This window comes from Actinoplanes hulinensis (assembly GCF_019429605.1).
In the GTDB taxonomy this organism is placed as follows: domain Bacteria; phylum Actinomycetota; class Actinomycetes; order Mycobacteriales; family Micromonosporaceae; genus Actinoplanes; species Actinoplanes campanulatus.
On the sequence record NZ_JAHXZI010000026.1, the window covers coordinates 1 to 57,671 of the forward strand.

A 57,671-nucleotide genomic window follows, 5' to 3' on the forward strand; every position below is an offset into this window, starting at 1 on the left:
GATCGAGGGCGCCAACACCAAGGTCAAGTTCCTGAAACGGCAGATGTACGGCCGTGCCGGTTTCGACCTGCTACGGCACCGAATCCTGCTCGCATAGGCCGACCACCGTTTCTGCGCCAGAGCCGTTCTTTTTACAGTCCCGGAGGCCGAATTGGTTTCCCTTTTGTTGCAGATATATCGACGGTGGCCTCCCCCTTTGGGCCTTTGACTGTCCACTCGATCACTGGTTTCCCGGCAGGGGTGGCGGTAGCCGGTGCGACCAGTGAGGTCAGGACTACGAGGTTGGTTGGATCAAGGTTCTCCGCAACCGCGGCTTCTGGTGGCTCGGCGGTGACGTAAACCAGCAGCGCGCCGCGGTGGCCACGAGGATGACGCAGTTGGTCGGCAACGGGATCATCGACTTTGGTCGTCATGCCGGAGATTCGTTCCAATGCGGCACGGTGTTTCGGGTCGCTGCCGGAAAAGTCGGAGCGGTCGCGGCGGCGCATGCGGGTGATGATCTGACGCTCACCAAGGCCCGGGAGCGTGCGATCGGCGCCCTTGGTCAGAGTCGGCCAGACCACCAGCATGTCCTCGATCTGCCCGCGCCTGACCCTGTCCCGGTAGAAGTTGATGACCGGGTCGACGACCTTGAGTGCGTTCGGATGCCAGCGCAAAGCCGTCAGCGCCTCGATGAACGCTTCGCCATCAACGGTCCCGACTCGCGCCTTGAAGTATGACCGAAGCTCAGGTTCGTGTCGGCTTCGCGCTGACACGAACGTTCTCTCCGCTGTCGCTGCGGCGAGAAGAGGCAGTAGTGCTTCGTAGTTGGCGCGGCGGCCGCGATCGTCGTCGGCCGGGCCGTAGTAGTCCTTGAGCCGGCCCGAATCGCCCATCGTATGGACTATCGCGTTGAACATCTTGTTCGGTGCAGCTGGCCGTAGGTACGGCAGGTGCTGGCTGACGATCGGCGGCACCTGCCACGGTTCCAGAATGTCCTCGTACTCCCGCAGTCTTTCGCGGAAGGCCATCTCGTCCCGCATGAGTCCTTCGAATGCCTCATAGAGGTCGACACGTTTGTCAGCGTCGTGTGGGTCACGCCGGATGAACAACCGGACCAGGTCCCGATAGCCCGGCCGGAAGCCGAACCACCGGCCGGCCTGCATCATGGTGTCGCCCTGAAGCGCCTTTCGCGTGTAGAAGGAGACGGTCAGTCCTTCGACGGTGAAGCCGCGACTGAGTTTCGCGCCGCCGATGAGGATGCGCCATACGCTGTCGCGGTCGAAATCAAGGGCGTATTTCTCGGCCTCGATCTCGCTGTTCACGACCATCACCGCGTCACCTACCGCGGTGATCCTGCTGAGGGCCATTCCGAGTGGCTCGATCAGTTCGTCGAAGGAGCCCGGGACCGGGAACTCACCGGCTCGGGCCCGGCAGACCGGTTCGAAGTCCTGTTCCCAGAGCTGCTGCAACCGGTCCAGTGCCTCCGGCGAGCTGAACGACGCCTCCTTCCACACCTCGCGAACCAACCCGGCCATCTTGCTGTGCTCGGCGGTCTTGGTCGCTTCGTGAATCATCATGGTGTGGTGGCGGTAGCGCACCGAGTGATGCTGCTCGCGGTACAACTTGATGGCGCCGGCCAGCAGGAATGCGTCTATTGCGGCACGGATTTCCTGGCGGCGTTCGTCGTCGGAGTTCGTCGAGTCGTCGTCCGGCGGGGGTCCTACCCGCCGGATGTAGGCGACCTCGTTGGATGTGGCCGGATCGTTCTTATCGTCCTCGCTGTTCCAATCGACGTCGTGGAAGTCGGCGACACCCATGTACTGCGCGGGCCGATCCAGCGCGATGACGAAGTTCTTCGGGAAGATGTCGCTGGCGTCCTCGGGGTCGACGAAGAAGTTGGCGAAAGGCGTGGCGGTGTACATCACGAGCTGGGCCCGGGGTAGGCGTTCGAGTAGGCCCGTAATGGCCTTGTTGATCGCGGTACGTTCCGGGCTCTTCCTCGGATTCCTGGTATTGATGGAGGCCAGATCCGACTCGTCGTCGATGATCAGTGCGGGCAGTTCGTTGAGGGCCTGCTTGAGCGGCGCGAGATCGTCAGCCAGCTTCTGCAGCACTTTGTCGTTCTTCTTCACCACGACGAGCCGTACGTCAGCGGTTTTGAGATTGGCCGGATCATAGAACGGCTTACCGGGATCGCTGCGATGCAGTTCCATGCTGGTCAGGCCGTGCTTGAGCCGCATGTAGTCGTCATTGAGCAGGGTCAGCCGCTTGATGACGGGATAGCCCTTGGCCTCGAAGTCTTCGCCGTGCTCCACGAAGTTCTTGTTGAGCCAGTCGTCGTCCCCGGCATAGTCGAAGTCGGTCGACGCCTCGCTCTTGATGCCGCGGACCAGGTTCTCCCGGCCGACCAGTTCCCGGTCCAATCGTCGCTGAGTCTGCGACCGTAGGAGTTCGATTGTTCCGGTCATCACGATGATGAGCCGGTATCCGGCATCGATCGCTTTGGCGATGACGCCCGTGAAGTTGGCGGTCTTGCCGCTCTGCACATAGCCGACGACCAGGCCCTTGCTCTGGTACTGGTGCTCGGATGCCGGGTCCGAGATACGGCCGACGATATCGGTAGTCGCCTGATCGAGTGCAGCCACCGAGTCGGCCGGCCAGCCTCGTTTGTGTAGCAGGTAGTCACGGTAGTGGGGCCAGTAAAACGACCACCTGCTCTGTCGATCGCTGTCGTACCATGGGTTCCACTTCTCGCTGATCACGGTAGGGCGCATGGCCGAGACCGGCGCGATGTGATCGAGCCGGTCGACCACAGGTTGGGGAAGGTCGAGTAGGTCGTAGATCCGGCGGCGGCGTTGCACCGTGCGGGGATCGGTCATAATGGGCTGGTCCCAGGGCGGGTTTTTGGCGAAGTCCCATTCGGCCAGCGTGATCGCGAGTTCGCGTACGGCCTTGTTGTCCTGCTGGTTGTGGGCCTCGAGAAAGGCGAACAGTTCGTTGGTGGTCAGCGGAGTGTCCGGCCACCGGAAGCCGTTCAAGGGCCCCATCAGGGGCATCGGCCCGGAATTCCGGAGACCGCTGACCGCGGACAGGAGAGCGGAGTTCAGGTCAGCCATGGTGGTCTCCCGTGATGAAAGAGTGTGCCGGCGCCGGTGGCGTCCCTGGAGTCAGGTTCGTCAGATCGACCGTGTAGGTCGCGCCGACGATCAGCTCGGGTCGTGGACAGGCGCTCTTGATCATTTGGCGGTTGAGCGACGGGAAGTCGTTGTTCACCGGGAAAGCGGCCGGTAAAGCGCGCAGTCGCCAGGGTTCCCGGTAGAGCGAGCGATCCCGCTCGCGCCAGCCCGCCAGGCCGAGAGCCTGGCCGAGGGTGGGAGCCGCCGGCCCCGTCGCAGCCCTCACATCGTCGACCAGTTGCGCCAGACTGCGGCCGCTCACGCTGGTGGCTGTGGTGATTTGCACCGAGATCAGCCACAGAGGCGCGCCGGGAACGGGATCGAGTTGGTCCAGGCCGCTGATGGTGTGCCTGCGGCGTTCGGTGCGGGTGGTCTTGATTTCGCAGGTGAAGGTCTGGAAGACGAAGTCGTGTTCGTTAGCGGCGTGGCCTTTCCATGATTCGACGGCTGTGGCCGGGCCGAGCTGCCGGATGCATGATTCCAGGAAGATCATTTCGCCGTAGAGACCGATCTGTCTCTCGGCGGACAGGGCCCCGGCCCGTGTCAGCAACGCGCCAAAAGTGGACAGCGCCGTGTCGACGGCGGCCGGGAACGGCAGGCCGTCCTGCTGGATCAGGTCGGCGATGTCGCTGATCAGCAGATATGCCTCGTACTCGTTGTCGTCGTACCGGACGACGATTTCAGCCCAGAGGCTTCCGGCATCGTCAACGACGGACGTGCGGACGTTCTCGTAGCGCGCGACGTCGGGAGCGTCCGTGCCCTGGTAAGGCGTGCGCAACGACAGTTCGTGCCGCTGCGGCTCGAAGTCGATCCGGCAGGACGGTTCACCCGGCACCGCGATGGCCGCGGGTACACGAGCCACGTAGTCGGCGAGCCCGTCGCGGGACAGATGCCGGTCCCGGGCTGGAGTGATCATCGCGACCCGTTATCGCGATAGCGGGACTCGGCACGGATGGCGGCGGCCAGAATCGCCGACCACACCTCCAGCAGGTCTTTGTCGCGCGGCCCCCATACGCTGCCCTTGAAAAGATCCTCGGTCAGCAGGAACATCAGCGTCTTCACCAGCGGTGCGTCGCTCAAACCGGTGTTCCCGCCGGTCAGTGCTGTCCGGTATTGCTTGTTCAGGTTGATCACCCGTGCTGCGCGGTCGAGTTCGAAGAACTTCTCCGGGGCCATCGAGTTCCAGCGGATCTCTACCGGGCCTTCCTCGACGCGTAGCGGTACCTCGGCGCGGATGACACGCCGGACCTCCTCGTGCAAGCCCTTGGAGGGCTCAGCCATTGGCCGGCGGCGGTGCTGCCGGCGCCGGGATTCGGTCAGGACCGATTCGGCATGGGTCAGATAGTCGGTGAATGTGCTTTGCACGCCGCGGTGGTCGTGTACGGCGTGTGCGATGGCTGTTTGGAACTCGTGCGTGAACAGGACTCCGCTCTTCTCCGGGTTCAACCGGATCAGGTCGGCCACCGCACCGAAGTCGTCGATGACGACACGGGCGAGGGCACGATCCTTGTGGCTGGCGGTCACGTGGTTCCAGCCACCCGCCTGCAACAGGCGATCACTGCGGTAGAGGTAGAAGCCCTGGAACTCGGCACCGTCCCGGCCATAGAGGCGGAATTCGGGACCGCTCAGCTTCGTCGGGAGAATGTGGCAGGTCAGATCGACGGAACGGCGGCCGATGGTGGCGGTCAGTGTTCTCGGATAGCTGTCGATCGCTGTGGCGCGATGCCCGAACGGGTCGATAGGCGTGATCGGTTCCGGGATACCTGCGCGCCCTTGCGCGATGTCGAATACATCCAGGTCGATCCGCAGGCGGCGGGAGTCGAGTAGACGGTGGTAGATCAGACCTAGGTGCAGGCGAAGCCGTGTCTTGGTTTCTTCCAACCAATGGGTGAGCCCGGCGTGTGAAGTCTGCGGGAACCGGGTGTCAGCCCAGTGCACCACGGTTCCGGTGGTGCCGCCGATCCGTTCCAGCATGGCTTGCAGACCGTCCCGAACCGTAGCGGGATCGATCACGTCACAGCCGTAGTCGCGTTGCACGTCGTTGCGCCGAAGCCGGCGGCAATGCGTCTTGCCGGATGCCGGTCGAGTGGCCAGAGTCAGCGTGTCGGCGTGACTGAACGACGCCGCCTTCAATCCGATGCCGAAGTGGCCCTGATCTTGGTTGCTGTACTCGCGTTGCCGCCCGAGACGCATCGCTTCGTCCGCCTGTGGGCCGTCCATACCCCGGCCGTCGTCCACGATGCGTAAGCCGATGGGTTGCCCGTGATCGGTGTCGAAACGAACGAGAACCCGGGTGGCGCTCGCGTCGATGCTGTTGTCGATGAGGTCCGCGATGGCCGATTCGATGGTGTGATGAGTGCCCAGGCTCTTCACCAGACCGGGGTCGGGTTCGAGGATCTTTCGTTCCAGGACGTCGTCCTCGACGCGAATCGAGCTCACAAAATGACTGTAGGTGCAGGTCCAGCGTGCTGGCCCGGGTTGGCCAAATCAGCGGTCGGGCCTGATACATCGAGTTGCCGGAGCCGTGCCGGGCAACACCGATATCGCTTCGGGGGCGTTCCTGGTGGGTCACGCTGTGTGAGTCCCGCCATGTCGGAGAAAGGAACCGGCGTGAATAGTGGCGTTTTCGAGCCGGTGAGGCTGGAAGCTCGCGGGCTTGCCGTACATCTGTTCGTGCAACCAGCCATCAACCTGGCATTGGTACACAACCGGGTTCCGGTTGTTCGTCAGTTGGTGATCGAGAACCTGGGGTCGGAGGCTGCTGAGCAGCTCGAGGTGCGGCTCGACATCGAAGGTCCGGCTGGACCACTCAGCCAGCCGTGGCAGGTTGTTGTTCCCAGGGTTCTCCCAGGTATCCCGGTGGGCTGGGACGACTTCGCCTCGCTCAATCCGGACATCGGCGTCCTCCGTAGTGCGAATGAGGCTTTTCCGGTTGATTACCGGCTCAATGTTGCTCGTCACGGACATCCGGATCTTGTAGCGAGGATTCCCTCGCTCGCTCTCGCCCATGACGAGTGGTTCAACAATCCGCTGCTGTTCGACTCGCTGGCCGCCTTCGTACAGCCCAACATGGCGGCGGTCGACGCCATTCTGCGCTCGGCCGCGCAGATCCTGGTCGCGACCACCGGATCGGGTTCGATAGACGGGTACCAGAGCGGAATGGGCCGGGCCGCCTACATCGCGGGCGCGGTCTACGAGGCGCTTCGACAGGCAGGAATCCACTGTCGAGATCTGCCGGCATCGTTCGAGAACAGCGGCCAAAAGATCCGGACTACGGCAGTGGTACTGGATGGCCGCCTCGGTAACTGCATCGACCTGTCCGTCACGTATGCCGCCTGCCTTGAACAGGCCGGGCTGAGGCCGTTGATATGGCTGTTCAAAGGGCATGCGATCGCCGGCTTCCTCGCCTCAGAACACCACCTTCCGACGACTGTGATGGCGGAGGAAAATTTCCTTATCTCGATGGTTGAATCCGGCCGGGCTGTTCCGGTCGAGCTGACCGCAGTGGGACCCGGAGCGACGTCGCTGGACTTTCCGGCGGCGGTGCAGGCGGGTGTCGGCCACTTCCGCGACGGCCGCTCCCGGGTACTCGGTGCCGTCGACATCCATCAGGCCCATCGCAATGGTGTACGCCCCCTGCCCGCTCAGGACCCGATGCCGCCACCACATGTGCCGCATGCGGATTCGGCCTCACGCACCCGGCCCTCGATCGACCTTCCGCCCGGCGCGGCGAGGGCATGGGCCGAGGAACATACGGCCGATGAGGCGGTGCCGGAGGAACGGGACTACTCTCCGCTCCGAATCCAGCAATGGAAGCGTTCGCTGCTCGACCTCAGCCTTCGCAACCCGCTGCTGAGCCTTCCGGCGCGAGGTAAGGGACTCGACCTGCACGTGCCCGCGGGAGCGCTGGCACTGCTCGACGACATCATTCACGCCGGCAAGCGTCTGGAGATCGTGCCTCAGGACCAGATCAGCCACCTTGAGGAGCTGGCCCGTGCACGACGTGCTGCGCATCTCGATCCGGAGGTGATCACCCGGCAGCTCCGGGACGATCGCCGGATCTTCGGCGCGGTGGACGAGAAGCGCTACCGCACCGTCATGCGTGGTCTCCAGCGTGACGCCCGCACGATGGAGCAGGAGACCGGTGGCAATTACCTCTACCTGACCATCGGCACCATGGTCCATCCCAAGGCGAGGGGAGGCGAAGCGCACGCACCGTTGTTCCTGCTGCCGGTACGGATCGAAGGCGGTACCGGCCGTCTCGCGTACAACTTGGTCATCGACGGTTCGCAGATCGCGTCGGCCAATCAGTGCTTGGTCGAGTGGCTGCGTGTCCGGCACGGTGTGCAGATCGCCGAACTGGAGCGCCCGATCCGTGACGAGTTCGGGCTGGACATCCCCAGGACTCTGACAGCGATCCGGGAGCATCTGGTCCGGAACCGGTTGAACTACCGCGTGGACGAGATCGCGAGTCTGCGTCTGCTGCAGTTCTCCACCGTCCAGCTCTGGCGTGACATGCGGGATCATTGGCCGGTCTTCATGGCGAGCCCGGTCGTCCGTCATCTGGTGGAATCGACCGGGGCCACCTTCGACGACCCTCTCGGCGACCCGGCCGAGGTCATCGTCGACGAGAGCCGGCTGCATCTTCCGATCCCGGCGGACGGATCACAGATGCGGGCCATCGTCACGGCCGAGCGCGGCTACTCGTTCGTGCTCGAAGGTCCACCCGGTACGGGCAAATCCCAAACGATCACCAACCTCATCGCGACCGCCATTACCAGTGGCCGGTCGGTGTTGTTCGTGGCGGAGAAGCAGGCCGCCCTGGAAGTGGTCAAGAGCCGGCTTACCTCGATCGGGCTGGCACCGTTCACGCTCGACCTGCATGGCCGAACACAGTCGATGAATGCCATTCGGGAGCAGCTGCACCAATCGCTGGAGCAGACGGATCGAGGCGACAACACCGCTTGGACCGCGGTAGAGGGCGGCTACCGCGCTAAGCTCGCGGCGCTCGCTCGCTATCCGGAACGAATCCACACACGTAACGGCGCGGGGCTGACGGCATGGTCCGCCTTCGAGTCCGTCCTGGTCTACGGCGACGGCGCTACAGCGATGGTGCCCCCCGGATTCCTGGAGGTGCCCGTCGCGGATCGTGAGAAGGTCGAGCGCGACCTGCAGGATTTCGCGGCCGTGGCACAGTCGGCCCAACTGCGACGCCACCATCCCTGGGCTCTGAGCGGTTCGCGTACCGTCGATTCCCTCGACCGCGCCACGCTCCATGCCATAGCGAATGAACTGGAGAAGGTACGCGCTGAGGTGGCGAGCCGCCCAGAACTTACTGCCTGCCTCAGGCGTCTCAGCGAGCCCGGCTCGCTGACAGCGTTTCAGCCAGCTGCGCGACTGGCGGCGGTAGGTCAGTTGCCGAGCTACGCGGCCACCCGGCGAGCGTGCGAACCCGGCTGGGACGATCAGGTCGCCGCGCTCCGCACGGCCCTTGCGCAGTTCCGTCGGGATCATGATGACGAGTTGCGGGAGTTTCAGCTCGGCCGTTTCTCTGTACCGGAACTCACGGAGTGGCTGGCGGAGGCACACAGCGCGGCCAAGCGGTTCCTCGGCAAACGCAAAGCGTTGCAGCGCGTCGCGGATCGTCTGGCACCGTTCACCCACCCGGGTGTGGCGGTGGATGCCGATCAGATCGCACAGGTCATCACGCGACTGTTGTTGATGCTAGATCGGCTCGATTTTCTGCGAACCCATGCGGAAGGACTCGGCGGGCTTCGGCTGCCGCCCGGCTGGCCGGCCGAGGTGTATCAGGCGGAAGCGCAACTGTCGGTCGCCCATCAGGCAGTGGTGACAGGCCGTGCGCTGCTTCTTGAGCACCCGGACGTATGGAACGTTCTCGCCGCAGGCTCCGGCCCGGACGCTGCGCACCTGTTCCACCATGTGCTCACCAACTGGACGGCGTGGCAGACGGCGCTCCACAGCGGCCATGCGGACTTCGCCCTCTGGGCCGGCGAGCTGGGCTGGTTCGAGTCGTGGCAGCGGGACGGGGCGACGTGGCAGTCAGATCTGGGTCGTGATGGTCTTCTGGCCCCGCACCGCTGGGCGGCCGTGCTGGTCAATACGGATTCGTTGACTCACACGGGTCTCGGTGTGTTCCGCGAGCAGTTGTTGCGGGCCGAGATCCCGGCGGATGCGGCCGAACACGCGTACCGGCGTGGTGTAGCTGTGACCGCCCTGGCGGAACGACTACGGGCGGGAGACCTCGAGTACTTCGATCCGGATGTGCACGACAACGAGATTACGCAGTTCCAGAAGGCCGCCGCGAAGTTGCGCGCTGTGCTGCCGGAGCACCTGCCGTCGATGCTGGTGGAACGCCGGCCGTTTCAGCCGGGCGAACGCCGTGGCCGGGTCGCGGAGCTGGCCACCGAGCTGCGCCGCAAGCGTGGTGGAAGGTCGTTCCGGGAACTCTTCACCGAATACTCCGATGTGGTCCTGTCCTTGACGCCGTGTGTTCTGGTCAGCCCGGCATCGGCGGCTACCTTCTTGGCGCCGGCCGCAGCCCGGTTCGACATCGTGATCTTTGACGAGGCGTCACAGATCACGGTGCCGGAGGCGATCGGGGCCATGGGGCGAGGGCGGTCGGTCGTCATCGTGGGAGACTCACGGCAGATGCCACCGACGTCCATCACGCAGGCCTCGGGTGCTGATGACGATCACACGGCCGAGGAGGATCTGGTTCCCGAGGATCTCGACAGCATCCTCAGCGAGGCCGTGGAGTCGGGCCTGCCGCAGCGCTGGCTTTCCTGGCATTACCGTAGCCATGACGAGTCACTGATCGCATTCTCGAATCGTTACTACTACGGCAGCAAACTTTCCAGCATGCCGTCACCCGGTGCGGCCAAGACCGCGGGTGTCCACTGGCGGAGAGTCCACGGCCGATACGAGCGTGGTGGCAGGCGGACCAATGAGGTCGAGGCGCGCGAGATTGTCGCGGAGATCTCCCGGCGGCTGCGTGCCCCGACGACCCAGGCTTCCTCGATCGGCGTCGTCACCTTCAACCTCCCGCAACGGGACCTGATCCTGAACATGCTCGAGGAGAGCACTGACCCGTTGATCCGCGACATGATGTCCGACAGCCGACGTGAGCCGATCTTCGTCAAGAACCTCGAGAACGTTCAGGGTGACGAACGCGATGTCATCCTGTTTTCGCTAGCCTTCTCCACCGATCCGGAAACCGGTCGACTGCCGCTGAATCTCGGCCCGCTGAGCCGAGCCGGCGGCGAGCGGCGATTCAACGTCGCGATCACCCGGGCACGTAGGCAGGTCGTCCTCTTCGCCTCGTTCGACCCGGCCGACATTGACCTGGCCCGGACCTCGTCGGTGGGCACTCAGCATCTACGGGCGTACTGCGAGATGGCCGCCGCCGGGGTGGAGAGCCTCGGAGATCTGTCCACCACCCGGCGACACAATCGCGATCGGATCCGGGAAGAGGTGGCCGCCGCTCTCGAGGAGCGGGGGTTCGAGGTCACCACCTGTCACGGGCTGTCGGATTTCACCGTCGACATCGCCGTTCGTGCTGCCGGGGCCGCGCGTTGGCAGGTCGCGGTGATGCTGGACAGCCCGCAGTGGGGCCGGCGTCCCACGGTGGCCGATAGGGACGACGCACCGGGTCTCCTGAGTGCCATCATGGGATGGCCGGAGGTGGTGCGGTTCTGGTTGCCGGCATGGATCCGTGACCGTTCACAGGTTCTCGACGCCATCGGAGGCGCGGTCGATCGTGCCGCTGCCGAGAGCCTTCCTCGCATGGAGGAAGCACCCTCTGCCATTGAGTCGCAGGATTCGCCGCCCATCGACGTCGAAGCTTTTCCGCCTACGACAGGCGAGCATTTCGCCGTGGAAGCCCCTCTGCCGGACGAGGTCGGATCACAATCCGATCCGCTACTGCAGTCCTGGGGCGAGGAACCTTCGGTAATGCCGGTCATCTCGGGCTCCGGGTGGTCGGACTTCGTGCCGTACTCGCCGACACCGTTGGGTCAGCGCGGCGACGTCGATCTCATCGACAGCAGCCCGGCCATCCGGGCCGCTGTTCGTGCCGCGATCGACCAAGTGATCGCGGCTGAGGGCCCGGTGGAACAGCAGCGGCTGGCGCGGCTGGTGCTGGCCCGGTTCGGGTTTACCAAGGCGCACGCCGACCGACGCGCGGCCATTCTTGCCCTGGCCGATCCGGAACTGTTTCGAAGCAGCAAGGCCGGCGTCTTCGCCTGGCCGCCTGAACTTGACGCCCAATCCTGGCGCGGATACCGCCGTACCGTCCAGAGTACGGACCGTGCAATTGAGGACATCGCACCGGAGGAGATCGCGAACGCTGCCTACAGCGCGTTGGCGGCGCGGGCGGGGATGGGGGAGTCGGACCTGCTGCGTTCAACTCTGGAACTGCTTGGGTATCGCCGCATGACGGAGAAGATAGATCGGCTGCTCCGGTACGGGTTGGAAGTCGGCCAGGTTACCGGAGCCCTGATCAGAGAGGACGACGGCTCATATCATGTTGAGGCCTGACACTTGTCCTAGTTCGGCAGGGTACGCGCAGGCTTGGGTGCGTTGGTGTTCTTGCTGGAGGTGGAACTTCCAGTAGGCGTCGAAGTCGCCGTTGGTGATCACGGCTCGGAGTAGGAGGACGGCTTCGGCGCCGGGCAGGCTCCAGCGGGCGCCGGTGATGGCGAGGCGGTCTTTGGCCAGGTACTGAGGTTGAAAGGTCAGGGTGAGCCTGTCCCGTTCGGGTGTGGATCTGTTTCGAGGACGAGGCCGGGCAGCCGCTGCGGCCGCCGAAGGCGCGGACGTGGTCGCGGCGGGGGCGAACCCCGGTCGTGTCGGTGACCGGCAAGGGTTCCGGGCGGGTGTCGATGGCCGCGGTCCTGGTGATCCGGCCAGGTTTGCGAACCCGGTTGTTTTACCGGATCCACGTCTACCACGGCCGCAGGAACGAGGCGAAAGGGTTCGGCGAGGCCGACTACATGCGGCTGCTGTGCGCGGTACACGCCCAGCTCCGTGCTCCGATCATCTTGATCTGGGACAACCTCAACCACCACGTCAGCGCGGTGATGCGAGCGTTCGTCATTGCTCGCGACTGGTTGACCGTCGTGCAACTGCCCGGCTATGCCCCGGAGCTGAACCCGGCCGAGGGCGTCTGGTCACACATCAAACGCGGGATCGGCAACCTCGTCGCGTGCACGATCACCCAACTCGCTGCGATCGTGCGCAGCCGGCTCAAGAGCCTGCAGTACCGGCCCGCCCTGCTGGACGCGTTCCTCGCCGAGACCGGCCTGGCAGTCCTACCTCAGCCACCTTGATCAACTCACCCTGACCATTCAACCTCGCGTACTACGACAACCACATCCGGGCTACGAAGGCACCCAAGGATGCACAGAACGTCGCGATGTATGATGAAAGCGATATTGCTGGCCTGATGGAGGCTGCGCGGAACATCAAAGAGGGCAAGGCCTCGGCGAGCGCCTACACGAAGCCCACGAAGTTTGCCGGGTCCAGCCTGGAAGACATGGGATTCTGACCGCCATGTCCCTTTGCTGCCGATGCGTGCTCAGCCGAAGGCTTCTACGACGCTTCTGAGTTCGCTGTTGACCAGGTAGCCGTGGTCGGCCAGCAGGGTGCGCATCTCGCCGAGCGCGGTCGCCCCGCTGCGCCCGGCGCGCAGCATGGCGTACCGGGCACCGACTGCCGGCGTGCGACTCTGCCCGGCGGCACAGTGCAGCAGCACCTTGTGCCCCTCGTCGCGCATCTGTACGACCATGCGCGCGGCCTGGTCCAGCGCGAACGCGGTGTTCGCGTTCGCGCCTGGCTGGTCGACGAGCCAGACCTGGACCTGATTCTCGGCCGGCACGTTCGCGAACTGCCGCCGCCCGACGCGACACAATGACACGACCGCGTCGACGCCGCTTTCGACGGCGTCGGTCAGTAGGTTGCCGAGGACCACGCCGTCGTCATCCGGGTGCACGGTCATCAGGGGCTGGTCGATCGGCGGCATCATCTGGTCACAGCCGGGCCAGCCCACCCGGTCGGCCCGTCCACCGCCTGTGGTGAGCAGCGCCATCCGGATCAGGTCGGCGGACCGGTGCCCGCCCCAGCCGTGCACCAGGCGCTGCCACTGCAGGGGTATGCCGGAGGTGCCCCATCGCGCGCCGAGCAGGGCACCGGCGATGGCCGCCACGGTGTCGGTGTCGTTTCCGGCGCGGACCGCGGCGTACAGCCCGTTGCGGAAGTGGTCGCAGCGGAAGATCTTGCGTGCCGGATCGTCCTGCTCCGGCATCGGGGTGCGGTTGATCGCGGACCAGGCGGCTTGCAGAGCGGCGACGACGAAGCCGTTGTTGCGGAAGTGGTTCGGCGGGTGCTGCCGCGCCTCCTCCAGCCAGGACGCCCACTGATCACGGCGCTCTTCCGGAATCAGCTCCAGGCCGGTATCCATCCCGGCGAAGGTGCCTTCGAGCACCGCATGCCTGATGGCCTCGCACCAGATCACGCAGGCGTCGCCCGCAAGCGGATCGAAGTGGGTGAGGTCGCTGATCGCCCGTGCGGCCTCGGCCAGATCGCGCGGGTCGTTGAGGTGGGCGAGCGCGACCGGCGCGGTCCTCATGAGCGACCCATTACCCGCGGTGTGCCCGGTTCGCCGGTGCAGCGCGGCGGCCGCCTCGGTCATCGCGGAACCCAGCCCGGCATCGGGAAGGCCCTGCACGCGGCCGAGGACGGTGGCCGTCTGGTTGCCGATGTCGGTCGCGCCGTCGGTCCGCCAGGTGACGAAGTTCCGGGCGATCTGGTCCAGGGCCTCTGGCGTCCGAAGATCGGCGCCGGTCGCCGCGACCTCCGCGATACAGACCGCCATCTGGGTGTCGTCGCTGTATTCGCCGGGTGCGTAGTTGCCGAGGCCGCCGCCGAGCATGCGTGGATCGCCGTCGAGCGTGCGGGTCTCGAACTCGTAGGGAACACCGAGCGCGTCGCCGCAGGCGGCACCGAGCAGAACCCCCGCAGCGCGATCCCCTTGAACCGCATTCAGACCCAGCCGCATCTTGAAACTCCTCGCCGGCGGACACCAACACCCGAGATCGTGCCCTACCCATGGCTGGGCGTTTACTGATTCAGGAGAACGGCGCCCGTGCTCTTCCTACACTCATGATGATGTCGGAAGATCCGATCCACCTGAGCTTCGGGTACAGGCATGCCCTGTCGTGGTGGCTGGCGGCGGAGATGGTTCGGCGTCATTCTTCGCTCAGCGTCCGTCAGTACGATGATGTTTCCGGCTTCATGTTCGTTGACGTCCTGAATCTGGAACGGCCCGACGGCTCGTGCTGTGTCTACATCAGCCGCCACAAGAAGCCGAAGATCTTTGTCGAGCGCGCGGGTGGGGGGACCAGAGTTTGGCCGCTGCATCAGCTGCTCCTGCAGAGCGGTTATCTTCTCATCCAGAAGATCGAGTCGGAGGCCGGCCTGCCGAGTCGGCCCTTGGCCAAGGCGATGAACACGCAAGCGCTGGTGTATCGCGTTGCCGCCGAAGTGGCGCTGGCGACAGCCCACCGGGATGATCCCATCTGGGCCGGCGACGCCCGCTTCGATCTCACGAAGCTCAGCGGGTTTCCATTGATACCTAGCGATCCGCCATGGGGTCAGTGCTGGTTGCTGGGGGAGAACGCGGCGGTCGACATGGATGGGTTCGCCTATGTGGGGCGATCCCGGTACGACCTGCCGACCGTGTACGCGCGCGCGAACGAAAACCTGCAGCGCACCATGGCCACGGTGTTCCATCCGATCCTGTGACGGCGGGGACTGCTGATGAATGTCGGGGACGACCGGTTCGAGATGACCGAAGCGCATCGGTACGCCCTCGCGTGGCGACTGTTGTCCGCGGTTGCCCGGCGACACCCGGACCGCCTGGTCGTCCGTGAGGGCGAGGGCAGTGCGTCGCCGCCCCAGGCGATCGGAATCGCTGACGCCGATGCCCCGTCCCGGGTGTACGTCAACGTCGACGTCGGTGCGTCGCAGATCATGATTGCCGAAGTGACGTGGCCGTTGCATCAGATGCTCGCCGGGCCGCTTGCGAAGTTCAGTCGGGATGTGGAAACAGAGGCCGGGCTCGCCGGCCCGGATCGGACACCTGCGGCCACCCCTCGTACCCTCACCTATCGGGCAGCCGCCGTGGTCGCCGCGATGACGGTCCACAACCGTAAGACGATCAGCCCGCGGGACGTCCGGCACCACCTCGGGCTGCTTGCTCATTTTCCGCAGGTCTGGGAGCGCGATCGCACGGTGGACCCGCAGCGGCCGGAGCCGGGCCGGTTCTGGTTGCTACGGACCTATGACGACAGAGAGCTGGCCGTTCTTGACACCGAGGGGTACGCCTACGTCGGAGAGTCGATATTTCACCTACCGACCGTCTACGCGCAGCACGGCAGGAACCTGCGTCGTACCGTGGCCGCAATCTTTGCTCGCCTGCTGTGATCAGTTACGGCAGCAGGGGACCGAGTGTGGCCGCCATTAGCGGCGTCAGGCGCCGGGACGAGGCTGAGTAGATTTCCGGTAGGTACAACACCTGCTGCGCTACGTACGCGAAGCCGTCGGTGTCCAGCACAGCGACCGGCTTGCCGTCTCGCAGCACACCCCAGTACCTGTACAGCGGGTCGCCGAGCAGATCATCCGGCCGTTTCTCGCGAGCACGTGCGGCCGCCACCGGGTAATCGGCGAGGTAACCTCGTGCAGCGCCCCCACCCATGCCGCTCGAGTCGAGCCTCTCGTTGCGTACATCCCAGCGGTGCTTCTCGTTGAGAGTGATCGCCATCAACTGTGCAAGAACCCGGTAGGTGAGGACGGCCGGTGTCGACGGCGGTGCGGAACTCGGTGAGCTCATCCCGGCCGCGCGTTCGATCGCTGTGACGACCTCCCCGGAGTCGTCGTGGACGAACAGGTCCTCGAAGGTCACCGGTTTGGAGTCTGAGCTGTTCTTGACGTGGATGCTGCCCGCACGGTTGATGTCGATCACCGACTGGCCGTTGTGAATGAGCGTCAAGCAGTCGTACTGGCCGCCACCCGGGTGCGTCTCCACGATCAGTATCTTCGGGTGTCGGCGGATCAACTGGCAGGCGAGCCACCAGGATTGCGTCAGTATGAATCGCATGGCGAGCACGATCATGATTCTAGGTCGCTGGCGCCTTCGTTTGGCGCGCTCTCGCCCGCCCAAGCCGCTGTCGGGTAATCGGTCGAAGACCCTAGCGGGCCTGATGGCAAGGCCTACCGTCGACGTGTGGCTGTCGAGGTTCAGGGCCGGATGGTGTACGTCAGCACCGGCTCCAAGACCCAAACTGTCAACATCTGCACTGAAGTGAATCGCAGGACGATTTACGAGAGCGTTTACGAGCTCGACATTCGGCAGAAGGTGACCGAAGAGCAGGTCGCCCAGCGGAACGATCTCGCTGAGCTGAGGGCCTGGCTGGAGAGTCTGGGTGGTTTCGACCGCGGGCCACGGGGCGACGAGGCGCCCGCCGGTCAACCGAAACGCGAGCCCAGGCTGATCGGCGTCGACGTCGACGATGAATGGTTCGACAGCGCGCGCCGGGTGGTCGAGGTCGCCATCGACTCGCTCGTGCTGGAGTTCATCGACTTCCCGTACCTGCACAGGGTTGAACATTCGTTACATGCACGCCTGTACGGGATCCTCGCGGCACACCCGATCTTCGCCCATCTACTGCCTATTGGGGACACCGGGTACTCGACACAGCCCGTACACAAGGAATGGCCGGAAACCACGGCCCGGGAGGCGAAAGCCGGCCGCCGCGGGAACTTTGACCTGGCGATCCTGAGCCGCCGACAGCTGGAATCCGCCACCCTGGACGACTTCCGCGAGGGCCGGATCGCCGCCGCGATCGTCATCGAGATGGGCCTGGACTACGGGTTCGACCACCTCAACCAGGACCACGACAAGCTGATCAACAGCAACGTGTCCGCGGGATACCTGGTCGACCTGGTACGCAAGCGTCCCGCCGACGACCGCACCGAACATCTGGTGCTGAACCCGAACGCGAACGTGAAGACCGCCTACGCCCGCCACGCTCCGACCGGAGAATGCGTCTACAAGACCGTCGGCGAATCAGAGCTTCGGCGTCGAGGCTGACCTGTCGCAGTCGCTCTCGTAGTAGGCGGCCTCGTTCAGCGCTCGGCCTCGGCCCGGGCGGCTGCCGCATCCGCGTGGCGGTCTGCGGTGTCGAGCAGGTCGGCGTAGTCGCGGAGTGTGTCCGCGAACTCGGCCCGACGCTGCGGCTCACGGCTGGTCAGGTCACGCATCAACGTGACCGCCTCCGCCTGTGCCGTCAACGCCGCCGCGGCGTGTGCCTGTCGATCGCCGATCTGGCCGGCGTCGTCGGCGAGACTCTCGTGCATGCAGGACAGCTGGCGCAACGCCCGGGCCAGGTCGATCTGGTACCGGTCGGGGTCGTCGGCGACGAGCTGGCGCCGCCACCGCACCACCCGGTCGAAGGCGTCGCGGGCGGGTTGAGGCCGCTCCGCCTCGGCCAGCCGCAAGCCGAGCGCGTAGCCGGTCTGGGCGGCCATCCAGCGGTATCCCGGCTCGGATTCGGCCGCGGCGGCCAGCAGGGACTCCGCCTCGCTCAGCAGTGTGACGGCCTCGTCGACCGCCCCGTCGTCGCCGCGGTCGACGCCGAGGTTGTGCAGCAGTTGGGCATATTGCACCAGGGAGGCGGGGCCGCTGTGCTCGCGGGCCACCTGTAGCGCCTCGGTCAGCTTCTCGTTCGCCTCGTCGCCCCGGTCGGCGGCGCGCAGCGCATTGGACCAGTTGGTGAGCGCGGCACCCAGGTGGCCGAGGGTGGTGTCGTCGCCTTCGCCGGTCTGCAGCAGGCCGCGCAGGAGGGCGACCGCCTCCCAGGCGGGGGCGATCGCGTCCTCCCAGGAGCGCTGCTCGGTGTGGTTGTGAGCGAGGTTGGTGAGCGCGATCGCCAGATGTTGACGGCCGGGCCCGTCGTCGGCCGACGTGCGGTGGATGGCGACCGCCTCGGTCAGTGCGGCGTGCGCCTCGTCGTGGCGTTCGAGCCGGCCCAGCGCCAGCGCCCAGTTGGACAGCGCCTGGGCGAGGTGCCGGCTGTGGTCGGGGTCCTCGGCTGACTGGGCGACGAGGTGCCGGTAGTGCATCACCGCCTCACCGGCGAAGGTCAGCGCCTCGTCGGCGCGGTCCTGCTCGCCGAGGGTCAGCGAGCGGTTGGACAGTTCCCGGGCCAGGTCGGCTCGGGCTTCCGGGTCGTGGCCGGCCTCGGCGCGCAGCTCGTCCAGCGGGTCCACGGAGGTGGGTTCCTCCAGGATGTCGTCGTACTCGAGGTGGTCCGCGGCCAGCTGTGAAACGGCAGATGTACGGCCGTGCCGGTTTCGACCTGCTACGGCACCGAATCCTGCTCGCATAGGCCGACCACCGTTTCTGCGCCAGAGCCGTTCTTTTTACAGTCCCGGAGGCCGAATTGGTTTCCCTTTTGTTGCAGATATATCGACGGTGGCCTCCCCCTTTGGGCCTTTGACTGTCCACTCGATCACTGGTTTCCCGGCAGGGGTGGCGGTAGCCGGTGCGACCAGTGAGGTCAGGACTACGAGGTTGGTTGGATCAAGGTTCTCCGCAACCGCGGCTTCTGGTGGCTCGGCGGTGACGTAAACCAGCAGCGCGCCGCGGTGGCCACGAGGATGACGCAGTTGGTCGGCAACGGGATCATCGACTTTGGTCGTCATGCCGGAGATTCGTTCCAATGCGGCACGGTGTTTCGGGTCGCTGCCGGAAAAGTCGGAGCGGTCGCGGCGGCGCATGCGGGTGATGATCTGACGCTCACCAAGGCCCGGGAGCGTGCGATCGGCGCCCTTGGTCAGAGTCGGCCAGACCACCAGCATGTCCTCGATCTGCCCGCGCCTGACCCTGTCCCGGTAGAAGTTGATGACCGGGTCGACGACCTTGAGTGCGTTCGGATGCCAGCGCAAAGCCGTCAGCGCCTCGATGAACGCTTCGCCATCAACGGTCCCGACTCGCGCCTTGAAGTATGACCGAAGCTCAGGTTCGTGTCGGCTTCGCGCTGACACGAACGTTCTCTCCGCTGTCGCTGCGGCGAGAAGAGGCAGTAGTGCTTCGTAGTTGGCGCGGCGGCCGCGATCGTCGTCGGCCGGGCCGTAGTAGTCCTTGAGCCGGCCCGAATCGCCCATCGTATGGACTATCGCGTTGAACATCTTGTTCGGTGCAGCTGGCCGTAGGTACGGCAGGTGCTGGCTGACGATCGGCGGCACCTGCCACGGTTCCAGAATGTCCTCGTACTCCCGCAGTCTTTCGCGGAAGGCCATCTCGTCCCGCATGAGTCCTTCGAATGCCTCATAGAGGTCGACACGTTTGTCAGCGTCGTGTGGGTCACGCCGGATGAACAACCGGACCAGGTCCCGATAGCCCGGCCGGAAGCCGAACCACCGGCCGGCCTGCATCATGGTGTCGCCCTGAAGCGCCTTTCGCGTGTAGAAGGAGACGGTCAGTCCTTCGACGGTGAAGCCGCGACTGAGTTTCGCGCCGCCGATGAGGATGCGCCATACGCTGTCGCGGTCGAAATCAAGGGCGTATTTCTCGGCCTCGATCTCGCTGTTCACGACCATCACCGCGTCACCTACCGCGGTGATCCTGCTGAGGGCCATTCCGAGTGGCTCGATCAGTTCGTCGAAGGAGCCCGGGACCGGGAACTCACCGGCTCGGGCCCGGCAGACCGGTTCGAAGTCCTGTTCCCAGAGCTGCTGCAACCGGTCCAGTGCCTCCGGCGAGCTGAACGACGCCTCCTTCCACACCTCGCGAACCAACCCGGCCATCTTGCTGTGCTCGGCGGTCTTGGTCGCTTCGTGAATCATCATGGTGTGGTGGCGGTAGCGCACCGAGTGATGCTGCTCGCGGTACAACTTGATGGCGCCGGCCAGCAGGAATGCGTCTATTGCGGCACGGATTTCCTGGCGGCGTTCGTCGTCGGAGTTCGTCGAGTCGTCGTCCGGCGGGGGTCCTACCCGCCGGATGTAGGCGACCTCGTTGGATGTGGCCGGATCGTTCTTATCGTCCTCGCTGTTCCAATCGACGTCGTGGAAGTCGGCGACACCCATGTACTGCGCGGGCCGATCCAGCGCGATGACGAAGTTCTTCGGGAAGATGTCGCTGGCGTCCTCGGGGTCGACGAAGAAGTTGGCGAAAGGCGTGGCGGTGTACATCACGAGCTGGGCCCGGGGTAGGCGTTCGAGTAGGCCCGTAATGGCCTTGTTGATCGCGGTACGTTCCGGGCTCTTCCTCGGATTCCTGGTATTGATGGAGGCCAGATCCGACTCGTCGTCGATGATCAGTGCGGGCAGTTCGTTGAGGGCCTGCTTGAGCGGCGCGAGATCGTCAGCCAGCTTCTGCAGCACTTTGTCGTTCTTCTTCACCACGACGAGCCGTACGTCAGCGGTTTTGAGATTGGCCGGATCATAGAACGGCTTACCGGGATCGCTGCGATGCAGTTCCATGCTGGTCAGGCCGTGCTTGAGCCGCATGTAGTCGTCATTGAGCAGGGTCAGCCGCTTGATGACGGGATAGCCCTTGGCCTCGAAGTCTTCGCCGTGCTCCACGAAGTTCTTGTTGAGCCAGTCGTCGTCCCCGGCATAGTCGAAGTCGGTCGACGCCTCGCTCTTGATGCCGCGGACCAGGTTCTCCCGGCCGACCAGTTCCCGGTCCAATCGTCGCTGAGTCTGCGACCGTAGGAGTTCGATTGTTCCGGTCATCACGATGATGAGCCGGTATCCGGCATCGATCGCTTTGGCGATGACGCCCGTGAAGTTGGCGGTCTTGCCGCTCTGCACATAGCCGACGACCAGGCCCTTGCTCTGGTACTGGTGCTCGGATGCCGGGTCCGAGATACGGCCGACGATATCGGTAGTCGCCTGATCGAGTGCAGCCACCGAGTCGGCCGGCCAGCCTCGTTTGTGTAGCAGGTAGTCACGGTAGTGGGGCCAGTAAAACGACCACCTGCTCTGTCGATCGCTGTCGTACCATGGGTTCCACTTCTCGCTGATCACGGTAGGGCGCATGGCCGAGACCGGCGCGATGTGATCGAGCCGGTCGACCACAGGTTGGGGAAGGTCGAGTAGGTCGTAGATCCGGCGGCGGCGTTGCACCGTGCGGGGATCGGTCATAATGGGCTGGTCCCAGGGCGGGTTTTTGGCGAAGTCCCATTCGGCCAGCGTGATCGCGAGTTCGCGTACGGCCTTGTTGTCCTGCTGGTTGTGGGCCTCGAGAAAGGCGAACAGTTCGTTGGTGGTCAGCGGAGTGTCCGGCCACCGGAAGCCGTTCAAGGGCCCCATCAGGGGCATCGGCCCGGAATTCCGGAGACCGCTGACCGCGGACAGGAGAGCGGAGTTCAGGTCAGCCATGGTGGTCTCCCGTGATGAAAGAGTGTGCCGGCGCCGGTGGCGTCCCTGGAGTCAGGTTCGTCAGATCGACCGTGTAGGTCGCGCCGACGATCAGCTCGGGTCGTGGACAGGCGCTCTTGATCATTTGGCGGTTGAGCGACGGGAAGTCGTTGTTCACCGGGAAAGCGGCCGGTAAAGCGCGCAGTCGCCAGGGTTCCCGGTAGAGCGAGCGATCCCGCTCGCGCCAGCCCGCCAGGCCGAGAGCCTGGCCGAGGGTGGGAGCCGCCGGCCCCGTCGCAGCCCTCACATCGTCGACCAGTTGCGCCAGACTGCGGCCGCTCACGCTGGTGGCTGTGGTGATTTGCACCGAGATCAGCCACAGAGGCGCGCCGGGAACGGGATCGAGTTGGTCCAGGCCGCTGATGGTGTGCCTGCGGCGTTCGGTGCGGGTGGTCTTGATTTCGCAGGTGAAGGTCTGGAAGACGAAGTCGTGTTCGTTAGCGGCGTGGCCTTTCCATGATTCGACGGCTGTGGCCGGGCCGAGCTGCCGGATGCATGATTCCAGGAAGATCATTTCGCCGTAGAGACCGATCTGTCTCTCGGCGGACAGGGCCCCGGCCCGTGTCAGCAACGCGCCAAAAGTGGACAGCGCCGTGTCGACGGCGGCCGGGAACGGCAGGCCGTCCTGCTGGATCAGGTCGGCGATGTCGCTGATCAGCAGATATGCCTCGTACTCGTTGTCGTCGTACCGGACGACGATTTCAGCCCAGAGGCTTCCGGCATCGTCAACGACGGACGTGCGGACGTTCTCGTAGCGCGCGACGTCGGGAGCGTCCGTGCCCTGGTAAGGCGTGCGCAACGACAGTTCGTGCCGCTGCGGCTCGAAGTCGATCCGGCAGGACGGTTCACCCGGCACCGCGATGGCCGCGGGTACACGAGCCACGTAGTCGGCGAGCCCGTCGCGGGACAGATGCCGGTCCCGGGCTGGAGTGATCATCGCGACCCGTTATCGCGATAGCGGGACTCGGCACGGATGGCGGCGGCCAGAATCGCCGACCACACCTCCAGCAGGTCTTTGTCGCGCGGCCCCCATACGCTGCCCTTGAAAAGATCCTCGGTCAGCAGGAACATCAGCGTCTTCACCAGCGGTGCGTCGCTCAAACCGGTGTTCCCGCCGGTCAGTGCTGTCCGGTATTGCTTGTTCAGGTTGATCACCCGTGCTGCGCGGTCGAGTTCGAAGAACTTCTCCGGGGCCATCGAGTTCCAGCGGATCTCTACCGGGCCTTCCTCGACGCGTAGCGGTACCTCGGCGCGGATGACACGCCGGACCTCCTCGTGCAAGCCCTTGGAGGGCTCAGCCATTGGCCGGCGGCGGTGCTGCCGGCGCCGGGATTCGGTCAGGACCGATTCGGCATGGGTCAGATAGTCGGTGAATGTGCTTTGCACGCCGCGGTGGTCGTGTACGGCGTGTGCGATGGCTGTTTGGAACTCGTGCGTGAACAGGACTCCGCTCTTCTCCGGGTTCAACCGGATCAGGTCGGCCACCGCACCGAAGTCGTCGATGACGACACGGGCGAGGGCACGATCCTTGTGGCTGGCGGTCACGTGGTTCCAGCCACCCGCCTGCAACAGGCGATCACTGCGGTAGAGGTAGAAGCCCTGGAACTCGGCACCGTCCCGGCCATAGAGGCGGAATTCGGGACCGCTCAGCTTCGTCGGGAGAATGTGGCAGGTCAGATCGACGGAACGGCGGCCGATGGTGGCGGTCAGTGTTCTCGGATAGCTGTCGATCGCTGTGGCGCGATGCCCGAACGGGTCGATAGGCGTGATCGGTTCCGGGATACCTGCGCGCCCTTGCGCGATGTCGAATACATCCAGGTCGATCCGCAGGCGGCGGGAGTCGAGTAGACGGTGGTAGATCAGACCTAGGTGCAGGCGAAGCCGTGTCTTGGTTTCTTCCAACCAATGGGTGAGCCCGGCGTGTGAAGTCTGCGGGAACCGGGTGTCAGCCCAGTGCACCACGGTTCCGGTGGTGCCGCCGATCCGTTCCAGCATGGCTTGCAGACCGTCCCGAACCGTAGCGGGATCGATCACGTCACAGCCGTAGTCGCGTTGCACGTCGTTGCGCCGAAGCCGGCGGCAATGCGTCTTGCCGGATGCCGGTCGAGTGGCCAGAGTCAGCGTGTCGGCGTGACTGAACGACGCCGCCTTCAATCCGATGCCGAAGTGGCCCTGATCTTGGTTGCTGTACTCGCGTTGCCGCCCGAGACGCATCGCTTCGTCCGCCTGTGGGCCGTCCATACCCCGGCCGTCGTCCACGATGCGTAAGCCGATGGGTTGCCCGTGATCGGTGTCGAAACGAACGAGAACCCGGGTGGCGCTCGCGTCGATGCTGTTGTCGATGAGGTCCGCGATGGCCGATTCGATGGTGTGATGAGTGCCCAGGCTCTTCACCAGACCGGGGTCGGGTTCGAGGATCTTTCGTTCCAGGACGTCGTCCTCGACGCGAATCGAGCTCACAAAATGACTGTAGGTGCAGGTCCAGCGTGCTGGCCCGGGTTGGCCAAATCAGCGGTCGGGCCTGATACATCGAGTTGCCGGAGCCGTGCCGGGCAACACCGATATCGCTTCGGGGGCGTTCCTGGTGGGTCACGCTGTGTGAGTCCCGCCATGTCGGAGAAAGGAACCGGCGTGAATAGTGGCGTTTTCGAGCCGGTGAGGCTGGAAGCTCGCGGGCTTGCCGTACATCTGTTCGTGCAACCAGCCATCAACCTGGCATTGGTACACAACCGGGTTCCGGTTGTTCGTCAGTTGGTGATCGAGAACCTGGGGTCGGAGGCTGCTGAGCAGCTCGAGGTGCGGCTCGACATCGAAGGTCCGGCTGGACCACTCAGCCAGCCGTGGCAGGTTGTTGTTCCCAGGGTTCTCCCAGGTATCCCGGTGGGCTGGGACGACTTCGCCTCGCTCAATCCGGACATCGGCGTCCTCCGTAGTGCGAATGAGGCTTTTCCGGTTGATTACCGGCTCAATGTTGCTCGTCACGGACATCCGGATCTTGTAGCGAGGATTCCCTCGCTCGCTCTCGCCCATGACGAGTGGTTCAACAATCCGCTGCTGTTCGACTCGCTGGCCGCCTTCGTACAGCCCAACATGGCGGCGGTCGACGCCATTCTGCGCTCGGCCGCGCAGATCCTGGTCGCGACCACCGGATCGGGTTCGATAGACGGGTACCAGAGCGGAATGGGCCGGGCCGCCTACATCGCGGGCGCGGTCTACGAGGCGCTTCGACAGGCAGGAATCCACTGTCGAGATCTGCCGGCATCGTTCGAGAACAGCGGCCAAAAGATCCGGACTACGGCAGTGGTACTGGATGGCCGCCTCGGTAACTGCATCGACCTGTCCGTCACGTATGCCGCCTGCCTTGAACAGGCCGGGCTGAGGCCGTTGATATGGCTGTTCAAAGGGCATGCGATCGCCGGCTTCCTCGCCTCAGAACACCACCTTCCGACGACTGTGATGGCGGAGGAAAATTTCCTTATCTCGATGGTTGAATCCGGCCGGGCTGTTCCGGTCGAGCTGACCGCAGTGGGACCCGGAGCGACGTCGCTGGACTTTCCGGCGGCGGTGCAGGCGGGTGTCGGCCACTTCCGCGACGGCCGCTCCCGGGTACTCGGTGCCGTCGACATCCATCAGGCCCATCGCAATGGTGTACGCCCCCTGCCCGCTCAGGACCCGATGCCGCCACCACATGTGCCGCATGCGGATTCGGCCTCACGCACCCGGCCCTCGATCGACCTTCCGCCCGGCGCGGCGAGGGCATGGGCCGAGGAACATACGGCCGATGAGGCGGTGCCGGAGGAACGGGACTACTCTCCGCTCCGAATCCAGCAATGGAAGCGTTCGCTGCTCGACCTCAGCCTTCGCAACCCGCTGCTGAGCCTTCCGGCGCGAGGTAAGGGACTCGACCTGCACGTGCCCGCGGGAGCGCTGGCACTGCTCGACGACATCATTCACGCCGGCAAGCGTCTGGAGATCGTGCCTCAGGACCAGATCAGCCACCTTGAGGAGCTGGCCCGTGCACGACGTGCTGCGCATCTCGATCCGGAGGTGATCACCCGGCAGCTCCGGGACGATCGCCGGATCTTCGGCGCGGTGGACGAGAAGCGCTACCGCACCGTCATGCGTGGTCTCCAGCGTGACGCCCGCACGATGGAGCAGGAGACCGGTGGCAATTACCTCTACCTGACCATCGGCACCATGGTCCATCCCAAGGCGAGGGGAGGCGAAGCGCACGCACCGTTGTTCCTGCTGCCGGTACGGATCGAAGGCGGTACCGGCCGTCTCGCGTACAACTTGGTCATCGACGGTTCGCAGATCGCGTCGGCCAATCAGTGCTTGGTCGAGTGGCTGCGTGTCCGGCACGGTGTGCAGATCGCCGAACTGGAGCGCCCGATCCGTGACGAGTTCGGGCTGGACATCCCCAGGACTCTGACAGCGATCCGGGAGCATCTGGTCCGGAACCGGTTGAACTACCGCGTGGACGAGATCGCGAGTCTGCGTCTGCTGCAGTTCTCCACCGTCCAGCTCTGGCGTGACATGCGGGATCATTGGCCGGTCTTCATGGCGAGCCCGGTCGTCCGTCATCTGGTGGAATCGACCGGGGCCACCTTCGACGACCCTCTCGGCGACCCGGCCGAGGTCATCGTCGACGAGAGCCGGCTGCATCTTCCGATCCCGGCGGACGGATCACAGATGCGGGCCATCGTCACGGCCGAGCGCGGCTACTCGTTCGTGCTCGAAGGTCCACCCGGTACGGGCAAATCCCAAACGATCACCAACCTCATCGCGACCGCCATTACCAGTGGCCGGTCGGTGTTGTTCGTGGCGGAGAAGCAGGCCGCCCTGGAAGTGGTCAAGAGCCGGCTTACCTCGATCGGGCTGGCACCGTTCACGCTCGACCTGCATGGCCGAACACAGTCGATGAATGCCATTCGGGAGCAGCTGCACCAATCGCTGGAGCAGACGGATCGAGGCGACAACACCGCTTGGACCGCGGTAGAGGGCGGCTACCGCGCTAAGCTCGCGGCGCTCGCTCGCTATCCGGAACGAATCCACACACGTAACGGCGCGGGGCTGACGGCATGGTCCGCCTTCGAGTCCGTCCTGGTCTACGGCGACGGCGCTACAGCGATGGTGCCCCCCGGATTCCTGGAGGTGCCCGTCGCGGATCGTGAGAAGGTCGAGCGCGACCTGCAGGATTTCGCGGCCGTGGCACAGTCGGCCCAACTGCGACGCCACCATCCCTGGGCTCTGAGCGGTTCGCGTACCGTCGATTCCCTCGACCGCGCCACGCTCCATGCCATAGCGAATGAACTGGAGAAGGTACGCGCTGAGGTGGCGAGCCGCCCAGAACTTACTGCCTGCCTCAGGCGTCTCAGCGAGCCCGGCTCGCTGACAGCGTTTCAGCCAGCTGCGCGACTGGCGGCGGTAGGTCAGTTGCCGAGCTACGCGGCCACCCGGCGAGCGTGCGAACCCGGCTGGGACGATCAGGTCGCCGCGCTCCGCACGGCCCTTGCGCAGTTCCGTCGGGATCATGATGACGAGTTGCGGGAGTTTCAGCTCGGCCGTTTCTCTGTACCGGAACTCACGGAGTGGCTGGCGGAGGCACACAGCGCGGCCAAGCGGTTCCTCGGCAAACGCAAAGCGTTGCAGCGCGTCGCGGATCGTCTGGCACCGTTCACCCACCCGGGTGTGGCGGTGGATGCCGATCAGATCGCACAGGTCATCACGCGACTGTTGTTGATGCTAGATCGGCTCGATTTTCTGCGAACCCATGCGGAAGGACTCGGCGGGCTTCGGCTGCCGCCCGGCTGGCCGGCCGAGGTGTATCAGGCGGAAGCGCAACTGTCGGTCGCCCATCAGGCAGTGGTGACAGGCCGTGCGCTGCTTCTTGAGCACCCGGACGTATGGAACGTTCTCGCCGCAGGCTCCGGCCCGGACGCTGCGCACCTGTTCCACCATGTGCTCACCAACTGGACGGCGTGGCAGACGGCGCTCCACAGCGGCCATGCGGACTTCGCCCTCTGGGCCGGCGAGCTGGGCTGGTTCGAGTCGTGGCAGCGGGACGGGGCGACGTGGCAGTCAGATCTGGGTCGTGATGGTCTTCTGGCCCCGCACCGCTGGGCGGCCGTGCTGGTCAATACGGATTCGTTGACTCACACGGGTCTCGGTGTGTTCCGCGAGCAGTTGTTGCGGGCCGAGATCCCGGCGGATGCGGCCGAACACGCGTACCGGCGTGGTGTAGCTGTGACCGCCCTGGCGGAACGACTACGGGCGGGAGACCTCGAGTACTTCGATCCGGATGTGCACGACAACGAGATTACGCAGTTCCAGAAGGCCGCCGCGAAGTTGCGCGCTGTGCTGCCGGAGCACCTGCCGTCGATGCTGGTGGAACGCCGGCCGTTTCAGCCGGGCGAACGCCGTGGCCGGGTCGCGGAGCTGGCCACCGAGCTGCGCCGCAAGCGTGGTGGAAGGTCGTTCCGGGAACTCTTCACCGAATACTCCGATGTGGTCCTGTCCTTGACGCCGTGTGTTCTGGTCAGCCCGGCATCGGCGGCTACCTTCTTGGCGCCGGCCGCAGCCCGGTTCGACATCGTGATCTTTGACGAGGCGTCACAGATCACGGTGCCGGAGGCGATCGGGGCCATGGGGCGAGGGCGGTCGGTCGTCATCGTGGGAGACTCACGGCAGATGCCACCGACGTCCATCACGCAGGCCTCGGGTGCTGATGACGATCACACGGCCGAGGAGGATCTGGTTCCCGAGGATCTCGACAGCATCCTCAGCGAGGCCGTGGAGTCGGGCCTGCCGCAGCGCTGGCTTTCCTGGCATTACCGTAGCCATGACGAGTCACTGATCGCATTCTCGAATCGTTACTACTACGGCAGCAAACTTTCCAGCATGCCGTCACCCGGTGCGGCCAAGACCGCGGGTGTCCACTGGCGGAGAGTCCACGGCCGATACGAGCGTGGTGGCAGGCGGACCAATGAGGTCGAGGCGCGCGAGATTGTCGCGGAGATCTCCCGGCGGCTGCGTGCCCCGACGACCCAGGCTTCCTCGATCGGCGTCGTCACCTTCAACCTCCCGCAACGGGACCTGATCCTGAACATGCTCGAGGAGAGCACTGACCCGTTGATCCGCGACATGATGTCCGACAGCCGACGTGAGCCGATCTTCGTCAAGAACCTCGAGAACGTTCAGGGTGACGAACGCGATGTCATCCTGTTTTCGCTAGCCTTCTCCACCGATCCGGAAACCGGTCGACTGCCGCTGAATCTCGGCCCGCTGAGCCGAGCCGGCGGCGAGCGGCGATTCAACGTCGCGATCACCCGGGCACGTAGGCAGGTCGTCCTCTTCGCCTCGTTCGACCCGGCCGACATTGACCTGGCCCGGACCTCGTCGGTGGGCACTCAGCATCTACGGGCGTACTGCGAGATGGCCGCCGCCGGGGTGGAGAGCCTCGGAGATCTGTCCACCACCCGGCGACACAATCGCGATCGGATCCGGGAAGAGGTGGCCGCCGCTCTCGAGGAGCGGGGGTTCGAGGTCACCACCTGTCACGGGCTGTCGGATTTCACCGTCGACATCGCCGTTCGTGCTGCCGGGGCCGCGCGTTGGCAGGTCGCGGTGATGCTGGACAGCCCGCAGTGGGGCCGGCGTCCCACGGTGGCCGATAGGGACGACGCACCGGGTCTCCTGAGTGCCATCATGGGATGGCCGGAGGTGGTGCGGTTCTGGTTGCCGGCATGGATCCGTGACCGTTCACAGGTTCTCGACGCCATCGGAGGCGCGGTCGATCGTGCCGCTGCCGAGAGCCTTCCTCGCATGGAGGAAGCACCCTCTGCCATTGAGTCGCAGGATTCGCCGCCCATCGACGTCGAAGCTTTTCCGCCTACGACAGGCGAGCATTTCGCCGTGGAAGCCCCTCTGCCGGACGAGGTCGGATCACAATCCGATCCGCTACTGCAGTCCTGGGGCGAGGAACCTTCGGTAATGCCGGTCATCTCGGGCTCCGGGTGGTCGGACTTCGTGCCGTACTCGCCGACACCGTTGGGTCAGCGCGGCGACGTCGATCTCATCGACAGCAGCCCGGCCATCCGGGCCGCTGTTCGTGCCGCGATCGACCAAGTGATCGCGGCTGAGGGCCCGGTGGAACAGCAGCGGCTGGCGCGGCTGGTGCTGGCCCGGTTCGGGTTTACCAAGGCGCACGCCGACCGACGCGCGGCCATTCTTGCCCTGGCCGATCCGGAACTGTTTCGAAGCAGCAAGGCCGGCGTCTTCGCCTGGCCGCCTGAACTTGACGCCCAATCCTGGCGCGGATACCGCCGTACCGTCCAGAGTACGGACCGTGCAATTGAGGACATCGCACCGGAGGAGATCGCGAACGCTGCCTACAGCGCGTTGGCGGCGCGGGCGGGGATGGGGGAGTCGGACCTGCTGCGTTCAACTCTGGAACTGCTTGGGTATCGCCGCATGACGGAGAAGATAGATCGGCTGCTCCGGTACGGGTTGGAAGTCGGCCAGGTTACCGGAGCCCTGATCAGAGAGGACGACGGCTCATATCATGTTGAGGCCTGACACTTGTCCTAGTTCGGCAGGGTACGCGCAGGCTTGGGTGCGTTGGTGTTCTTGCTGGAGGTGGAACTTCCAGTAGGCGTCGAAGTCGCCGTTGGTGATCACGGCTCGGAGTAGGAGGACGGCTTCGGCGCCGGGCAGGCTCCAGCGGGCGCCGGTGATGGCGAGGCGGTCTTTGGCCAGGTACTGAGGTTGAAAGGTCAGGGTGAGCCTGTCCCGTTCGGGTGTGGATCTGTTTCGAGGACGAGGCCGGGCAGCCGCTGCGGCCGCCGAAGGCGCGGACGTGGTCGCGGCGGGGGCGAACCCCGGTCGTGTCGGTGACCGGCAAGGGTTCCGGGCGGGTGTCGATGGCCGCGGTCCTGGTGATCCGGCCAGGTTTGCGAACCCGGTTGTTTTACCGGATCCACGTCTACCACGGCCGCAGGAACGAGGCGAAAGGGTTCGGCGAGGCCGACTACATGCGGCTGCTGTGCGCGGTACACGCCCAGCTCCGTGCTCCGATCATCTTGATCTGGGACAACCTCAACCACCACGTCAGCGCGGTGATGCGAGCGTTCGTCATTGCTCGCGACTGGTTGACCGTCGTGCAACTGCCCGGCTATGCCCCGGAGCTGAACCCGGCCGAGGGCGTCTGGTCACACATCAAACGCGGGATCGGCAACCTCGTCGCGTGCACGATCACCCAACTCGCTGCGATCGTGCGCAGCCGGCTCAAGAGCCTGCAGTACCGGCCCGCCCTGCTGGACGCGTTCCTCGCCGAGACCGGCCTGGCAGTCCTACCTCAGCCACCTTGATCAACTCACCCTGACCATTCAACCTCGCGTACTACGACAACCACATCCGGGCTACGAAGGCACCCAAGGATGCACAGAACGTCGCGATGTATGATGAAAGCGATATTGCTGGCCTGATGGAGGCTGCGCGGAACATCAAAGAGGGCAAGGCCTCGGCGAGCGCCTACACGAAGCCCACGAAGTTTGCCGGGTCCAGCCTGGAAGACATGGGATTCTGACCGCCATGTCCCTTTGCTGCCGATGCGTGCTCAGCCGAAGGCTTCTACGACGCTTCTGAGTTCGCTGTTGACCAGGTAGCCGTGGTCGGCCAGCAGGGTGCGCATCTCGCCGAGCGCGGTCGCCCCGCTGCGCCCGGCGCGCAGCATGGCGTACCGGGCACCGACTGCCGGCGTGCGACTCTGCCCGGCGGCACAGTGCAGCAGCACCTTGTGCCCCTCGTCGCGCATCTGTACGACCATGCGCGCGGCCTGGTCCAGCGCGAACGCGGTGTTCGCGTTCGCGCCTGGCTGGTCGACGAGCCAGACCTGGACCTGATTCTCGGCCGGCACGTTCGCGAACTGCCGCCGCCCGACGCGACACAATGACACGACCGCGTCGACGCCGCTTTCGACGGCGTCGGTCAGTAGGTTGCCGAGGACCACGCCGTCGTCATCCGGGTGCACGGTCATCAGGGGCTGGTCGATCGGCGGCATCATCTGGTCACAGCCGGGCCAGCCCACCCGGTCGGCCCGTCCACCGCCTGTGGTGAGCAGCGCCATCCGGATCAGGTCGGCGGACCGGTGCCCGCCCCAGCCGTGCACCAGGCGCTGCCACTGCAGGGGTATGCCGGAGGTGCCCCATCGCGCGCCGAGCAGGGCACCGGCGATGGCCGCCACGGTGTCGGTGTCGTTTCCGGCGCGGACCGCGGCGTACAGCCCGTTGCGGAAGTGGTCGCAGCGGAAGATCTTGCGTGCCGGATCGTCCTGCTCCGGCATCGGGGTGCGGTTGATCGCGGACCAGGCGGCTTGCAGAGCGGCGACGACGAAGCCGTTGTTGCGGAAGTGGTTCGGCGGGTGCTGCCGCGCCTCCTCCAGCCAGGACGCCCACTGATCACGGCGCTCTTCCGGAATCAGCTCCAGGCCGGTATCCATCCCGGCGAAGGTGCCTTCGAGCACCGCATGCCTGATGGCCTCGCACCAGATCACGCAGGCGTCGCCCGCAAGCGGATCGAAGTGGGTGAGGTCGCTGATCGCCCGTGCGGCCTCGGCCAGATCGCGCGGGTCGTTGAGGTGGGCGAGCGCGACCGGCGCGGTCCTCATGAGCGACCCATTACCCGCGGTGTGCCCGGTTCGCCGGTGCAGCGCGGCGGCCGCCTCGGTCATCGCGGAACCCAGCCCGGCATCGGGAAGGCCCTGCACGCGGCCGAGGACGGTGGCCGTCTGGTTGCCGATGTCGGTCGCGCCGTCGGTCCGCCAGGTGACGAAGTTCCGGGCGATCTGGTCCAGGGCCTCTGGCGTCCGAAGATCGGCGCCGGTCGCCGCGACCTCCGCGATACAGACCGCCATCTGGGTGTCGTCGCTGTATTCGCCGGGTGCGTAGTTGCCGAGGCCGCCGCCGAGCATGCGTGGATCGCCGTCGAGCGTGCGGGTCTCGAACTCGTAGGGAACACCGAGCGCGTCGCCGCAGGCGGCACCGAGCAGAACCCCCGCAGCGCGATCCCCTTGAACCGCATTCAGACCCAGCCGCATCTTGAAACTCCTCGCCGGCGGACACCAACACCCGAGATCGTGCCCTACCCATGGCTGGGCGTTTACTGATTCAGGAGAACGGCGCCCGTGCTCTTCCTACACTCATGATGATGTCGGAAGATCCGATCCACCTGAGCTTCGGGTACAGGCATGCCCTGTCGTGGTGGCTGGCGGCGGAGATGGTTCGGCGTCATTCTTCGCTCAGCGTCCGTCAGTACGATGATGTTTCCGGCTTCATGTTCGTTGACGTCCTGAATCTGGAACGGCCCGACGGCTCGTGCTGTGTCTACATCAGCCGCCACAAGAAGCCGAAGATCTTTGTCGAGCGCGCGGGTGGGGGGACCAGAGTTTGGCCGCTGCATCAGCTGCTCCTGCAGAGCGGTTATCTTCTCATCCAGAAGATCGAGTCGGAGGCCGGCCTGCCGAGTCGGCCCTTGGCCAAGGCGATGAACACGCAAGCGCTGGTGTATCGCGTTGCCGCCGAAGTGGCGCTGGCGACAGCCCACCGGGATGATCCCATCTGGGCCGGCGACGCCCGCTTCGATCTCACGAAGCTCAGCGGGTTTCCATTGATACCTAGCGATCCGCCATGGGGTCAGTGCTGGTTGCTGGGGGAGAACGCGGCGGTCGACATGGATGGGTTCGCCTATGTGGGGCGATCCCGGTACGACCTGCCGACCGTGTACGCGCGCGCGAACGAAAACCTGCAGCGCACCATGGCCACGGTGTTCCATCCGATCCTGTGACGGCGGGGACTGCTGATGAATGTCGGGGACGACCGGTTCGAGATGACCGAAGCGCATCGGTACGCCCTCGCGTGGCGACTGTTGTCCGCGGTTGCCCGGCGACACCCGGACCGCCTGGTCGTCCGTGAGGGCGAGGGCAGTGCGTCGCCGCCCCAGGCGATCGGAATCGCTGACGCCGATGCCCCGTCCCGGGTGTACGTCAACGTCGACGTCGGTGCGTCGCAGATCATGATTGCCGAAGTGACGTGGCCGTTGCATCAGATGCTCGCCGGGCCGCTTGCGAAGTTCAGTCGGGATGTGGAAACAGAGGCCGGGCTCGCCGGCCCGGATCGGACACCTGCGGCCACCCCTCGTACCCTCACCTATCGGGCAGCCGCCGTGGTCGCCGCGATGACGGTCCACAACCGTAAGACGATCAGCCCGCGGGACGTCCGGCACCACCTCGGGCTGCTTGCTCATTTTCCGCAGGTCTGGGAGCGCGATCGCACGGTGGACCCGCAGCGGCCGGAGCCGGGCCGGTTCTGGTTGCTACGGACCTATGACGACAGAGAGCTGGCCGTTCTTGACACCGAGGGGTACGCCTACGTCGGAGAGTCGATATTTCACCTACCGACCGTCTACGCGCAGCACGGCAGGAACCTGCGTCGTACCGTGGCCGCAATCTTTGCTCGCCTGCTGTGATCAGTTACGGCAGCAGGGGACCGAGTGTGGCCGCCATTAGCGGCGTCAGGCGCCGGGACGAGGCTGAGTAGATTTCCGGTAGGTACAACACCTGCTGCGCTACGTACGCGAAGCCGTCGGTGTCCAGCACAGCGACCGGCTTGCCGTCTCGCAGCACACCCCAGTACCTGTACAGCGGGTCGCCGAGCAGATCATCCGGCCGTTTCTCGCGAGCACGTGCGGCCGCCACCGGGTAATCGGCGAGGTAACCTCGTGCAGCGCCCCCACCCATGCCGCTCGAGTCGAGCCTCTCGTTGCGTACATCCCAGCGGTGCTTCTCGTTGAGAGTGATCGCCATCAACTGTGCAAGAACCCGGTAGGTGAGGACGGCCGGTGTCGACGGCGGTGCGGAACTCGGTGAGCTCATCCCGGCCGCGCGTTCGATCGCTGTGACGACCTCCCCGGAGTCGTCGTGGACGAACAGGTCCTCGAAGGTCACCGGTTTGGAGTCTGAGCTGTTCTTGACGTGGATGCTGCCCGCACGGTTGATGTCGATCACCGACTGGCCGTTGTGAATGAGCGTCAAGCAGTCGTACTGGCCGCCACCCGGGTGCGTCTCCACGATCAGTATCTTCGGGTGTCGGCGGATCAACTGGCAGGCGAGCCACCAGGATTGCGTCAGTATGAATCGCATGGCGAGCACGATCATGATTCTAGGTCGCTGGCGCCTTCGTTTGGCGCGCTCTCGCCCGCCCAAGCCGCTGTCGGGTAATCGGTCGAAGACCCTAGCGGGCCTGATGGCAAGGCCTACCGTCGACGTGTGGCTGTCGAGGTTCAGGGCCGGATGGTGTACGTCAGCACCGGCTCCAAGACCCAAACTGTCAACATCTGCACTGAAGTGAATCGCAGGACGATTTACGAGAGCGTTTACGAGCTCGACATTCGGCAGAAGGTGACCGAAGAGCAGGTCGCCCAGCGGAACGATCTCGCTGAGCTGAGGGCCTGGCTGGAGAGTCTGGGTGGTTTCGACCGCGGGCCACGGGGCGACGAGGCGCCCGCCGGTCAACCGAAACGCGAGCCCAGGCTGATCGGCGTCGACGTCGACGATGAATGGTTCGACAGCGCGCGCCGGGTGGTCGAGGTCGCCATCGACTCGCTCGTGCTGGAGTTCATCGACTTCCCGTACCTGCACAGGGTTGAACATTCGTTACATGCACGCCTGTACGGGATCCTCGCGGCACACCCGATCTTCGCCCATCTACTGCCTATTGGGGACACCGGGTACTCGACACAGCCCGTACACAAGGAATGGCCGGAAACCACGGCCCGGGAGGCGAAAGCCGGCCGCCGCGGGAACTTTGACCTGGCGATCCTGAGCCGCCGACAGCTGGAATCCGCCACCCTGGACGACTTCCGCGAGGGCCGGATCGCCGCCGCGATCGTCATCGAGATGGGCCTGGACTACGGGTTCGACCACCTCAACCAGGACCACGACAAGCTGATCAACAGCAACGTGTCCGCGGGATACCTGGTCGACCTGGTACGCAAGCGTCCCGCCGACGACCGCACCGAACATCTGGTGCTGAACCCGAACGCGAACGTGAAGACCGCCTACGCCCGCCACGCTCCGACCGGAGAATGCGTCTACAAGACCGTCGGCGAATCAGAGCTTCGGCGTCGAGGCTGACCTGTCGCAGTCGCTCTCGTAGTAGGCGGCCTCGTTCAGCGCTCGGCCTCGGCCCGGGCGGCTGCCGCATCCGCGTGGCGGTCTGCGGTGTCGAGCAGGTCGGCGTAGTCGCGGAGTGTGTCCGCGAACTCGGCCCGACGCTGCGGCTCACGGCTGGTCAGGTCACGCATCAACGTGACCGCCTCCGCCTGTGCCGTCAACGCCGCCGCGGCGTGTGCCTGTCGATCGCCGATCTGGCCGGCGTCGTCGGCGAGACTCTCGTGCATGCAGGACAGCTGGCGCAACGCCCGGGCCAGGTCGATCTGGTACCGGTCGGGGTCGTCGGCGACGAGCTGGCGCCGCCACCGCACCACCCGGTCGAAGGCGTCGCGGGCGGGTTGAGGCCGCTCCGCCTCGGCCAGCCGCAAGCCGAGCGCGTAGCCGGTCTGGGCGGCCATCCAGCGGTATCCCGGCTCGGATTCGGCCGCGGCGGCCAGCAGGGACTCCGCCTCGCTCAGCAGTGTGACGGCCTCGTCGACCGCCCCGTCGTCGCCGCGGTCGACGCCGAGGTTGTGCAGCAGTTGGGCATATTGCACCAGGGAGGCGGGGCCGCTGTGCTCGCGGGCCACCTGTAGCGCCTCGGTCAGCTTCTCGTTCGCCTCGTCGCCCCGGTCGGCGGCGCGCAGCGCATTGGACCAGTTGGTGAGCGCGGCACCCAGGTGGCCGAGGGTGGTGTCGTCGCCTTCGCCGGTCTGCAGCAGGCCGCGCAGGAGGGCGACCGCCTCCCAGGCGGGGGCGATCGCGTCCTCCCAGGAGCGCTGCTCGGTGTGGTTGTGAGCGAGGTTGGTGAGCGCGATCGCCAGATGTTGACGGCCGGGCCCGTCGTCGGCCGACGTGCGGTGGATGGCGACCGCCTCGGTCAGTGCGGCGTGCGCCTCGTCGTGGCGTTCGAGCCGGCCCAGCGCCAGCGCCCAGTTGGACAGCGCCTGGGCGAGGTGCCGGCTGTGGTCGGGGTCCTCGGCTGACTGGGCGACGAGGTGCCGGTAGTGCATCACCGCCTCACCGGCGAAGGTCAGCGCCTCGTCGGCGCGGTCCTGCTCGCCGAGGGTCAGCGAGCGGTTGGACAGTTCCCGGGCCAGGTCGGCTCGGGCTTCCGGGTCGTGGCCGGCCTCGGCGCGCAGCTCGTCCAGCGGGTCCACGGAGGTGGGTTCCTCCAGGATGTCGTCGTACTCGAGGTGGTCCGCGGCCAGCTGGATGACGGCGGCCGCCAGCTCGGCGTTCATCGCGGCGCCGTGGGCGGCCAATGCCTGGTGGATGCGATCGACGGCGGTTGTCCCGTCGTACCCGGCGATGATGCTGGCGTAGCGGGCCGCGACCGCGGCGGTCCGGCTCTGCCCGGCGGCGCCGTGCAGCAGCACCCGCTTGCCCTCGGCCCGCAACGTGGCCACCAGGCCGGCGGCCTGGTCGACGGCGAACGCCGGGTTGAGTGTGACGCCGGGCCGATCCACCAGCCACACCCTGATCTGTTCCGCATGGGCCGCGCCTGGGAACTGGGCGTGGCCGGTCCGGCACAGTGACACCACCGCGTCCGCCCCACGGCCGTCGTGGCCCAGGTTGCCGAGGATCACGCCGGGGTCGTCGGGGTGGGCGGTGTCGAGGAGCCGTGAGATCGGTGGCGGCATCCGGGCGACCACCGGCCATCGGCCGCCATCGGTGATGCGTACGGCCGCGTCGACCAGGTCGGCGCTGCGGTGCACGTCGCGCTGCCAGTCCAGGGGGATGCCGGAGACCCCCCAGCGGGCACCCAGTAGCGCCCCGGTGATCGCGGTGGCCGTGCCGGTGCGGATCGCCGCGTGCAGGGCGTTGCGGAGGTGGTCGCAGGCGAAGCCGCCCTCGGCCGGAACCGGGGTGTGCCGGATCGACGACCAGGCCGCCTGCAGCGCGGTGACGCAGGAGCCGTCGCTGCGGGGGCCTTGCGGTTCGGCCCACTCCGCCATGTCGATCCGTAGCAGCCATGCGTCGCGGCGCGCCGGTGGAATGAGGTCGAGCCCCGCCCGCAGCCCGTCGAAGGTGCCGGAAAGGATCGCCTGACGGATGGCTTCACACCAGATCACGCAGGCATCACCGGCGAGGGGATCGTGGTGCGTCAGCTCGCAGACGGCCCGGGCCGCCCGAGCCATGGCCGCCGGTTCGCGCAGGTAGGCCAGCGCGACCGGTGCGGTCCGCATCAACGAGCCGTCATCGACCGGACGACCGGTGCGCTCGTACGACTCGGCGGTACCGCGCATCGCCGCTGCGAGTCCGGCGGTGGGTTGGCCGTGCACCGAGTGCAACACCCGACTGGTCTGCGGGCTGATGTCCGGACGTGGGCTGTCCAGCCGGCGCAGAAAGGCGGCGGCGACCTGGTCGAGGGCATTCTCATCGCGCAGGTCGGCACCGGTCGCCGCGACGTCGGCGAGGCAGATCACCAACTCGGTGTCACCGCCGGTCAGGTGCGGATTCGCGTCAGGGGACAGCGCCCTGAGCGAGTCCCCGACCGCCCCGCCGAGCAGCGCACCCGCGGCGCGCTCCGTCTGTTGCTCGGTGAGACTCATCGTGTATGTCAGCCGAACGCCGTGATGACCTGACGCAGTTCGTTGTTGACGTAGAAGCCGTGTCCGTCCAGCAGGGTCCGCATCTCGGCGAGTGCGGCCTCGCCCTCGTTGCCGTACCGGATCATCGCGTACCGGGCGCCCGCGGCCGGGGTGCGGCTCTGCCCGGCGGCGCAGTGCAGCAGCACCCGATGCCCTTCGTCGCGCATGGCAGCGACCATGTGCGCGGCCTGATCCAGCGCGAACGCGGTGTTGGCGTTGGCGCCGGGCTGGTCGACCAGCCAGACCTGCACCTGATTCTCGGCGGGCACCTCGGCGAACTGGACGCGCCCGACCCGGCACAACGACACCACGGCCGTGACTCCCGCCGCGACCGCATCGGTGACCAGATTGCCGAGGATCACCCCGTCATCGTCGGGATGGGTGACCATCAGATCCTGGGGGATCGGCGGGTCCATCCGGTCGCAGCCGGGCCAGCCGACCCGGTCCGGCTTCCGGCCTCCGGCGGTCAGCAATCCCAGAGCGATCAGGTCCGCGGCCCGCTTGCGCTCCCAGCCGTGCACGGCCCGTTGCCACTGCAGGGGTACGCCGGAAGTGCCCCACCGCGCACCGAGCACCGCCCCGGCGATCGCCGCCACGGTGTCCGTGTCGTTGCCCGCACCGACCGCCGCGTAGAGGGCGTCGCGCAGGTGGTCGCAGGCGAACGATCCGGCACCCGGGTCCTCGGCCGGCACCGGTGTCCGGGTGATCGCCGACCACGCCGCCTGCAACGCGGTCACCACGAACCCGTTGTTGGGGAAGTGCGCCGGCGGATGCCGCTCGGCGTCGTCGATCCACCCGGTCCACTGATCACGCCGTTCGGCGGGGATCAGGTCGAGTCCCTCGCGGAGTCCTTCGAAGGTCCCGTCGAAGACCGCCCGGCGTACCGCCGCGCACCACAGCACACAGCCGTCCGCGGCGAGCGGGTCGAAGTGGGTCAGGTCGCTGACGGCCCGCGCAGCCTCAGCCATCGCCGCCGGATCCCCGAGATAGGCGAGCGCGACTATCCCCGTACGCATGAGGGAGCCGTTGCCCGCGCTCTTGGCGGTCTGCTCGTGCAGGGCGCGGGCCGCGTCGCGCATCGCGGCGCCGAGCCCGTCGACCGCGTGCCCGCGCACCACGCCGAGAACCTGGCTGGTCTGGATGCCGATGTCGGTGGCGCCCTCGGCCCGCCACCGCAGGAAGTTCGCCGCGATCCGGTCGAGCGCCGCCGGCTCGCGAAGATCCGCCCCGGTCGCCGCGACCTCCGCGACACAGACCGCCATCTGTGTGTCGTCGCTGTACTCCCCGGGCGCATAGGGGCCGAGACTGCCACCGATCATTCGCGGCACCTGCCCGGGCGGCGGGGGTGACGCGAACTCGTAGGGCACCCCGAGCGCATCCCCGCAGGCCGCACCGAGCAGCACCCCGGCCGCGCGATCACCCTGCACGGCGCTCAGACGCGGCGGCATGCTGCTCCCCACCATGCTTCCGATTGTCGGCGCGCGAGGTGGGACGGGAAGCGTTTCGCGGATTCCCGGCCGTCCGGACGGGAATCGTCAGCGAGGTGCGGCGACCCGTTCGGCGTTGCCGATGCCGTAGCGCTTGCGCAGCTCGTCCGCGTTCGGGTGCCCGGTCGCGGAGAGGATCACCTCGACGGGAAGGAACGACAATGAGATGCCGCCGGCGGAGCGGAACATCGCCGTGGCTTCGGCCATCCGGTGCTGGATGCTCTTCTCGAAGGCGGGTGCGCACAGGGCGACGGCGACGTGTTGGTAGCGGCGCCGGCTGCGTAACGTCTCCGCGAGGGCGAGCAGGCGTACGGGTTCACCGAGCCGCCGGATGGGGCAGCCGCCATCCGGGGTCCACCAGCCGGTGCGTTCCATCGAGGGGCCCGGCATCGCGGTGATCAGAGACGGATAGGGGAGCGGTTGTTCGCCGCCGCGGCGGCGGAGCAGGTGGCAGGCATCGGGGTTGCCGCCGAACGGGGCGTTGGTGTGGCAGGTGTCCCGGCGTACGTTCGCGGGGTCGAGGTAGCCGGGGCAGGCGCTGAATTCCTCCTCGGTGAGCTTGACCATGATCAGGGCCGCGGATCGCTGTCCGTCGGCGGTGGTGCCGGTGAGCAACACGTCCACCCGAATCGGGTCGAAGCCGTGGTCGTCATCGAGGTAGCCGAAGACGGGTTCCTCCGCTCGGTGCACCGGCACGGCCAGCATTTTGCAGACTCGGGCGGCGCCGGCGGCTCCGACGGGGGCGAAGAGGTTCATGGCGAACAGCTGAGCGCATTTGGTGTCGTCGATGTCGGTTGCGAGTCCGCCCCGCTTTTTGGTGGCGAGGTAGGCCTCCCACGCCTGGGGCAGGCACGCCTGGCGAAAATCCGGCCATCGGAAGGGGAGACCGCCCGTCTGAACCGCGTGGACGGCGACTTGCCGCCAGCGCGATCGGCTCGTTCGTGGCGGCTCCGGCCGGGGCGGCGTCGTTGGGGCGAAGACCTCCGGCCGGATGCCGACCGGGGCCCGGCAGGGCTTCCCGGCATCGTCGAGACGCGCCCCGGCCAGGCTGACGGCGTCGATGTCGATCGCTTCGATCTGAGCTGGGTGCAGGGGTTGCAGCACCGGTTTCCCGTCCACCATGTCGGCGAACAACTGGTGACAGACGGGACCGGCCGAGAGCTCATCACTGATGGCACTGACCCACATCATCCGATCGAGACAGTCCATGATCGAGGCTGGGTTCCGCGCGCGGATCGGGTAGACGGCCTTGACGACGGAACCGTGGCGGGCCAGGGGAACGGCCTCGATCTCCTCGTCTGCCAGACGTGAGATCAACTCGAATGTGGGTGGTGGCAGGTTCGGGTCCGTCTGACCGAACGCGGCAGCCAGCATCTCCTCCTCCGGGAGCAGGACTCCCCAGACGTTGCCGGGCCTGGCCGGTGACCAGGCTTGACCGCGCAGAGCGGTCAGAACTTCCTCCCGGGCCGGGACAGGCATCGGTGCGACCCGATTTCCGTCATGGACCCAGACCCGTACACCGACGTCGAGAAAGGCCGCACGCCGCAGGGTGGTGGTGTGCTGTCCCAGCGGAAGCAACACGGTGAGGTCACGGTTGCCCGCCAGGCCCAGCCCATAGGCGAGCGATTTGTCGGCGGTGCTCTGGCTCGCGTCCAGGTCCACGGCGACGACCAGCTCGTCATCGCTGGCGAAGGTCATGATTTCGTCGGGCAATTCGACGGGTGGCATCATCCTGGCGATCGGCTGGTTCGCCCGGGTGCACAGACGCGCCAAACGTTTCCAGCGCTGCGCTTTGTCTGTCAGATCCTCCCGGGCCAGGCGGTCCTCGACCGCGGCCGCCAGCTCGCCGGCGCCGGCGCCGGTTCGATGCAGTAACCCCAGATCGAGGAAATTTCCGCTGGGGTACGCCCAGCCCGTCGGGCTCAACATGCACCAGCCCTGCCCCGTCCGCAGAGCGACCCACCGGCCTTCCTGCTCCTCCTCCTCGGGCACGTTCTTCAGCTCCGGGACGTGATCGAGGACGTCGGCGAAGGTCATGATCGACAGGCTGCGAGCGGCGTCGGCCGGGTCGCTTCCCGCGGTCCGAAGCTGGATACCGACCTGCCACATCAGCGGCAGGGCCGCCCAACCTTGCGAGTGTGGGCAGTGCTCATGTCCGCTCTCGCCGACAAGCTTGCCCAACCCCAGGGTGTCCTCCACCCGATGAACCCACGCCGTCCAGTCAACGGCTTCGGGGTACATGAGGTTCATACCGTGTGCCAGCCCGGCCCAGGGAGCATCGGTCCGGCCGGGCCGCAGCTCGATGCGGTCGCTGAGGACGCCGAAGGCGCGCGGATCCTGCCAGCAGTCGACCGAAACCAGTGCGAATGCGTCGAGATCGCTGCCGGTGGGCTCGGTGGGTTCCGGCTGGGCGACGAGACCGATGCGCGGGTACCAGCGATCCGTCAGCTCCTGCGTCAGCCGCAGCAGCCGCCAACGATCGACGGCGGGCAGTTCGCTCATGTAGGGGATCACGCCGCCGGCGTCCTCGGTGCGCCGCGCCCAGAAGATGTCGCTCACGGCAGAACGGTTCCCAGCGATGCCGCGACAGTCGGTGTCAGCTTTCGCGAATGGGCGCTGTAGATCTCGGGCAGCGAAAGGACCTGATCACCGACGTAGACGAAACCGTCCGTGTCCAGGACCGCTACCGGCTTGTCCACTCGAAGCACCACCCAGTAGCGGAGATACGAGATCTGGTGATAATCGTCGCGCCGGGTCTCTTTTGCCCGCTGGGCGGCGACGGGGAAAGGCATCAGGTACTTCTCTTGGGCGGATCCTCCTTCGTGGCAGTCGAACCAGACGCTGCGGACGTCCCACGAACGTTTGTCGGTGGAAACGATTGCCATCAGTTGCGCGATCGTCCGAAACGTAAGTACAGCCGGCGTGGAGGTCGGGGTGTGTTTCGGGGTGTCGAGACCGATGGCATGCTCCAGATCGGTCAACCCGCGCTCGTAGTCCCCGGTGAACAGCTCCTGCAACGTAGCCGGGCAACGTCCCGCTGGATCAATTGCGAAGACGTGGCCGCTCCTGCTGATGTGAAGAATCTGCTTCGGTTCTTTGACCAGTGTCAGGTATGTGTGTTCCTTTATTTCTATCAGTGAGTGGTCGGGGTGGCGTCTGACCAGGAGGGTGGCCAACGCCCAGCGTTGCATGCTCACTGCGCGATCGGCATGCATACGGGCAGCGTATTCCCATTCCGAACACGTTGTCGGCCGAACACCGCGCATACCGATGATGCCCGTCCGAGGTTGAGGGTTTCGGGCGTTCCGAGCGCACGTCTGGGATATGGTCGGCGGAGATGCGAGAGGGCGACCTGACGAAAGAGCCCTTCACCCCGCGATCAAACGGTCGCGCATCTCGTCCGATTTCGATGACGCGTTCGATCCGTCGCGATGGCTGCTTGCCTGAACCCTGCCGTGGGGGCTGACGTGCTGCATGTGCACCGGGCGGAGCGTGCGGACCGGCTGGCCGACGGCTTGGCCGACCTGCTGCGAGACCCGCTGCCGGATCCGTTCGCCGCCGAGGTGGTCAGCGTCCCGTCGAAGGGCGTGGAACGCTGGCTGGCCCAGCGCCTGTCGCACCACCTGGGCGCCGGCCGCGCCGTCGCGGGCATCTGCGCGAACGTCGTGTTCCCGCCGGTGCCGGCGCTCGTCGAGGAGGCCGCCGGCACGCAGGACCGCCGGGCGGACCCGTGGCAACCCCACCGGCTGGTGTGGGCGTTGCTGGACCTCATCGACGAGTGCGCCCCGGAGCCCTGGTGCGCCGCCCTGGGCGCCTACCTCGGGGTACACGACGCCGACCCGATCAAACGCGGACGCCGCTACGTCACCGCCCGGCACATCGCCGACCTGTTCGACTCCTACGGCCAGCAGCGCCCGGACATGCTCGCCCGCTGGACAACTGGCGAGGACTCGGACGGCGTCGGCGGGCTGCTCCCGCCCGACCTGCGCTGGCAGGCCGAACTGTGGCGGCGGTTGCACCAACGCCAGCCCGTGCCCAGCCCGGCCGAACGGCTCCCACAGGTGTGCCAGTCGCTACGGGAACACCCGGAGACCTGCTCACTCCCGCCCCGGCTGTCCATATTCGGTCCAACCCGCCTGCCCGCGACACACATCGCCGTGCTCGCCGCACTGGCCGAGCGGCGCGACGTCCACCTGTGGCTGTCGCACCCTTCGCCGGCGCTGTGGGATCGCGTACGCCCGCATGCCGCTGCGACGCACCCGTCGGCGCGGGCCACCGACCCGACCCGGGACCTGCCACGGCACCCCCTGCTGGCCTCGCTCGGCCGCGACGCCCGGGAACTGCAACTCACCCTCGCGGCCGGCGGCGCGCAGGGAGCCGAACATGCGGACGAGCCACTTGCCCGGCCGGGCACGCTGCTCGGCCGGATTCAGGCGGCGGTGGCCCGTGACGAGACACCGGCGGAACCCACCCTGCTGGATCCGGCGGACCACAGTGTCCAGGTCCACGCCTGCCACGGCGCCACCCGGCAGGTCGAGGTCCTCCGTGAGGTGATTCTGGGCCTGCTCGCCGACGATCCCGGTCTGGAACCGCGCGACGTGCTCGTGATGTGCCCGGACATCGAGACGTTCGCGCCGCTGATCTCGGCATCGTTCGGCCTCGGCGGCGAGGATTCCACCCATCCGGGTCACCGGCTACGGGTCCGGCTCGCCGACCGGGCCCTCGACCGCGTCAATCCGCTGCTTGCCGTGGCCGCTGAACTGCTGGAACTGGCCGAGTCCCGGCTGACGGCGGCGCAGGTGCTGGACTTCGCGGCGGCGCCGCCGGTACGCCGCCGGTTCCGGCTCGCCGACGACGACCTGGAACGCATGCGCGACCTGGTGGTGCACGCCGGGGTCCGCTGGGGCCTCGACAGCGACCATCGGGCCCGGTTCCAGCTCGGCGCGATCCGGCCCAACACCTGGGCCGCCGGCCTCGACCGGATCACCCTGGGCGTGGCGATGTCCGAACAGGACCTGTGCTGGCTCGGCACCGCCCTGCCGCTCGACGACGTCGACTCCGCCGACCTGGACCTGGTCGGCCGACTGGCCGAGCTGCTCGACCGGCTCACCGCGACCCTGGCCGGGTTCACCGGCGAACGGCCGCTGGGGGAGTGGCTGGACGCCGTCGGCACGGGCGTCGACGCGCTCACCGAGGTTCCGGACGCTGACGCCTGGCAAGCCGGACAACTGCGTGCGGAACTCGCCGACGTCGCGGCCGAGGCGGACGGGCATGCGGGTACGGCGCTGCTGTCACCGACCGACGTCCGGTCGTTGCTGCGGGCCCGGCTGGGCGGCCATCCGACCCGGGCCAACTTCCGTACCGGCGATCTGACGATGTGCACGATGGTGCCGATGCGGTCGGTGCCGCACCGGGTGGTCTGCGTCCTCGGCCTCGACGACGGGGTGTTTCCCCGGACACCCGGAACCGACGGCGACGATGTGCTCGCCCGGGTGCCCCGGGTCGGTGAACGCGACGTCCGCGGGGAGGACCGGCAACTGCTGCTCGACGCGCTGATGGCCGCCACCGATCGGCTGGTGGTCCTCTACACCGGCGCGGACGAGCGGACCAACGCCCGCCGTCCGCCCGCGGTGCCGCTGGGTGAACTGCTCGAAACGATCGACCGTACGGTCCGCCGCGCGGACGGCACGGCCGCGCGGGAGCAGGTCCTGGTCCGGCAACCGTTGCAGCCGTTCGCCGCACGCAACTTCATCCCGGGAGCTCTGGGCGGCCAGGGACCGTTCAGTCACGACCGTGCGGCGCTGGCCGGTGCCGTGGCGGCCGCCGGTCCGCAGGCGCCGCCGCCGCCGTTCCTGCCCGGTCCGCTACCCCCGGCCGGCGGTGACGGCGTGGTGCCGCTGGCGGATCTGCTGCGGCTGCTGGAGCAACCGGTCCGGGCGTTCCTGCGCCAGCGTTTGGCTATCACGTTCTTCACCGACGACGAGGACCCCCTCGACGGGCTCCCCGTCGAACTGGACGGGCTACAGAAATGGGCCGTCGGTGACCGGCTGCTGCGGGCCCGGCTCGACGGCGCCGACTCCGACCGGTGCGTGCAGGCGGAATGGCGGCGCGGCGAGGTCCCGCCCGGGACCCTGGGTAAACAACTGCTGGCGAAGGTCGCCGACGAGGTCGAGCCGCTGGTCAGTGCGGCGCAGCCGTACCTCGCCGGGGACCCGCGGACCGTCGATGTGGCGGTCCCGGTGCCCGGCGGCCGCAGCGTCGCGGGCACGGTCGGCGGTGTGCACGAGGACACGATCACCGTCGTCGGCTACTCCAACCTGGGGCCGAAACACCGCCTGCGGGCCTGGGTCAACCTGCTCGCCCTGACCGCAGGCCGGCCCGACCGCGGCTGGCGTGCGGTGACCATCGGGCGCGGCTTCCGCGGGCCGGCCCGCTCCACCCTCGGGCCGGTCGACCCGGCCACCGCCACGACCGTGCTGTCCGACCTGGTCACGATCGGCGACGAGGGTCTGCGCCGGCCGCTGCCGACCGTCCTGAAAACCTCCCATGCGTACGTCCAAGCCCGCGCCCGTGGCGGCAGCGTCGACGACGCGCTCGCCAAAGCCCGCATCGAATGGTCCCGGCCCGGTGAAGGCGACGACCCCGCCCACGCCCTGGTCTGGGGTCCGGGTGCACCGCTGGAGGCGTTACTCACCGAACCCGCCACCGGCGGCGAGTCGACGTACTTCGGTGCGCTGGCGGACCGGTTGTGGTCGCCGCTGCTGGCCGCCGAGACGGTGGACCGGCCATGACCACGGCGACCGCCTTCGACGTCTGCGGCCCGCTGCCCGGCGGCACGACCGTGCTCGAGGCCAGCGCCGGCACCGGAAAAACGTTCACCATCGCCGCGCTCGCCGCCCGTTACGTCGCGGAAGGCACGGACCTGGCCCGGCTGATGCTGGTCACCTTCGGCCGGGCCGCGACCGCGGAACTGCGCGAACGGGTCCGGGAACGCCTGGTCAGCGCCGAGGCCGGTCTGGCCGACCCGCGACAGGCCCGCGCCTCGCACGACGCTGTCCTGGCCCGCATCGCCGACGTCGACGACACCGAGGCCGCCCACCGCAGGCGACGGCTCGCGACCGCGGTCGCCGACTTCGACGCCGCCACCATCGCGACCACCCACCAGTTCTGCCAGCAGATGCGCGCCGGCCTCGGGGTGGCCGCCGACAGCGACCCGGGCGCGATCTTCGTCGACGACCTCGACGATCTGGTCACCGAAGTTGTTGACGACCTCTACCTGCGCAAGTACGCCGCCCCGGGCGCCCCCATGCCGCATTTCACCCGAACCGACGCGCTGACCATCGCCCGGGATGTCGTCCACGACGGTCAGGCCCGGCTGACGCCCGCCGACGCGGAATCCGGCAGCGCGGCGCAGGCCCGCTACCGTTTCGCGCACGCGGTCCGCACCGAGGTGACCCGCCGCAAACGCGTACGCCGGCTCTACGGCTACGACGACATGCTCACCGGCCTCGATGCCGCCCTGACCGATCCGGGAAACGGCCCGGCCGCCTGCCGGCGCCTGCGGGACCGGTACGCGGTGGTGCTGGTCGACGAGTTCCAGGACACCGACGACGTCCAGTGGAACATTCTGCGTACCGCTTTCCACGGCCACACCACCCTGGTGCTCATCGGCGACCCGAAGCAGGCGATCTACGCCTTCCGCGGCGCCGACGTGGTCAGCTACCTGTCCGCGGCTGGCACCGCCACCTCCCACGCCACCCTCGCGGTCAACTGGCGCAGCGACCAGCCGCTGCTCACCGCCCTCGACACCGTCTTCGGCGGCGCCGCCCTCGGCGACACCCGCATCACCGTCCACCCGGTCGGTGCGGCGCACCGCGACCGGCGGCTGTACGACGCACCGGTGGACACCCCACTGCGGATCCGGGTGGTGTCCCGCGACGGGCACCGGCTGGGCAAAGCGGGACTCATCCCGGCCGCCGACGCCCGCACCACGGTCGCCACCGACGTGGCCCGTGACATCGCGGCGCTGCTGAGCAGCCCGGCCCGGCTCGCCGAACAGCGCATCGGCCCGGGTGACGTGGCGGTGCTGGTCCGTACCAACCGGCAAGGCGTACAGGTTCGCGAAGCCCTGGCCGACGCCGGCGTCCCAGCCGTGCTCACCGGCGCCACCAGCGTGTTCGCCACCCCCGCTGCCCGGGACTGGCTGGCGCTGCTGGAAGCCCTGGAACAACCCCACCGCGCCACCCGGGTCGCCGCGGCCGCCCTCACCGTCATCGTCGGCTGGAGCGCACAACAGCTCGCCGAAGCCGCCGAAACCGACCTCGACGAACTGCGCACCACCCTGCGCCGATGGGCCGTACTGCTGGCGCAGCGCGGCGTCGCCGCCCTGCTGGAGGCCATCATGGAAGCCGGCCTGGCGGCCCGGCTACTCGGCCGGCGATCCGGCGAACGTGACCTCACCGACCTGCGCCACATCGGGCTGGCGCTGCACACCGCCGCGGTCGACGGACGGCTCGGGCCGGCCGCGATCGTGGAGTGGCTGCGCCGGCGCATCGACGACGCGGACCGCGACATCAGCGTCGAACGCAGCCGCCGGCTGGAGTCCGACGCCGACGCCGTGCAGATCCTCACCGTCCACGTCAGCAAAGGCCTGGAGTTCCCGGTGGTGTACGTCCCGTTCGGCTGGGACCGATATGTCGCCGATCCCGCCGTACCGTTGCTGCACGACGCCACCGGAACCCGGGTGCGCGACGTCGGCGGCCCCGACGGCCCCGGATTCGCCGACAGCTGCCGTCGCCACCGAGACGAGGACGCCGGCGAAGACCTTCGACTGCTGTACGTCGCCATGACTCGCGCCAAATCCCAGGTCGTCACCTGGTGGGCACCCACCCTCAACACCCGCGCCTCGGCCCTGCACCGGCTGCTGTTCTCCCCGACCATCCCCGGCGCCAGCCCACCGGCCGACTGCGCCGTACCCGACGACACCGCCGCGCTCACCCGGCTCCACCAGCTGACCTGCCCGCACATCACCGTGGAACAGGTCATCCCCGTCCCACCCGCCCGATGGGCCCCGCCCGCGGCACCCACCCCGGCACTGGCCGCCGCCACGTTCGCCCGGCACCTGGACACCACCTGGCAGCGCACCTCGTACTCCCGCCTGACCGCCGCCGCCCACGACACGCCCACGGTCCACAGCGAACCGGAACACCCCCACCATGACGACGAGGCCATCCCCGCCGTCCCGGCGACGACCGAACCCCCGGCACCGGCCGGAGTCCCGTCACCGATGGCCGACCTGCCCTCCGGCGCAGCCTTCGGCACCCTCGTGCACGCCGTTCTCGAAACCACCGACCCCACCGCCACCGACCTGCTCGCCGAACTCACCGACCGCGCCACGCAGCAGCTCGTCCGCCAGCCCGCCCGTGTCGAACCGGACGTCCTCGCCGCCGCCCTGCAACCGGCCCTGCGCACCCCGCTCGGACCACTCGCCGGCCACCGCTGCCTGGCCGACATCGCCCCCGCCGACCGGCTCACCGAACTCGACTTCGAACTACCCCTCGACGGCGGCGACCGGCCCCGCACCACGGCACCGGTCACCCTCGCCACCGTCGGCCGGCTGATCGGCCGGCACCTCCACCCGGGCGACCCGCTGACCGGCTACCCGGCCCTGCTGCAAACACCGGACCTCGGCGGCCAGCGGCTCCGCGGCTACCTCGCCGGCAGCATCGACGCCGTCCTGCGCGTACCGACGGACGACGGAACCGGATACCTGGTCGTGGACTACAAGACGAACTGGCTCGGCGACGTCGGACCGACCGGCCCGGCGCCACTGACCACCACCCACTACCGGCCCGCCGCCCTGACCCGGGCGATGACCGCCGCGCACTACCCCCTGCAAGCCCTGCTGTACGCCGTCGCTCTGCACCGCTACCTGCGTTGGCGGCAGCCCGGCTACCAACCTCACCAGCAGCTCGCCGGTGTGCTCTATCTCTTCCTGCGCGGCATGTGCGGACCCGACACACCGGTCGTCGACGGCACCCCGTGCGGCGTGTTCTCGTGGCGACCACCCGCCGCCCTGGTCGAGGAACTCTCCGCCCTGCTCGACGGGAACACACCGTGACCGCGCCGGCCATGGCGGAGTTGCGGGTGGCCCACGGGGTCACCGGAATCCTGCACACCTTCAACGAAGCCGGCGTACTCAACCTCGCCGACGTCCACACCGCCCACCGCATCACCCGGCTCGGTGGCGACGAGTCCGAACCTGTCCAACTCGCTCTCGCGCTCACCGTACGGGCCCTACGCCTCGGCTCCGTCTGCATCGACCTGAACACGGTCGGCGACACCGCCGCCGCCGACGGCGAAGACCCGGTCGACATCACCGCACTACCGTGGCCGCAACCGGAACAGTGGCGTGCCGCCTGCGACCACAGCCCGCTGGTCGCCCGCGGAACCGACGCTCCGCCGGGCCGCCCGCTGCGCCTGGCAAACGACCTGCTCTACCTCGACCGGTACTGGCACGAAGAAGACCGGATCCGGCGGGAGCTGCGGCAACGCGCGGCCACCGATCCACCCGTCGACCTGCCACGCCTACGGTCATCGCTCGACCGGCTGTTTCCCGACGCCGACCGGCAACGCCACGCCGCCGCGGTCAGCGCGCTGCGGGCGGTGTCCGTCCTGGCCGGCGGCCCCGGCACCGGCAAGACCACCACCATCGCCCGCCTGCTGGCCGTCCTCCACGACCAGCCGGGCGATCCGCCGCGTATCGCGCTCGCCGCACCCACCGGCAAAGCGGCCGCCCGGCTCCAGGAGGCCGTCCAACAGGTGACGGCGACACTGACCGACGCCGACCGCGCCGGCATCACCGACCTGCACGCCTCGACCCTGCACCGGCTGCTGGGCCGGCGACCCGGCACACGCACCGGGTTCCGGCACGACCGCACCAACCGGCTGCCCTACGACGTCGTGGTCGTCGACGAAACCTCCATGGTCCCGCTCACCCTGATGGCCCGGCTACTCGAAGCCGTACGCCCCGACGCCCGACTCATTCTGGTCGGCGACCCCGACCAACTCGCCTCCGTCGAAGCCGGCGCCGTCCTCGGCGACCTCGTCCACGCCCACGGAACACCCGACCTTCGGCTCGAAAGCCACCTGCGCGAGGTCGGCGCCGTACCAGCCGGTGCGGAACCCACCATCAACGGCGTCGTCGTCCTCGACCGCACCTGGCGCTTCGGCGGCGCCATCGCCGAACTCGCCCGCCACATCCGCGCCGGCGACGCCGATCAGGTCATCGACGTGCTGCGCCGCGCACCCGACGGCATCGAGTTCGTCGATACCGGCACCCTCGCCGACCGCCGCCCCACCGGCCTCGACGGCCTGCGCGCCGACATCCTGTCCACCTCGCGGGTCCTGACGGACGCGGCCCGGCGCGGCGACGTCGACGCCGCACTGTACGGCCTGGACACCCATCGGTTGCTGTGCGCTCATCGCCGCGGCCCGTACGGCGTCAGCCGCTGGACCACCGAGATCGAGACCTGGCTCGCCACCGACCCGCGGCCCTCCGAGGAGGACAGCGAGTGGTATCCCGGCCGCCCCCTGATCGTCACCGCCAACGACTACGACCTCGGCCTGTACAACGGCGACACCGGTGTCGTGGTGCGAGACGGCGGGGGCGTCCGGGCGGCGTTCGCCCGCGGCGGAGCCCCCGTGCTCGTTCCACCGTCTCGGCTCTCCGACGTGCAGACCGTGTACGCCATGACCATCCACCGCGGCCAGGGCAGCCAATTCCATCGGGTGTCGCTGATCCTGCCCCCGGCCGAATCACCCTTGCTGACCAGGGAATTGCTCTATACCGCGATCACCCGGGCCCGCTCCCACGTCCGGATTCTCGGCACCGAAGACGCCGTCCGGGCCGCGGTGCAGCGGCCCATCACCCGCGCCAGCGGCTTGCGGCACACCCTCACGACCGCGATCGGCGGCCCCGCGTGAGCGGTGTCCGCGAACGCACACGGCAGGCGTCCGTATGGCGTGAGAATGAGTTGTGCAGACGGCCGCCGAGCTCGCCCGGATCGCCGGGCTGCCGGAGGGACCCTTCCGGACGTCGTGGCCGCTCCCGCCCGGAGCGGTGTTCCTCGCCGCCGACGACACGCTGGGTGTGGTAGTCGAACGGAACGCCTCGCCCGAGACGATGACGACGGTGATGGCGCACGGCCTGGCTCATGCCGGTGACCGTGACCTGCACCTGGTCGTGCCGGACGCCCACGCGTGGCTTGTGCGCAGCCGTGCTGCGTTCCTGCAACCGAAGGTCCGGGTGTCCGGCTACACCGCGGAGCAGGCGACCCCTGCACCGCCACCGGCTCGTACCGAGGTTCTCCGCGCGGCCGCGACGCCGCCACACATCGGCGCCACCGGCCTCGCGCCGGAGGACCAGCGGCGCCGTGCGGCGGAGACGGGCGTACATCTCGGCCTGACCTGCTGCGTGCCCACCGCCGGTCCCGGAGCCGTGCTGCTCGGCGCCGACACCGCTGGTGACCTCCACGTGGTAGCCACGGCGGCGCCCGAGGACGACGCGCTGGTGTTGCGGGCCCTCGACGCCTGGCTGTGGGCGGCCGGGGAGCGGTCGGCCCGGGCGACCCTCGCAGATCTCCGCGAGGACTGCCGGGTCCGGCTGACGATCGCGCAGGCGGGCGGCGAGCCGGCGATGAGCCCGTACGCTCCCGCGCTGTTGGAGGCCCTTGACGGGGTCGCGGTGTGCTGGCGGATCGTCCGCCTTCCGGCGGACGGGTCGCCGGAGATCGCGGTGGGAGACTGGTGGCGGCTTCCGTCGTGGGCGGCCCCGCGGCAGCGTCCTGCCCCGCCCCGGTGGCCGGTTCGGCTGGCAACGGCTCAACGGGCGGCCGCGCCACCCTCGGCGCTGACCCGTGGCGTCGCCTGGGCCTCGGCGGACAAGGCCATCCATCCTCGGGCCAGGCCTGTCTACGAGCGGCTCCGTGACCTCGGGCTACTGCATCACGGGGTGCTGCGTCTCGTGTCCTCGCAAGCGTTCGCGATCAACCTGTTCGGCCCCCTCGGCGGTGACGCGACCCGGGAGCTGTTCGCCGTTCTCGGGCTGCCGGTGCAGCGTGCCGAGCCGCCGCTGCTGGAGTACACCGATCCCGCCGACCGGCTGTCCGAGGCGAGCGCCGCCAGCCCGCACCTGACCCAGGTCGACGTGCTGCTGCGTGGTGTCACCGCGGCCGGGGAACCGGTCGCCGGACTGGTCGAGGTGAAGCTGACCGAGCCCGACTTCGGCGGGTGCAGCGCCTACCAGGACCCGGAGAACGACCGCCGCCACGTGTGCCGCGTCGCCGCACCGTTCGGTGGGGAACCGGCCGCCTGTTTCCAGCTGCGTCGCCGCGACCCCGACCATCCGCCCCGCCGCTACGCCCAGGTACTGGACCTGCCGGGACGTGGCTCCACCACGACCCCGGACGGTGGATGTCCGTTCCGGGGCGGCAACCAGCAGATGCGCAACGTCGCCGTGGCCGCGGCGATGCGGCAGAGCGGTGAGGTCACACATGCGGTGGTCGCCCTGTGCGCGCCGGCCGGCTACCGGTCGATCTGGCGGAGGTGGGCCGAGGCGTGCGAGGTTCTCGACGGGGTGCCCGGGGTGACGCTCGGGCGGCTCCCGGCGGAGACAGTCCTCGAGGTCACCACCCACCCCGAGGCCGACCTGGTGCGACGCCGTCACCTCGAACCGGCCCGGCAGCGAGCGGACTCCTCCGATGACCGAGCCGGGAAACAATTGATCGATCTGAGGGAGGCCCGAAGCATGCCGGTCGCCGACGAAGCGCTGACGCATCCACACCCGCACAGGCGAACGCCGCCGTGGTGGATCCGGTCGGGCTATCTGGAACAGGTTCGCGACCTCGCTCCGGCCGGTGGGCTGAAGGATCGTGGCAGCGAGCTGGCCGAGCTGGCCTCCTGGTTGCGCCGGAGACGAGGCGTACCTGTGGTGGCAGGCTGCTCCCTCCGCGCTGATGGCCACGTTCCTGCTCGACCCCCCACCCGAGGTCGAGGTCGTCGCGTTCTTCCGCACCACACGGCTGGCCGCCCAATCCGGCAGCGCGGCGTTCACCGACGCCCTCATCGATCAGCTCACCGCGATCGTCGGGGACAGCACGCCGGGGGTGACGACGCCGATCCCGCGTGACACTCAGCTGTCGCTGCTGTTCAACGCCGCGGCCGAGAAGACCGGCGGCCAGGGGCGCAAGCTGGTGCTGCTCGTAGACGGCCTCGACGAGGATCGTGACGGGCAACCCGGATCAGGGCCGCCCAGCATCGCGTCGCTGCTACCGGAGGCCCCAGGTGACGTTCTCCGTGTGGTGGTGACCGGCCGCCCCGATCACCGACTGCCGATCGACGTGCCCGCCGGCCATCCGCTACGCCGCTGCCGGGTCCGTGAGTTGTCCCCATCCCCGTACGCGGGTGAAATCGCGGCTACGGCGCCCCTCGAGCTGGACGAGTTGCTGCACGGGGACCAGGAACACCGCGATGTGCTGGGCCTGATCACCGCCTGCGGTGACGGCTTGACCTGCGAGGAGTTCGAGGACCTGACCGGCATCGGGCCCGACCAGGTGACCGGCCGACTCGGAACGCTGGTCAAGGGCACCGTCACCGCCCGGGCGCACCGGCGGCACCTGTTCACCCACGAGACCTTGCGCGAGACCGCCGTCCAACGGCTGGGCGCCGCCCTCGACGGCTGTCGCGACCGGCTGCACGCCTGGGCCGAGCGGTACCGAAGCCGAGGCTGGCCGGACACCACACCGCGATACCTTCTGTTCGGCTACCCGCGCATGCTGCAGGAGACCCGCGATGTCGCCCGGCTGACCGCCCTGGCCACCGATTCCACCCGGCACGACCGGATGCTGGACCACCCCGGCGGGGACGTCGCCGCGCTCGCCGAGATTCTCGCAGCGCAAGAACTCGCCCTCTCCAGCGATCAGCCCGATCTGCTGGGCATGGCGCGTCTGTCGATGCGCCGCACCGATCTCACCACCCGTGCCCGAACCGCGAACCTTCCCATCGCGCTGCCGGCGGTCTGGGCGACGCTGAACCAGCCTGTTCGGGCGGGTGCCCTCGCCCGGTCCATCCGAGACCCGTACCGGCGGTTCCAGGCGCTGGCCTTGCTCGCCGAGGCGGTGGCTGCGGCAGGTGACCACGAGCAGGCCCGGATGCTGGTCGGCGACGCCGAGCAGATCGCCCGATCCATCACCGTCGCGGACCAGCAGGCATCAGTGCCGGCCTTACTGGCCAGGGCGCTGGCCGCAGCGGACGGCGAAAGGCAGACCGCCCGGTCCGTCGCTGAATCGGACGGCCCGGCGGAGGCCCCGGGCGCGGCAGGTGAGTACGAGCAGGCCGGGGCAGTGGCCGACGACGTCGAACAGAGCGCTCGATCCATCGTGGACCCGGACAGGCGGGCATCGGCTCTGACCGCTGTGGCCTCGACGGTGGCTGCCGCGGGGGACAACGACCGGGCCCGGACCATCGCCGGCGATGCCGAGCAGATCGCCCGATCCGTTGTCGACCCGCACCGGCGGACATGGGCGTTGACCGCGCTGGTCCGGGCGGTGGGCGCGGCAGGCGATCTCGACCGGGCTCGGGTGATGGCCGGCGATGCCGCGCAGGTGGCCCGGTCAATCACCGACCCGGATTGGCGGACGTCGGCGTTGACGGCCCTGGTCCGGGCGCTGGGCGGGGCAGGCGATCTCGACCGGGCTCGGGCGATCGCCGGCGACGCCGTACAGGCTGCCCGTACCGTCGTTGACCCGGACGATCAAGCGTGGGCGCTGGCCGAGGTGGTCGACGTGATTGCCGAGGTAGGCGACCACGAACATGCCGCGCAGATCGCCAGGTCCATCGCTCACCCCGATCTGCGGGCGGGGGCGCTGGCCACCGTCGCCGAAGCCGGGGCCGCTGCCGGCGACCCCCGGCGGGCCGCGCGGATCGCCCCGGCGGTCACCAACGCGGACCCGGGGGAGCGGACGATGACCGACCTGGTTGGGGCTGCGGTGGCCGCAGGTGATGTCGAGCGGGCCGTGCAGATCGCCCGAACCATCAAAAGTCTGTTCCAGAGGGCGCGGACATTGGCGGATCTCGCCGTCGTCACCGGTCTCCCACGGGGATCCCGCCTGCTGGCTGAGGCCTTCACGGTCGGGCCGTGGCAGGTTCCCATGCTCGCTCTGGCGAAGCTGAACCCGGAGCTGTCGATCCGGATCGCCGATGCAGCGTACGCAGAGGATTGGCCCTGACCCGGTAGGATGAGCAAGAGGATCCGGCAGCGTACCGATCACCACGAGACGATCCCCAGCGACAGGCCACCAGTCTGGGAGTGTCCCGGATGTGGAATCCGCGTAGTGACTGGGTGATCTCCGAGCGGCCGGCGCATCCGGCTCTGGTCGGTGAGGCCGGCTTCCTGGCCGTGCAACAGGTCACCGCGATTCCCACGCCGAGGACCAAGGCGTCCGCCGGTATCTGTTGACCGGGCTGGTGATCTGCGCGGTGTGCGGCAGGCGGATGGACGCGCATTGGGCGAACGGTCGCCCCGGGTATCGCTGCCGGCACGACTACAGCAGCGCCCGGTCCGTCGCGCCGCGTGTACGGAACCTGTACTGGGCCGAACTGCGAATCATCGACGGACTACGGTATCGGCTGAGTTACGCTGGCGGGTTGCCGTTCCTGGCGGATACGAATGAACTGCTCGATCACCTTCGGGCCTGTCGGCTCGTCGTTGTCTGCGGCCGGACACGCTCGACGTGGAACCGGTTGACCAGGTAAAACAGGTAACCCCCACCACAATCATCACTCGAACGGATGACTCTGGTGGGGGTTAACGTGTCCGAGTCCAAGCTCAGGTGCAGGTGGCCAGGATCGCGTCGGCGAAGTTGTGCTGCCAGTTCACGTAGTCGTGGCCGCCGGTGAACTCGCGGTAGGTGAGCGGGAACCCCCGGTCCAGCAGTGCGGTGCGCATGCTGCGGCATGCGGCCAGTTGTGATGGTGCGCCGTCCGGGCCCTGCATGGTCTCCAGGAGTCCGACGTCGAGGTAGAACCGTACGTCGGCGGGGGTCGCGTGGGCGACGTCGCGGATAAGATGGCCGGGTTCGCCGGCGTCGGGTGACGGCCACCAGAAGCTGCCCGAGTGGGCGATCGCAGCCCGGAACAGGTCCGGGCGGCGCAGGGCGAGAAACGCGGCGATCAGGCCGCCACGGGACATGCCGGCGACCACGTTGCCGCCACCGGGCGAGCCGATTTTCCAGGTGTCGCGAGCCCAGGGCAGCAGTTCGTCGACGACGAGCTGCTCGATCGGCCTGCCGGGAGTCAGGTCTTTGTTGCGGTTCTCGTCGCAGCCGTGGACGAACAGCGCCGCCGTCGGTGCGATTCGCCCGGCGGAGATCAGGTTGTCCAGGATGGCCGGTATGCGCATCATCGTCTGGCCGGCATAGCCGTCGAAGACGACGATGACCGGCAAGCCGGCGGGGTCGGCGCCGGGAGGCAGATATGCAGTCACCCGTACGTCGGTGCCCCGTACGGTGCTGGTGAAGGTGTCCGTGTGGAGAAGGCCGGCCGGAGTGCCCGGTCGTGGGCTGGTCCACATCGCGGGTGGGGCGTCCGGCAGTTCGAGGATCGACGCCCAGGCATCGCAGTCGGTGGGATCCGCGGGATCCGCGGGCAGATGGAAGATCTTCGG

Annotated in this window: 34 protein-coding genes and 2 pseudogenes (1 of these 36 running past the window's edge); 18 read left to right on the forward strand and 18 right to left on the reverse strand. The window is 67.5% G+C overall.

From position 1 onward, the window contains the following. Nucleotides 1-131 precede the first annotated feature (131 nt). The 3 genes from KZ829_RS36610 to KZ829_RS36620 are packed head-to-tail and all read right to left on the reverse strand — an operon-like array spanning nucleotide 132 to nucleotide 5,597. Nucleotides 132-3,098: a Z1 domain-containing protein gene (locus tag KZ829_RS36610; RefSeq protein ID WP_220148425.1), complete on the reverse strand. Its 2,967-nt coding sequence runs from the start codon at nucleotides 3,096-3,098 to the stop codon at nucleotides 132-134. Beyond that, the gene (locus KZ829_RS36615; RefSeq protein WP_220148426.1) at nucleotides 3,091-4,074 is read right to left on the reverse strand and encodes a PD-(D/E)XK motif protein; all 984 of its coding nucleotides are present in this window, start codon (nucleotides 4,072-4,074) and stop codon (nucleotides 3,091-3,093) included. The genes KZ829_RS36610 and KZ829_RS36615 overlap by 8 nt, the downstream gene beginning before the upstream one ends. Beyond that, nucleotides 4,071-5,597: an ATP-binding protein gene (locus KZ829_RS36620; protein ID WP_220148427.1), complete on the reverse strand. Its 1,527-nt coding sequence runs from the start codon at nucleotides 5,595-5,597 to the stop codon at nucleotides 4,071-4,073. The genes KZ829_RS36615 and KZ829_RS36620 overlap by 4 nt, the downstream gene beginning before the upstream one ends. A 150-nt stretch (nucleotides 5,598-5,747) precedes the next feature. Between KZ829_RS36620 and proA (KZ829_RS36625) the strand changes: the two genes are divergently transcribed. Continuing rightward, entirely contained in the window at nucleotides 5,748-11,714 is a 5,967-nt protein-coding gene (gene proA, locus KZ829_RS36625) for an anti-phage protein ProA (RefSeq protein WP_220148428.1), read from the forward strand. Here the strand turns inward: proA (KZ829_RS36625) and KZ829_RS43585 are convergent. Further along, nucleotides 11,694-11,900, reverse strand: a pseudogene (locus KZ829_RS43585) (hypothetical protein); the annotation flags it as partial. The gene proA (KZ829_RS36625) and the pseudogene KZ829_RS43585 overlap by 21 nt on opposite strands. 35 nt (nucleotides 11,901-11,935) lie before the next feature. On the opposite strand from KZ829_RS43585, the gene KZ829_RS36630 reads away from it, so the two are divergent. Together KZ829_RS36630 and KZ829_RS44270 are read left to right on the forward strand one after the other, a co-directional pair. Beyond that, nucleotides 11,936-12,505 carry a transposase gene (locus KZ829_RS36630; protein WP_308285819.1) on the forward strand — a complete coding sequence of 190 codons (570 nt, stop codon included), beginning with the start codon at nucleotides 11,936-11,938 and terminating at the stop codon, nucleotides 12,503-12,505. A gap of 86 nt (nucleotides 12,506-12,591) precedes the next feature. Then, a complete protein-coding gene (locus KZ829_RS44270) occupies nucleotides 12,592-12,723 on the forward strand; it encodes a hypothetical protein (protein ID WP_281428331.1) in 132 nt (43 codons plus the stop codon). A 30-nt stretch (nucleotides 12,724-12,753) separates the two neighbouring features. On the opposite strand, the gene KZ829_RS36635 is transcribed toward KZ829_RS44270, so the two are convergent. Beyond that, on the reverse strand, nucleotides 12,754-14,232 hold the full coding sequence (locus tag KZ829_RS36635) for an ADP-ribosylglycohydrolase family protein (RefSeq protein ID WP_220148429.1): 1,479 nt from the start codon (nucleotides 14,230-14,232) through the stop codon (nucleotides 12,754-12,756). A gap of 110 nt (nucleotides 14,233-14,342) precedes the next feature. Here KZ829_RS36635 and KZ829_RS36640 point away from each other — a divergent pair, with 110 nt between their 5' ends. Both KZ829_RS36640 and KZ829_RS36645 read left to right on the forward strand, forming a co-directional pair. Beyond that, nucleotides 14,343-14,978 carry a TY-Chap2 family putative peptide chaperone gene (locus KZ829_RS36640; RefSeq protein WP_220148430.1) on the forward strand — a complete coding sequence of 212 codons (636 nt, stop codon included), beginning with the start codon at nucleotides 14,343-14,345 and terminating at the stop codon, nucleotides 14,976-14,978. 15 nt (nucleotides 14,979-14,993) lie between these two features. Then, complete coding sequence (locus KZ829_RS36645) at nucleotides 14,994-15,659, forward strand: TY-Chap2 family putative peptide chaperone (protein WP_220148431.1); 666 nt, start codon at nucleotides 14,994-14,996, stop codon at nucleotides 15,657-15,659. A 4-nt stretch (nucleotides 15,660-15,663) separates the two neighbouring features. Here KZ829_RS36645 and KZ829_RS36650 read toward each other — a convergent pair whose 3' ends face one another. Further along, the gene (locus tag KZ829_RS36650) at nucleotides 15,664-16,347 is read right to left on the reverse strand and encodes a TY-Chap2 family putative peptide chaperone (RefSeq protein ID WP_220148432.1); all 684 of its coding nucleotides are present in this window, start codon (nucleotides 16,345-16,347) and stop codon (nucleotides 15,664-15,666) included. 111 nt (nucleotides 16,348-16,458) lie between these two features. Here KZ829_RS36650 and KZ829_RS36655 point away from each other — a divergent pair, with 111 nt between their 5' ends. Then, the gene (locus KZ829_RS36655) at nucleotides 16,459-17,325 is read left to right on the forward strand and encodes a hypothetical protein (protein ID WP_220148433.1); all 867 of its coding nucleotides are present in this window, start codon (nucleotides 16,459-16,461) and stop codon (nucleotides 17,323-17,325) included. Between the two features lie 35 nt (nucleotides 17,326-17,360). On the opposite strand, the gene KZ829_RS36660 is transcribed toward KZ829_RS36655, so the two are convergent. From KZ829_RS36660 to KZ829_RS36675, 4 genes are all read right to left on the reverse strand, one after another. Beyond that, nucleotides 17,361-18,503 (reverse strand): tetratricopeptide repeat protein, encoded by a 1,143-nt coding sequence (locus tag KZ829_RS36660; protein WP_220148434.1) that lies wholly within the window; start codon nucleotides 18,501-18,503, stop codon nucleotides 17,361-17,363. A 153-nt stretch (nucleotides 18,504-18,656) separates the two neighbouring features. After that, nucleotides 18,657-21,623, reverse strand: coding sequence for a Z1 domain-containing protein (locus tag KZ829_RS36665; protein ID WP_220148425.1), 2,967 nt, complete (start codon nucleotides 21,621-21,623; stop codon nucleotides 18,657-18,659). Further along, nucleotides 21,616-22,599, reverse strand: a complete 984-nt coding sequence (locus KZ829_RS36670) for a PD-(D/E)XK motif protein (protein ID WP_220148426.1) — start codon at nucleotides 22,597-22,599, stop codon at nucleotides 21,616-21,618. The genes KZ829_RS36665 and KZ829_RS36670 overlap by 8 nt, the downstream gene beginning before the upstream one ends. Then, entirely contained in the window at nucleotides 22,596-24,122 is a 1,527-nt protein-coding gene (locus KZ829_RS36675; RefSeq protein ID WP_220148427.1) for an ATP-binding protein, read from the reverse strand. The genes KZ829_RS36670 and KZ829_RS36675 overlap by 4 nt, the downstream gene beginning before the upstream one ends. Before the next feature lie 150 nt (nucleotides 24,123-24,272). On the opposite strand from KZ829_RS36675, the gene proA (KZ829_RS36680) reads away from it, so the two are divergent. Continuing rightward, the gene (proA, locus tag KZ829_RS36680) at nucleotides 24,273-30,239 is read left to right on the forward strand and encodes an anti-phage protein ProA (protein WP_220148428.1); all 5,967 of its coding nucleotides are present in this window, start codon (nucleotides 24,273-24,275) and stop codon (nucleotides 30,237-30,239) included. On the opposite strand, the pseudogene KZ829_RS43590 reads toward proA (KZ829_RS36680), so the two are convergent. Beyond that, nucleotides 30,219-30,425 (reverse strand): annotated as a pseudogene (locus tag KZ829_RS43590) (hypothetical protein); the annotation flags it as partial. The gene proA (KZ829_RS36680) and the pseudogene KZ829_RS43590 overlap by 21 nt on opposite strands. Before the next feature lie 35 nt (nucleotides 30,426-30,460). Here KZ829_RS43590 and KZ829_RS36685 point away from each other — a divergent pair. Both KZ829_RS36685 and KZ829_RS44275 read left to right on the forward strand, forming a co-directional pair. Continuing rightward, a complete protein-coding gene (locus KZ829_RS36685; RefSeq protein ID WP_308285819.1) occupies nucleotides 30,461-31,030 on the forward strand; it encodes a transposase in 570 nt (189 codons plus the stop codon). An 86-nt stretch (nucleotides 31,031-31,116) separates the two neighbouring features. Continuing rightward, complete coding sequence (locus KZ829_RS44275; RefSeq protein WP_281428331.1) at nucleotides 31,117-31,248, forward strand: hypothetical protein; 132 nt, start codon at nucleotides 31,117-31,119, stop codon at nucleotides 31,246-31,248. A 30-nt stretch (nucleotides 31,249-31,278) separates the two neighbouring features. On the opposite strand, the gene KZ829_RS36690 is transcribed toward KZ829_RS44275, so the two are convergent. Continuing rightward, nucleotides 31,279-32,757, reverse strand: a complete 1,479-nt coding sequence (locus tag KZ829_RS36690) for an ADP-ribosylglycohydrolase family protein (RefSeq protein WP_220148429.1) — start codon at nucleotides 32,755-32,757, stop codon at nucleotides 31,279-31,281. Nucleotides 32,758-32,867: 110 nt separating this feature from the next. Here KZ829_RS36690 and KZ829_RS36695 point away from each other — a divergent pair, with 110 nt between their 5' ends. Then, a complete protein-coding gene (locus KZ829_RS36695) occupies nucleotides 32,868-33,503 on the forward strand; it encodes a TY-Chap2 family putative peptide chaperone (RefSeq protein WP_220148430.1) in 636 nt (211 codons plus the stop codon). 15 nt (nucleotides 33,504-33,518) lie between these two features. Beyond that, nucleotides 33,519-34,184 (forward strand): TY-Chap2 family putative peptide chaperone, encoded by a 666-nt coding sequence (locus tag KZ829_RS36700; protein ID WP_220148431.1) that lies wholly within the window; start codon nucleotides 33,519-33,521, stop codon nucleotides 34,182-34,184. A gap of 4 nt (nucleotides 34,185-34,188) precedes the next feature. On the opposite strand, the gene KZ829_RS36705 is transcribed toward KZ829_RS36700, so the two are convergent. Beyond that, nucleotides 34,189-34,872 carry a TY-Chap2 family putative peptide chaperone gene (locus tag KZ829_RS36705; protein ID WP_220148432.1) on the reverse strand — a complete coding sequence of 228 codons (684 nt, stop codon included), beginning with the start codon at nucleotides 34,870-34,872 and terminating at the stop codon, nucleotides 34,189-34,191. 111 nt (nucleotides 34,873-34,983) lie between these two features. Between KZ829_RS36705 and KZ829_RS36710 the strand changes: the two genes are divergently transcribed. Next, nucleotides 34,984-35,850: a hypothetical protein gene (locus KZ829_RS36710; RefSeq protein WP_220148433.1), complete on the forward strand. Its 867-nt coding sequence runs from the start codon at nucleotides 34,984-34,986 to the stop codon at nucleotides 35,848-35,850. Nucleotides 35,851-35,885: 35 nt separating this feature from the next. Here the strand turns inward: KZ829_RS36710 and KZ829_RS36715 are convergent, their stop codons facing one another. The 4 genes from KZ829_RS36715 to KZ829_RS36730 form a co-directional block, all read right to left on the reverse strand. Next, nucleotides 35,886-38,423 (reverse strand): ADP-ribosylglycohydrolase family protein, encoded by a 2,538-nt coding sequence (locus KZ829_RS36715; protein ID WP_220148435.1) that lies wholly within the window; start codon nucleotides 38,421-38,423, stop codon nucleotides 35,886-35,888. Nucleotides 38,424-38,431: 8 nt separating this feature from the next. Further along, nucleotides 38,432-39,910: an ADP-ribosylglycohydrolase family protein gene (locus KZ829_RS36720; RefSeq protein ID WP_220148436.1), complete on the reverse strand. Its 1,479-nt coding sequence runs from the start codon at nucleotides 39,908-39,910 to the stop codon at nucleotides 38,432-38,434. Between the two features lie 87 nt (nucleotides 39,911-39,997). Further along, the gene (locus KZ829_RS36725) at nucleotides 39,998-42,508 is read right to left on the reverse strand and encodes a hypothetical protein (RefSeq protein WP_220148437.1); all 2,511 of its coding nucleotides are present in this window, start codon (nucleotides 42,506-42,508) and stop codon (nucleotides 39,998-40,000) included. Further along, a complete protein-coding gene (locus KZ829_RS36730) occupies nucleotides 42,505-43,164 on the reverse strand; it encodes a TY-Chap2 family putative peptide chaperone (protein ID WP_220148438.1) in 660 nt (219 codons plus the stop codon). The genes KZ829_RS36725 and KZ829_RS36730 overlap by 4 nt, the downstream gene beginning before the upstream one ends. Nucleotides 43,165-43,416: 252 nt before the next feature. Here KZ829_RS36730 and recC point away from each other — a divergent pair, with 252 nt between their 5' ends. From recC to KZ829_RS44960, 6 genes are all read left to right on the forward strand, one after another. After that, complete coding sequence (recC, locus tag KZ829_RS36735) at nucleotides 43,417-46,740, forward strand: exodeoxyribonuclease V subunit gamma (protein WP_220148439.1); 3,324 nt, start codon at nucleotides 43,417-43,419, stop codon at nucleotides 46,738-46,740. Continuing rightward, complete coding sequence (locus tag KZ829_RS36740) at nucleotides 46,737-50,069, forward strand: UvrD-helicase domain-containing protein (RefSeq protein ID WP_220148440.1); 3,333 nt, start codon at nucleotides 46,737-46,739, stop codon at nucleotides 50,067-50,069. The genes recC and KZ829_RS36740 overlap by 4 nt, the downstream gene beginning before the upstream one ends. Next, nucleotides 50,066-51,934: an exodeoxyribonuclease V subunit alpha gene (gene recD / locus KZ829_RS36745; RefSeq protein ID WP_220148441.1), complete on the forward strand. Its 1,869-nt coding sequence runs from the start codon at nucleotides 50,066-50,068 to the stop codon at nucleotides 51,932-51,934. Before KZ829_RS36740 ends, recD begins: the two co-directional genes overlap by 4 nt. A 52-nt stretch (nucleotides 51,935-51,986) precedes the next feature. Next, nucleotides 51,987-54,137 (forward strand): PGN_0703 family putative restriction endonuclease, encoded by a 2,151-nt coding sequence (locus KZ829_RS44955; RefSeq protein ID WP_372453986.1) that lies wholly within the window; start codon nucleotides 51,987-51,989, stop codon nucleotides 54,135-54,137. A gap of 2,187 nt (nucleotides 54,138-56,324) precedes the next feature. Next, the gene (locus tag KZ829_RS36755; RefSeq protein WP_220148443.1) at nucleotides 56,325-56,465 is read left to right on the forward strand and encodes a hypothetical protein; all 141 of its coding nucleotides are present in this window, start codon (nucleotides 56,325-56,327) and stop codon (nucleotides 56,463-56,465) included. 35 nt (nucleotides 56,466-56,500) lie between these two features. Continuing rightward, complete coding sequence (locus KZ829_RS44960; RefSeq protein WP_372453990.1) at nucleotides 56,501-56,761, forward strand: hypothetical protein; 261 nt, start codon at nucleotides 56,501-56,503, stop codon at nucleotides 56,759-56,761. Nucleotides 56,762-56,834: 73 nt separating this feature from the next. Here the strand turns inward: KZ829_RS44960 and KZ829_RS36765 are convergent, their stop codons facing one another. Then, on the reverse strand, nucleotides 56,835-57,671 hold the 3' portion of the coding sequence (locus KZ829_RS36765) for an alpha/beta hydrolase (protein WP_220148445.1). It continues 339 nt past the right edge of the window; 837 of the gene's 1,176 nt are visible here — the last part of the coding sequence; the start codon falls outside the window, past its right edge — the gene reads right to left on this strand; it ends in the stop codon at nucleotides 56,835-56,837.

Excerpts from the sequence above, each read along its gene's own strand:
- KZ829_RS36610 (WP_220148425.1), bottom strand. The coding sequence starts at position 3,098 with ATGGCTGACCTGAACTCCGCTCTCCTGTCCGCGGTCAGCGGTCTCCGG.
- KZ829_RS36615 (WP_220148426.1), bottom strand. The coding sequence starts at position 4,074 with ATGATCACTCCAGCCCGGGACCGGCATCTGTCCCGCGACGGGCTCGCC.
- proA (WP_220148428.1), top strand. The coding sequence starts at position 5,748 with ATGTCGGAGAAAGGAACCGGCGTGAATAGTGGCGTTTTCGAGCCGGTG.
- KZ829_RS44270 (WP_281428331.1), top strand. The coding sequence starts at position 12,592 with ATGTATGATGAAAGCGATATTGCTGGCCTGATGGAGGCTGCGCGGAAC.
- KZ829_RS36635 (WP_220148429.1), bottom strand. The coding sequence starts at position 14,232 with ATGCGGCTGGGTCTGAATGCGGTTCAAGGGGATCGCGCTGCGGGGGTT.
- KZ829_RS36640 (WP_220148430.1), top strand. The coding sequence starts at position 14,343 with ATGTCGGAAGATCCGATCCACCTGAGCTTCGGGTACAGGCATGCCCTG.
- KZ829_RS36645 (WP_220148431.1), top strand. The coding sequence starts at position 14,994 with ATGAATGTCGGGGACGACCGGTTCGAGATGACCGAAGCGCATCGGTAC.
- KZ829_RS36650 (WP_220148432.1), bottom strand. The coding sequence starts at position 16,347 with ATGATCGTGCTCGCCATGCGATTCATACTGACGCAATCCTGGTGGCTC.
- KZ829_RS36665 (WP_220148425.1), bottom strand. The coding sequence starts at position 21,623 with ATGGCTGACCTGAACTCCGCTCTCCTGTCCGCGGTCAGCGGTCTCCGG.
- KZ829_RS36670 (WP_220148426.1), bottom strand. The coding sequence starts at position 22,599 with ATGATCACTCCAGCCCGGGACCGGCATCTGTCCCGCGACGGGCTCGCC.
- proA (WP_220148428.1), top strand. The coding sequence starts at position 24,273 with ATGTCGGAGAAAGGAACCGGCGTGAATAGTGGCGTTTTCGAGCCGGTG.
- KZ829_RS44275 (WP_281428331.1), top strand. The coding sequence starts at position 31,117 with ATGTATGATGAAAGCGATATTGCTGGCCTGATGGAGGCTGCGCGGAAC.
- KZ829_RS36690 (WP_220148429.1), bottom strand. The coding sequence starts at position 32,757 with ATGCGGCTGGGTCTGAATGCGGTTCAAGGGGATCGCGCTGCGGGGGTT.
- KZ829_RS36695 (WP_220148430.1), top strand. The coding sequence starts at position 32,868 with ATGTCGGAAGATCCGATCCACCTGAGCTTCGGGTACAGGCATGCCCTG.
- KZ829_RS36700 (WP_220148431.1), top strand. The coding sequence starts at position 33,519 with ATGAATGTCGGGGACGACCGGTTCGAGATGACCGAAGCGCATCGGTAC.
- KZ829_RS36705 (WP_220148432.1), bottom strand. The coding sequence starts at position 34,872 with ATGATCGTGCTCGCCATGCGATTCATACTGACGCAATCCTGGTGGCTC.
- KZ829_RS36715 (WP_220148435.1), bottom strand. The coding sequence starts at position 38,423 with ATGAGTCTCACCGAGCAACAGACGGAGCGCGCCGCGGGTGCGCTGCTC.
- KZ829_RS36720 (WP_220148436.1), bottom strand. The coding sequence starts at position 39,910 with ATGCCGCCGCGTCTGAGCGCCGTGCAGGGTGATCGCGCGGCCGGGGTG.
- KZ829_RS36730 (WP_220148438.1), bottom strand. The coding sequence starts at position 43,164 with ATGCATGCCGATCGCGCAGTGAGCATGCAACGCTGGGCGTTGGCCACC.
- KZ829_RS36740 (WP_220148440.1), top strand. The coding sequence starts at position 46,737 with ATGACCACGGCGACCGCCTTCGACGTCTGCGGCCCGCTGCCCGGCGGC.
- KZ829_RS36755 (WP_220148443.1), top strand. The coding sequence starts at position 56,325 with ATGTGGAATCCGCGTAGTGACTGGGTGATCTCCGAGCGGCCGGCGCAT.
- KZ829_RS44960 (WP_372453990.1), top strand. The coding sequence starts at position 56,501 with ATGGACGCGCATTGGGCGAACGGTCGCCCCGGGTATCGCTGCCGGCAC.